This window comes from Psychromonas arctica DSM 14288, from assembly GCF_000482725.1.
Classification (GTDB): domain Bacteria; phylum Pseudomonadota; class Gammaproteobacteria; order Enterobacterales; family Psychromonadaceae; genus Psychromonas; species Psychromonas arctica.
On record NZ_KI519484.1, the window covers coordinates 13,851 to 71,521 of the forward strand.

48 protein-coding genes and 1 other RNA gene (1 of these 49 only partly in view) are annotated in these 57,671 nt (G+C 36.6%); 29 read left to right on the plus strand and 20 right to left on the minus strand.

Annotated features, from left to right (window positions below; genetic code table 11):
• From H592_RS22835 to H592_RS0118775, 4 genes are all read left to right on the plus strand, one after another.
• On the plus strand, nucleotides 1-686 hold a 686-nt coding region (locus H592_RS22835), incomplete at its 5' end, for a FimV/HubP family polar landmark protein (RefSeq protein WP_037072219.1).
• Between the two features lie 166 nt (nucleotides 687-852).
• Complete coding sequence (gene nagZ / locus H592_RS0118765; protein WP_028870129.1) at nucleotides 853-1,872, plus strand: beta-N-acetylhexosaminidase; 1,020 nt, start codon at nucleotides 853-855, stop codon at nucleotides 1,870-1,872.
• A gap of 261 nt (nucleotides 1,873-2,133) precedes the next feature.
• Nucleotides 2,134-2,673: an alpha/beta hydrolase YcfP gene (gene ycfP, locus H592_RS0118770; RefSeq protein WP_028870130.1), complete on the plus strand. Its 540-nt coding sequence runs from the start codon at nucleotides 2,134-2,136 to the stop codon at nucleotides 2,671-2,673.
• 288 nt (nucleotides 2,674-2,961) lie between these two features.
• Nucleotides 2,962-4,248 carry an NAD(P)/FAD-dependent oxidoreductase gene (locus H592_RS0118775; protein ID WP_037072222.1) on the plus strand — a complete coding sequence of 429 codons (1,287 nt, stop codon included), beginning with the start codon at nucleotides 2,962-2,964 and terminating at the stop codon, nucleotides 4,246-4,248.
• A 97-nt stretch (nucleotides 4,249-4,345) separates the two neighbouring features.
• Here the strand turns inward: H592_RS0118775 and H592_RS0118780 are convergent, their stop codons facing one another.
• Entirely contained in the window at nucleotides 4,346-4,807 is a 462-nt protein-coding gene (locus H592_RS0118780; protein WP_028870132.1) for a DUF2919 domain-containing protein, read from the minus strand.
• A gap of 66 nt (nucleotides 4,808-4,873) precedes the next feature.
• Here H592_RS0118780 and H592_RS0118785 point away from each other — a divergent pair, with 66 nt between their 5' ends.
• Nucleotides 4,874-5,845, plus strand: a complete 972-nt coding sequence (locus tag H592_RS0118785; protein WP_037072224.1) for a Gfo/Idh/MocA family protein — start codon at nucleotides 4,874-4,876, stop codon at nucleotides 5,843-5,845.
• A 76-nt stretch (nucleotides 5,846-5,921) separates the two neighbouring features.
• Here the strand turns inward: H592_RS0118785 and sppA are convergent, their stop codons facing one another.
• From sppA to H592_RS0118815, 6 genes are all read right to left on the minus strand, one after another.
• Complete coding sequence (gene sppA, locus H592_RS0118790; protein ID WP_028870134.1) at nucleotides 5,922-7,784, minus strand: signal peptide peptidase SppA; 1,863 nt, start codon at nucleotides 7,782-7,784, stop codon at nucleotides 5,922-5,924.
• A 485-nt stretch (nucleotides 7,785-8,269) separates the two neighbouring features.
• Nucleotides 8,270-8,809, minus strand: a complete 540-nt coding sequence (gene fabA, locus H592_RS0118795) for a bifunctional 3-hydroxydecanoyl-ACP dehydratase/trans-2-decenoyl-ACP isomerase (protein ID WP_028870135.1) — start codon at nucleotides 8,807-8,809, stop codon at nucleotides 8,270-8,272.
• A gap of 150 nt (nucleotides 8,810-8,959) precedes the next feature.
• The gene (locus tag H592_RS0118800) at nucleotides 8,960-10,657 is read right to left on the minus strand and encodes an AAA family ATPase (protein ID WP_182689656.1); all 1,698 of its coding nucleotides are present in this window, start codon (nucleotides 10,655-10,657) and stop codon (nucleotides 8,960-8,962) included.
• Between the two features lie 75 nt (nucleotides 10,658-10,732).
• Nucleotides 10,733-11,140, minus strand: a complete 408-nt coding sequence (locus H592_RS23435) for a hypothetical protein (protein ID WP_051369269.1) — start codon at nucleotides 11,138-11,140, stop codon at nucleotides 10,733-10,735.
• Nucleotides 11,141-11,337: 197 nt separating this feature from the next.
• Nucleotides 11,338-12,114, minus strand: coding sequence for a hypothetical protein (locus H592_RS0118810; RefSeq protein WP_028870137.1), 777 nt, complete (start codon nucleotides 12,112-12,114; stop codon nucleotides 11,338-11,340).
• Nucleotides 12,115-12,186: 72 nt separating this feature from the next.
• The gene (locus H592_RS0118815; RefSeq protein ID WP_028870138.1) at nucleotides 12,187-12,873 is read right to left on the minus strand and encodes a sensor histidine kinase; all 687 of its coding nucleotides are present in this window, start codon (nucleotides 12,871-12,873) and stop codon (nucleotides 12,187-12,189) included.
• 247 nt (nucleotides 12,874-13,120) lie between these two features.
• On the opposite strand from H592_RS0118815, the gene cysB reads away from it, so the two are divergent.
• A complete protein-coding gene (gene cysB, locus H592_RS0118820) occupies nucleotides 13,121-14,089 on the plus strand; it encodes an HTH-type transcriptional regulator CysB (protein WP_028870139.1) in 969 nt (322 codons plus the stop codon).
• Between the two features lie 192 nt (nucleotides 14,090-14,281).
• Here cysB and pabB read toward each other — a convergent pair whose 3' ends face one another.
• On the minus strand, nucleotides 14,282-15,733 hold the full coding sequence (gene pabB, locus H592_RS0118825) for an aminodeoxychorismate synthase component I (protein WP_245600452.1): 1,452 nt from the start codon (nucleotides 15,731-15,733) through the stop codon (nucleotides 14,282-14,284).
• Between the two features lie 86 nt (nucleotides 15,734-15,819).
• On the opposite strand from pabB, the gene H592_RS0118830 reads away from it, so the two are divergent.
• From H592_RS0118830 to H592_RS0118845, 5 genes are all read left to right on the plus strand, one after another.
• Nucleotides 15,820-17,361 (plus strand): fumarate hydratase, encoded by a 1,542-nt coding sequence (locus tag H592_RS0118830; RefSeq protein ID WP_028870141.1) that lies wholly within the window; start codon nucleotides 15,820-15,822, stop codon nucleotides 17,359-17,361.
• Between the two features lie 84 nt (nucleotides 17,362-17,445).
• Nucleotides 17,446-18,636 carry an amino acid aminotransferase gene (locus H592_RS0118835; RefSeq protein ID WP_028870142.1) on the plus strand — a complete coding sequence of 397 codons (1,191 nt, stop codon included), beginning with the start codon at nucleotides 17,446-17,448 and terminating at the stop codon, nucleotides 18,634-18,636.
• Nucleotides 18,637-18,952: 316 nt separating this feature from the next.
• Nucleotides 18,953-20,302, plus strand: coding sequence for a CDP-diacylglycerol--serine O-phosphatidyltransferase (pssA, locus tag H592_RS0118840; RefSeq protein WP_037072227.1), 1,350 nt, complete (start codon nucleotides 18,953-18,955; stop codon nucleotides 20,300-20,302).
• Nucleotides 20,303-20,858: 556 nt separating this feature from the next.
• Nucleotides 20,859-20,954, plus strand: an RNA gene (gene ffs / locus H592_RS23765) — signal recognition particle sRNA small type.
• Nucleotides 20,955-21,073: 119 nt separating this feature from the next.
• Complete coding sequence (locus tag H592_RS0118845) at nucleotides 21,074-22,045, plus strand: LpxL/LpxP family acyltransferase (RefSeq protein ID WP_028870144.1); 972 nt, start codon at nucleotides 21,074-21,076, stop codon at nucleotides 22,043-22,045.
• 404 nt (nucleotides 22,046-22,449) lie between these two features.
• On the opposite strand, the gene H592_RS0118850 is transcribed toward H592_RS0118845, so the two are convergent.
• Entirely contained in the window at nucleotides 22,450-23,184 is a 735-nt protein-coding gene (locus H592_RS0118850; RefSeq protein WP_028870145.1) for a YciK family oxidoreductase, read from the minus strand.
• A gap of 127 nt (nucleotides 23,185-23,311) precedes the next feature.
• Between H592_RS0118850 and sohB the strand changes: the two genes are divergently transcribed.
• From sohB to purF, 7 genes are all read left to right on the plus strand, one after another.
• Nucleotides 23,312-24,361: a protease SohB gene (gene sohB, locus H592_RS0118855; RefSeq protein WP_028870146.1), complete on the plus strand. Its 1,050-nt coding sequence runs from the start codon at nucleotides 23,312-23,314 to the stop codon at nucleotides 24,359-24,361.
• A gap of 175 nt (nucleotides 24,362-24,536) precedes the next feature.
• Nucleotides 24,537-27,197 (plus strand): type I DNA topoisomerase, encoded by a 2,661-nt coding sequence (gene topA / locus H592_RS0118860; protein WP_028870147.1) that lies wholly within the window; start codon nucleotides 24,537-24,539, stop codon nucleotides 27,195-27,197.
• Nucleotides 27,198-27,434: 237 nt separating this feature from the next.
• Complete coding sequence (gene truA / locus H592_RS0118865; protein WP_028870148.1) at nucleotides 27,435-28,220, plus strand: tRNA pseudouridine(38-40) synthase TruA; 786 nt, start codon at nucleotides 27,435-27,437, stop codon at nucleotides 28,218-28,220.
• Between the two features lie 15 nt (nucleotides 28,221-28,235).
• The gene (gene folC, locus H592_RS0118870) at nucleotides 28,236-29,567 is read left to right on the plus strand and encodes a bifunctional tetrahydrofolate synthase/dihydrofolate synthase (RefSeq protein ID WP_028870149.1); all 1,332 of its coding nucleotides are present in this window, start codon (nucleotides 28,236-28,238) and stop codon (nucleotides 29,565-29,567) included.
• 3 nt (nucleotides 29,568-29,570) lie between these two features.
• Nucleotides 29,571-30,212: an SPOR domain-containing protein gene (locus H592_RS0118875; protein ID WP_028870150.1), complete on the plus strand. Its 642-nt coding sequence runs from the start codon at nucleotides 29,571-29,573 to the stop codon at nucleotides 30,210-30,212.
• 71 nt (nucleotides 30,213-30,283) lie between these two features.
• On the plus strand, nucleotides 30,284-30,787 hold the full coding sequence (locus H592_RS0118880) for a CvpA family protein (RefSeq protein WP_028870151.1): 504 nt from the start codon (nucleotides 30,284-30,286) through the stop codon (nucleotides 30,785-30,787).
• A gap of 88 nt (nucleotides 30,788-30,875) precedes the next feature.
• Nucleotides 30,876-32,390 (plus strand): amidophosphoribosyltransferase, encoded by a 1,515-nt coding sequence (gene purF, locus H592_RS0118885; RefSeq protein ID WP_028870152.1) that lies wholly within the window; start codon nucleotides 30,876-30,878, stop codon nucleotides 32,388-32,390.
• A 280-nt stretch (nucleotides 32,391-32,670) separates the two neighbouring features.
• Here the strand turns inward: purF and asnS are convergent, their stop codons facing one another.
• Together asnS and bioA are read right to left on the minus strand one after the other, a co-directional pair.
• The gene (gene asnS, locus H592_RS0118890) at nucleotides 32,671-34,071 is read right to left on the minus strand and encodes an asparagine--tRNA ligase (protein ID WP_028870153.1); all 1,401 of its coding nucleotides are present in this window, start codon (nucleotides 34,069-34,071) and stop codon (nucleotides 32,671-32,673) included.
• 237 nt (nucleotides 34,072-34,308) lie between these two features.
• Nucleotides 34,309-35,610, minus strand: a complete 1,302-nt coding sequence (gene bioA / locus H592_RS0118895; RefSeq protein ID WP_051369270.1) for an adenosylmethionine--8-amino-7-oxononanoate transaminase — start codon at nucleotides 35,608-35,610, stop codon at nucleotides 34,309-34,311.
• A 121-nt stretch (nucleotides 35,611-35,731) separates the two neighbouring features.
• Between bioA and bioB the strand changes: the two genes are divergently transcribed.
• From bioB to bioD, 4 genes are read left to right on the plus strand one after another with little or no spacing between them, the layout of a single operon-like run.
• A complete protein-coding gene (bioB, locus tag H592_RS0118900) occupies nucleotides 35,732-36,787 on the plus strand; it encodes a biotin synthase BioB (RefSeq protein ID WP_028870155.1) in 1,056 nt (351 codons plus the stop codon).
• 2 nt (nucleotides 36,788-36,789) lie between these two features.
• On the plus strand, nucleotides 36,790-37,962 hold the full coding sequence (bioF, locus tag H592_RS0118905) for an 8-amino-7-oxononanoate synthase (RefSeq protein ID WP_028870156.1): 1,173 nt from the start codon (nucleotides 36,790-36,792) through the stop codon (nucleotides 37,960-37,962).
• Nucleotides 37,946-38,821: a malonyl-ACP O-methyltransferase BioC gene (bioC, locus tag H592_RS0118910; protein ID WP_245600453.1), complete on the plus strand. Its 876-nt coding sequence runs from the start codon at nucleotides 37,946-37,948 to the stop codon at nucleotides 38,819-38,821. The genes bioF and bioC overlap by 17 nt, the downstream gene beginning before the upstream one ends.
• 58 nt (nucleotides 38,822-38,879) lie before the next feature.
• Complete coding sequence (bioD, locus tag H592_RS0118915) at nucleotides 38,880-39,632, plus strand: dethiobiotin synthase (protein WP_084296333.1); 753 nt, start codon at nucleotides 38,880-38,882, stop codon at nucleotides 39,630-39,632.
• A gap of 98 nt (nucleotides 39,633-39,730) precedes the next feature.
• On the opposite strand, the gene H592_RS0118920 is transcribed toward bioD, so the two are convergent.
• Nucleotides 39,731-40,201 carry a pyrimidine dimer DNA glycosylase/endonuclease V gene (locus tag H592_RS0118920; RefSeq protein ID WP_028870159.1) on the minus strand — a complete coding sequence of 157 codons (471 nt, stop codon included), beginning with the start codon at nucleotides 40,199-40,201 and terminating at the stop codon, nucleotides 39,731-39,733.
• 289 nt (nucleotides 40,202-40,490) lie between these two features.
• Nucleotides 40,491-41,342 (minus strand): tetratricopeptide repeat protein, encoded by an 852-nt coding sequence (locus H592_RS0118925; RefSeq protein WP_028870160.1) that lies wholly within the window; start codon nucleotides 41,340-41,342, stop codon nucleotides 40,491-40,493.
• A 242-nt stretch (nucleotides 41,343-41,584) separates the two neighbouring features.
• On the opposite strand from H592_RS0118925, the gene dapA reads away from it, so the two are divergent.
• Both dapA and bamC read left to right on the plus strand, forming a co-directional pair.
• The gene (gene dapA, locus H592_RS0118930) at nucleotides 41,585-42,466 is read left to right on the plus strand and encodes a 4-hydroxy-tetrahydrodipicolinate synthase (protein ID WP_028870161.1); all 882 of its coding nucleotides are present in this window, start codon (nucleotides 41,585-41,587) and stop codon (nucleotides 42,464-42,466) included.
• Nucleotides 42,463-43,581: an outer membrane protein assembly factor BamC gene (bamC, locus tag H592_RS0118935; RefSeq protein WP_028870162.1), complete on the plus strand. Its 1,119-nt coding sequence runs from the start codon at nucleotides 42,463-42,465 to the stop codon at nucleotides 43,579-43,581. The genes dapA and bamC overlap by 4 nt, the downstream gene beginning before the upstream one ends.
• Before the next feature lie 121 nt (nucleotides 43,582-43,702).
• Here bamC and H592_RS22845 read toward each other — a convergent pair whose 3' ends face one another.
• Together H592_RS22845 and H592_RS0118945 are read right to left on the minus strand one after the other, a co-directional pair.
• Nucleotides 43,703-43,912, minus strand: coding sequence for a DUF2897 family protein (locus H592_RS22845; protein WP_037072231.1), 210 nt, complete (start codon nucleotides 43,910-43,912; stop codon nucleotides 43,703-43,705).
• 84 nt (nucleotides 43,913-43,996) lie between these two features.
• Entirely contained in the window at nucleotides 43,997-45,100 is a 1,104-nt protein-coding gene (locus tag H592_RS0118945; protein WP_028870163.1) for a phosphoribosylaminoimidazolesuccinocarboxamide synthase, read from the minus strand.
• A gap of 211 nt (nucleotides 45,101-45,311) precedes the next feature.
• On the opposite strand from H592_RS0118945, the gene H592_RS0118950 reads away from it, so the two are divergent.
• Nucleotides 45,312-46,157 (plus strand): tRNA1(Val) (adenine(37)-N6)-methyltransferase, encoded by an 846-nt coding sequence (locus H592_RS0118950; RefSeq protein ID WP_028870164.1) that lies wholly within the window; start codon nucleotides 45,312-45,314, stop codon nucleotides 46,155-46,157.
• A gap of 113 nt (nucleotides 46,158-46,270) precedes the next feature.
• Here the strand turns inward: H592_RS0118950 and H592_RS0118955 are convergent, their stop codons facing one another.
• Entirely contained in the window at nucleotides 46,271-46,966 is a 696-nt protein-coding gene (locus tag H592_RS0118955) for a sulfotransferase family protein (RefSeq protein WP_169727676.1), read from the minus strand.
• An 843-nt stretch (nucleotides 46,967-47,809) separates the two neighbouring features.
• Here H592_RS0118955 and H592_RS0118960 point away from each other — a divergent pair.
• The 4 genes from H592_RS0118960 (at nucleotide 47,810) to yghU (ending at nucleotide 52,972) form a co-directional block, all read left to right on the plus strand.
• A complete protein-coding gene (locus tag H592_RS0118960; protein ID WP_245600454.1) occupies nucleotides 47,810-48,754 on the plus strand; it encodes a TAXI family TRAP transporter solute-binding subunit in 945 nt (314 codons plus the stop codon).
• A 250-nt stretch (nucleotides 48,755-49,004) separates the two neighbouring features.
• Nucleotides 49,005-50,909: a TRAP transporter permease gene (locus H592_RS0118965; RefSeq protein WP_028870167.1), complete on the plus strand. Its 1,905-nt coding sequence runs from the start codon at nucleotides 49,005-49,007 to the stop codon at nucleotides 50,907-50,909.
• A 500-nt stretch (nucleotides 50,910-51,409) separates the two neighbouring features.
• Nucleotides 51,410-52,087, plus strand: a complete 678-nt coding sequence (locus H592_RS0118970) for a glutathione S-transferase family protein (RefSeq protein WP_028870168.1) — start codon at nucleotides 51,410-51,412, stop codon at nucleotides 52,085-52,087.
• Between the two features lie 24 nt (nucleotides 52,088-52,111).
• Nucleotides 52,112-52,972 (plus strand): glutathione-dependent disulfide-bond oxidoreductase, encoded by an 861-nt coding sequence (yghU, locus tag H592_RS0118975; protein ID WP_028870169.1) that lies wholly within the window; start codon nucleotides 52,112-52,114, stop codon nucleotides 52,970-52,972.
• Between the two features lie 102 nt (nucleotides 52,973-53,074).
• Here the strand turns inward: yghU and fbpC are convergent, their stop codons facing one another.
• The 4 genes from fbpC to uhpC all read right to left on the minus strand — a co-directional run.
• Nucleotides 53,075-54,148: a ferric ABC transporter ATP-binding protein gene (fbpC, locus tag H592_RS0118980; RefSeq protein WP_211235694.1), complete on the minus strand. Its 1,074-nt coding sequence runs from the start codon at nucleotides 54,146-54,148 to the stop codon at nucleotides 53,075-53,077.
• A gap of 18 nt (nucleotides 54,149-54,166) precedes the next feature.
• A complete protein-coding gene (locus tag H592_RS0118985; protein WP_028870171.1) occupies nucleotides 54,167-56,263 on the minus strand; it encodes an ABC transporter permease in 2,097 nt (698 codons plus the stop codon).
• Nucleotides 56,264-56,433: 170 nt separating this feature from the next.
• Nucleotides 56,434-57,471, minus strand: a complete 1,038-nt coding sequence (locus H592_RS0118990; protein WP_028870172.1) for an ABC transporter substrate-binding protein — start codon at nucleotides 57,469-57,471, stop codon at nucleotides 56,434-56,436.
• A 186-nt stretch (nucleotides 57,472-57,657) separates the two neighbouring features.
• Nucleotides 57,658-57,671, minus strand: partial view of an MFS transporter gene (gene uhpC / locus H592_RS0118995; RefSeq protein WP_037072235.1) — the 3' portion only. Its footprint extends 1,315 nt past the window's final position; the window shows 14 of its 1,329 coding nt (coding positions 1,316-1,329); its start codon lies beyond the right edge, outside the window — the gene reads right to left on this strand; its stop codon occupies nucleotides 57,658-57,660.

Here is a 57,671-nt window from a genome sequence, read left to right on the forward strand (position 1 = left end):
CTGAATCAGATGCAGAAGTTAAACCAGAAGCGGTAAGTGAAACTGTTGATGATATAGAAGAGCTCATCAATCAAGAAACTGAAGCGGAGAAAGAGACAGTTGCTGAGTCATCTGAAGCTATTAATACAGATGACATTATCGACGATGATTTAAGTGAATTTGAAAATGTTGATCTTTCAACTTTAAAAAGTGTTGACCAAAGTATTTCCGAGTTAGATGCTGCAGAGGAAGCTCAGACTGATGCAGAGCAATTAAGTGATCAACTAGATAATAATGAAGTAAGCGAAGAATCAGACGATCAGGACAGTGACAGTGAAGGCAAATCATTAGCAGAACAATTAAGCCAAGGTGCCTTTGATGAGGATGTTGAATTACCTACAATAGATAAAAGTAAGCATGATGAATTTATTGATATCGACACATTATTAACAAGTAGTGGGGGTGATGCGATAAATGAAGAAGACTTCAATCTAGAGTTTGGCCTTGATGAGTTCCCGGATGTGGTAGAGTCATTCACTGAGTTTGACAGTGATGATGATGGTATAGCCGCACAATTAGATTTGGCTCGTGCCTATTTAGAAATAGATGAAAAAGAAGGGGCTAAGGACATTTTAAACAAGTTATTAACTACTGCATCAGATGATAAATTAAAAGAGGTACAAAAATTACTCGCAAGAATTAAATAATATTTTGTAAATCAATCTGCTAAACAGATACACTAAGTATTTTAATTCGCTGAGTAACTTAATCGAGTGAAATGCTAGAAAGCATACCTCATTAGCGTTATCACCCTATATTTGTGTATCTAACAAGCCAGCATTGCTGGCTTTTTTAAATTGGAATAAAAATAGTATGCGACCAATTATTTTGGATGTGGAAGGGGTCTCATTAACACCTTCAGAACAAGAGTATCTATCCCACCCGTTAGTGGCGGGTGTCATTTTGTTTACCCGTAACTTTGACAACCGTGTACAATTGAAAGAGCTCGTGCAGCAAATCCGCTTTTATGCAAAACATCAGATCATTATCGCTGTTGATCACGAAGGTGGACGAGTGCAACGTTTTCGAGAAGGGTTTACATCGTTACCTGCATGTGGAGACCTATTAACACAATCAAATGATTTACAAGTAGCGCTTAAATTAGCAAAAGCCAGCGCTTTTGTGATGGCCAGTGAATTGATCGCCTGTGATATTGATTTAAGCTTTGCTCCAGTGTTGGATATTAATGGTATCTCCGATGTAATTAGAGAGCGTAGTTTTAGTAAACATCATGATCAAGTTAGTATTATTGCGAGTGCTTATATTGATGGAATGAGAGAAGCGGGTATGGCAAGCACTGGCAAGCATTTTCCCGGACATGGTAGTGTCAAAGCAGATTCTCATATTGCATTACCCGTTGATAAACGCAGTGAGTCGGAAATATTTAACAATGATATGCAACCCTTCATCAAATTAATTAATGCCGGTCAGTTAGATGCGATCATGCCTTCACATGTTGTTTATTCACAATGTGATGATTTACCCTGTGGATTTTCTGAATATTGGCTACAGAAAATCTTGAAGCTGCAATTAGGCTTTAAAGGCGCAATAATTAGTGATGATATTTCAATGCATGGTGCTAGTTTTGTCGGAGATCACCTTTCAAGAGCTAAAAGTGCTATCAATGCCGGTTGCGATCTTATTTTAGCGTGTAATGACACACCTGCCGCAATGCAAATTTTAGACGGATTAACATTAACTAACAGTAGAAATAATGAACCACTAATTCAGTCGTTACTTGCACAAAAAAGCAAACTTAAATTGCCATTACAAAAGAATCAAACTTGGCTGGAACATAGACGCTTACTACTTGAATTTGCTGATCAAAGTTAAATACTGCTAAGCGAGTCTAATTAGTATTAAGCAAGGCTTGCACTCTTTAACAATTTACTTAGACTAGATTAAAAGTTGCTGTGCCTATACTGAGAGAATGTTTTAATTTAAGCACTGACAATGAGATTTAGTTATACTACTAATATAATAACAATACTTGCCCATTTATTATCAAAAAATAAAATGAAGTTGGCAATGTTTGTAGACTCAAAAGACAGATCGCTAAATAACAGTTAAGAATAATAAAGGCGGAATTTAAAAATGATCATATATTTACACGGTTTTGATGCAACGAGCCCTGGTAATCACGAGAAAGTGATGCAATTAAAATTCATTGATCAAGATGTTCGTTTTGTTCATTACAGCACTATTCATCCTAAGCATGATATGAGCCATATTCTTAAAGAGGTACATCAACATGTGCAAGATAGTGATGACAAATCTCCACTTATTTGTGGTGTAGGCTTAGGAGGATATTGGAGCGAACGTATAGGGTTTTTATGCGGTATTAAACAAGTTATTTTTAATCCAAATTTGCATCCTGAAGATAATATGGTTGGCCGTATTGAATGGCCTGAAGAATATTTAGATATCTCAACTAAATGTGCTAGTGACTTTAGAGAACAAAATAAACCTAATTGTTTATGCATTTTATCTGCAACGGATTTGGTCAGAAACACCGAAATTAGTGATTATGAGTTATCGAATTATTACCCTATTATTGTTGATGATAAACAAAGTCATAAATTTTCTGATATTGCAGCCCACCTTCAGACAATTAAAAAATTCAAAGATGATTAATAAATAAACGGTATATGTAGTTATTTTGCACAGGATTTGTCTACTCAATAAGTATTATATCCACAGGCGTTAATCACTTCTTACGGTAAAAATTTTACTTTTTACAACTAAAATCGCTTTCAAGTAACATTATTGATAATCAAACCATAAAAAAAGGTGACTTGAGTCGCCTTTTTTTATAACCTTAAATTCTTAATAATAAGATCTAGGTCAGTTTTTTTACAAAAGAATACTTTTTGTCACAAAATAAGTTGTTTTTTGTAAAAAAATTAAATTATTGAGGTGGTTATGAAGAAAATAGTAATAGTTGGTGGTGGTGCTGGCGGGTTAGAGTTAGCAACTAAATTAGGCAATAAATTAGGGCGTAAACAAAAAGCGCATATCACGCTAGTGGATAAAAATAGTACTCACCTGTGGAAACCTCTTTTACATGAAGTTGCAGCCGGTTCGTTAGATGACGGTATTGATGCGGTAAGTTACCGTGCTCACGCAACTAATCATCATTTTAACTTCAAACTTGGCGCAATGCGTAATCTTGACCGCGTTAAAAAAACTATTTCAATTGACCCTTTGATAGATGAAGAAGGCACTATGATATTACCAGCTAGTGAAGTTGAATATGATATTTTAGTGATGGCGTTAGGTAGTGTCAGTAATGATTTTAATACTAAAGGAGTGCGTGAACATTGCATTTTCTTAGACAGTCCACAACAAGCCAAAAAATTCCATCATCGCATGTTAAACAAGTACCTGCAGTTAGGGGTTGAAGAAACAAAATCTGTAAATGTTTCAATTATCGGTGCTGGCGCAACGGGTGTAGAGCTATCTGCGGAACTATATAATTCACTTAAACAAGTTTCTAGCTATGGGTTCTCACATATTAAAAGTACAGATTTACATGTTAGCTTAATAGAAGCGGGTGATAGTATTTTACCTGCCTTACCTAAACGTATTTCAGCATCAGCGCATCAAGAGTTACTAAAACTAGGTGTAGATGTACGTATTAATACTATGGTTACTGAAGCAAACTCTGAAGGGTTGTTAACTAAATCTGGTGAGTTGATCAAAGCAGATCTGATCGTATGGGCGGCAGGCATTAAAGCACCTGATTACATGAAATCATTGGCAGGTTTAGAAACCAATAGAATTAACCAGTTAATAGTTAAACAAACATTGCAAACTACCTTAGATAAAGATATCTATGCGATTGGTGACTGTGCAAGTTGTGCATTACCAAGTGGTGGCTTTGTTCCTCCTCGAGCCCAATCTGCTCATCAAATGGCATCGTTAGTGGGTAAAAATATTTTAGCGACATTGAATAATAAACCACTAGTTGATTATAAATATACTGATTACGGTTCATTAGTTTCACTAAGTAACTACAGTACAGTGGGTAGTTTAATGGGGAATTTAATGAAAGGTTCTATGATGATAGAAGGGCGTTTAGCTCGTGTTGTCTATATTTCCTTATATCGTATGCACCAAGTTGCATTACATGGTTATATTCGAACTGGCTTAATGACTTTAGTTGAACGTATTAACCGTGTTTTACGTCCACGCCTAAAGTTACATTAAATCTAAACTCTTAAAGTTTCATTATTTATTTCTAATGCGACTTATTTATTTTTAACGCTTTCAAAATTATAAAATGCCTCACTTTATTGAGGCATTTTTAATTTGTAATGTTAAAGCAATCTCTTAGTTGTTTACTTTTGAACAGATATAAACAACTCCAGGTAACCAACACTATTTGTAAAGATGCAGCGACTGAATAGGTAAAATGCATCATATATAAATAATATAACTGCAATGCTAAATCACTGAAAGTGGTTAATAAAATAAGAAAGAAACACCAAGGCCAACAACGTATTGCCCATTTGTCCTGTGCGTGACGACGTCCTGAAATAATAAAAATAAGTACTGGGAGTACGCCGACTGATAAGCCTAAATAGAAATGACTTTTTTCAGGATAAAAAATTTGTAGTAGTGTATTACCTGTTTGTTGTGAAGCGACAGAGATAATTAATAATACCCATGTCCTAGAAAGGAATAACAAAATAAATAACAGTATGGGAGGCGCCTTTAAATCACCGGATTCTGTATAATGTTGTAATGCATATAAACGTTTTTTCATAGCTGACCCAATAATTTTTATCTCATTATTATTGAAAGTGCTGGTGAATACTAATAGGAATTGTTAATGAGCGAAAATAATCTAATTAAAAAACGCATTGCGATGGTTGGGCTAGGTGATATTGCTCAAAAAGCATACTTGCCGATCATTTCGCAACATCCACTAATAACGCCCGTACTTTGTTCTAGAAATATTGACACGTTGTCATTATTAGCAGATAAGTATCGAATTGCAGAAGTGTTTGATGATTATCAGATGTTACTTAAAAGCAAACCTGATGCGATAATGATCCACGCCGCAACATCTGCTCATTATCATCTCGCAAAGCTTGCTATTGAGCATAATATTGCAGTCTATGTAGATAAACCTTTAAGCGATAACATTCAGCAAGTTAATTTATTAATACAATTAGCAGAGCAACACAATGTTTTAATCTATGTTGGATTTAATCGGCGTTATTCGCCACTGGTACAGGAAATTAAATCTTCATTAAGTGAAAATATGACTGTAAATAAAGATATTACAGTACAAAAAAACAGATTTAACCTACCCGCTTTTGCTGAAACATTTATTTTTGACGACTTTATTCATGTTATTGATACTGTACGTTATTTAGATTGCGAGTCTGATTTTTATCCCAAACATATAAATGTGATGGCTCAATTTGAATCTGATTTACTAGCCAATTTACAAATATCATGGCAGAGCCAATTTTCAATTTTGAATGCCAATATGAACCGTATTGCAGGAATCAATCAAGAGCGGTTATTGGTAACAAGTAAAGGAAGCAGTTGGCAGGTAGATAACCTAAATGAAGGTGAAGTTTACCAAGAACAACAATTTAAACGCTTATCTTTTAATGATTGGGAGCAAACTCTATATAAGCGAGGCTTTGTTTCACTAATTGAAGATTGGTTAGAGCAACTGCAAGTTGGTTTATTTAATAAAAGAATTGCTGAGGATATCCTGATCACGCATCAAATTTGTGATCAAGTATTAAAGCAGGTAAACACTTTAGCGAAAATTAATAAAGCTTAACTATTTTGACTGGCTTTGGGGTTAAAATACTTGCCTCACCATTATTGTATTAAGTAATGGTGAGGTAAATTTAAGTTTATTCTATTCTACATTGGGTACAGTAAATAAAATGATTCTTTGGATCATTTAAGCGGGTAATGAAGTTGCTTTGTTTTTCTAAACGAAGAAAAGCCTCAATTAAAGGCGAAGATTGCATGATCGTTGACGGTAAAAAGCTAATCGACTGCGATAGTAATTTATTAATAAATAACTGCTTTGGTGATATCTCAGGTTGGATTGATACAATATCATATTCACTTAACGACGCTAATTGTGCTGCTGAGTTGATCGCAGTTTGTAAATTTCCCAATTCATCAACCAAGCCTAGTTGTAGTGCATCCACACCTGTCCATACTCGACCCTGAGCAACTTTATCTACTTCCTGCTTGGTCATATCTCGCCCATCCGCTACTACCTCTAAAAAGCTTTGATAGCCGTGTTCGATGCCTATCTGAAAAATTTCAGCTAATTGAGGGTTAAGTGGTTGAGTTATACCAACGTCAGATAAAGGGCTAGTTGAGACACCATCTTGATGAATGCCTATTTTATTTAAGGTTTTATCAATAGTGGCAAACATACCAAATATACCAATCGATCCCGTCAATGTAGTTGGGGAAGCAATTATTTTATCGGCAGCAGAGGCTATCCAATAACCACCTGAAGCGGTCACTGACCCCATTGAGACAACGACAGTTTTTCCCTGTTTTTTTAATGCAAGTATTTGTTGACGTATCAGCTCTGAAGCGGATGCACTACCACCGGGTGTATCCAGTCTAATAACAACGGCCTTTATCTGTTTATTTAAGCGTGCTTGTTTTAATAATGTATTAAAACTTTTATCTGCAATCGTTGTTGCATCACTAGTGCCTGACACTATTTCTCCAGAACCATGAATAACAGCGATTTGATTGTTACTACCGGTAAACGTATAAATTGGAGGTAAGCTTGATGCGTAGTGGTTGTAATCAATACGATTTAGCGGTTTAGACTTTGTTTCTGCTTTGAGCGTCAGGTTAGCAATAAACTGCTCATGATAGGCAAGTTCATCTACTAAACCTACGCTCATTGCATACAGGGCTCCGTCGCCAGAAACTGTACGTAATTGTTGTTTAAGTTGATCTAAACTTGGGTTGATGGATTGTGCACTTAATGAGTCAATATTATTTCTTTGTAATAGCACTGTATCGATATAACCCTGCCATAATTGGTCCAACCAATGTTTGTTTGCATCTTTACTGTATTGAGACATTTTTGTTTCAGTAAATGGTTCAACAAAAGATTTATAAGTGCCGACTTTGAAAATATGCGGTGTGATCAATAGCTCATCTAGTAAATCTTTAAAATACAAACGATTAACTGCGTAACCTTGCAGGATCACTAACCCATTGGGAGCAAGAGTTATATGGTCAGCATAGGCGGCTAAATAATATTGCGTTTGGCTATAATTATCTGCATAAGCGTAAACTGGCTTACCTGACTTTTTGAATTCATTGATTGCATCACCAATATCCGAAAGTTGATCTAAACTTGCTGATCTTAACCCGCTAAGTTCTAACACCAGCCCAGTAATTTTATCATCATGTTGTGCATGCTGAATTGTATTAATTAGCGCTTGTGTTTCGAATTCTTGTATTTGCTCTTGTTCAGTACCGGTTAGCTGATTTGTTATTTTTTGAGAAAGATCTGCAGGTTGCCTTTGTTCTACGATATAACCATTTAAGTTTATTTGCAGATAAGAGTTATCTGCAACATAGATTTTTTCTTCTGTTTCGTTGAATGAAACAACAATCAACAAGACGATAAAAATAAAGATGGCATTAAGTATGATTAAACGGAGACAATTAATCAGTTTAAATAATTTTCTAAAAAACTGATTAATAAAGCGAAATATAATAGCCATAAAAGATCCTTCAAGTGCAGTGGTGATTAATGTTAATCGATAGAAAAAGGTAATTGATAGTAAATCAGGCAACAGTGATATTGCCCTTATAATGGAGTTATCATAAACTTTTTTTTAGCTAAAAGTACGATAAAGGCAAAATGCTAGCTAACTTTTGGAATATGGTTTGGTATTAATGGCAATTCTGGTTCATAGCAGATCATTATTGTTGCTTAAAATTGATCCCTTTGGGGTTAGAAATTTTGTAAGAGGGACAAGCTATTTGATGCGATTTCTACCTTAAATTAATGCATTTTTCTTTGCCAATAATGGTGCACCTAGTTAATGAAATTAACATAAACACAGATAGGGCTTAACAATCTCTATAAAAAAGCACCAATTACTTGAGTAATTAGTGCTTTTCTTCGTTAAAATTTCTTAACTAATAATTGCTTCCGATAATTTAAATCTAACTAAATTAGTTAGACCTAGAATTAGTATCAGTATTAGAAGCTTGAAGTATCAACAAATAAACCTACTTTTAGATCTTCTGCTGTATAAATAACTTTACCATCTACTTCAACAACACCGTCTGCAATACCCATTACAAGTTTACGCATAATTAAACGTTTCATTGTGATGCGGTAGGTTACTTTCTTCGCGGTAGGCAATACTTGCCCCGTGAATTTTACGTTGCCTACACCTAGCGCACGTCCTTTACCTGGACCACCGCTCCAACCTAGGAAGAATCCAACTAGTTGCCACATAGCATCCAGTCCTAAGCAACCAGGCATAACAGGGTCATTAGGAAAGTGACATTGAAAAAACCATAAAGCTTTATCAATATCTAATTCAGCAATCAACTCACCTTTGCCATGCTCTCCACCATCGGAAGTAATAGAAATAATGCGATCCAGCATAAGCATATTATCAACAGGTAGTTGACAGTTACCTTCACCAAATAACTCACCTTGACCACATTTAATAAGTTCTTCTTTGTTGTAAGAGTTTTTACCCAACTCTTTTTGGGATACGATTTTAGTCATAATCACTTTTCTTAAGATAATTGATAAGGTGAGGCATTAAAGAGGAAATTAACTTAATACCACGAAATAATGAGCGCCATACTGTATATGAGCTATTAAAAACAATCAAGAATAATCAAAGTCCTTGATTGTATTTTGTTTTTTATTCTACTAATTGAAGATAGAGTCTTTTAACCGAGAAAACAAGCCAGCTGATGTTTCATCCATCTCTTCTTTAGCGGTGATCTCAATTCTTGTATTAATTGCTTTAATTACTTGCTCAAAAGATTTTCCTAATAATAAAGGAAAAGCCTGATGGCAGTGTGAAACTGAGTGAATATTAATTTTACCTGATTCTACTAACGCTAAAGTATTCATATTCAGTGTTAAATTTATTTGATTGGCTTTTGGCATAACAATTGAAATAGGCGCATCTAACAAGCCTAATTCAAATAGACGCGCAACAGCTTCTATCTTTTGATTGATACCTCCTATAGCTAGTACGTTACCATGTTGGTCTAATGAGCCTGTCACAAAGATATTTTGCTTCACTGGAAATTGTGCATAACAGGAGCTAACAGCTAGTAGGATAGCTAATGAAGCGCTATCGCCATCACTTTCTTGATATGACTGTTCAAAAACTAAATTACAAGAATACGGGAATGCACTGATATGGCTAAAGAAATGATTTAAATAACCTTGTACGATCAATGTACTTTTTGCATGGATATTACCTGCAAGTTCTACTTTTCGTTCAACATCTATAATTTCACCATCGCCAATCATATCACTGGCCGATATTCTAAATACTTCACCAAATTCACAGGGATAACCTAATAGTTCAACAACTGCTAAGCCATTAATTTGTCCGATGTTTTCTCCGGATAACTGCAAGTTCACTTGTCCTTCAAGCAAAGATTGCTCACTGTATTTTCTGGCTAATGACTGGGCTTGATCTATCTCTTCGAAATAAGCAACCAAATCAAGCTTAGTGATTTGTTTGTTGTCAGTGAAAAGGTTTGCATATTGTAATATTTGTTTTATTAACTCTGGTGAAAATAATAACTGTTTTTGATGTTCACATTGAATCGATAAATAGTTTAATAATGTCGCTAATGCTTCATCTTGTAATGATTTTAACCCCAATTGCTTCGTTAAATTGTGACAATAACTCACAATAGCATTAACAGAGTTTTGAGATACTGGCACTTGGTTTGCTAATTCACAAAATAATGAAGACACTTGTGCATATTCTGGATCGATTTGAATTAACTCTTCAAGCTGCAACCGACTGGCTACTAAAATGATTTTGGTCGTAATAAGCTGAGTTGATAAATCAGGTAATATTTGCTTTATTTTTTCAGCATTAACTGCGTCACTCGCAAGTAAATATTGACGTTGTAATACTGACTTAAGTTTAAACCAAAGACCCGGTTCAACTAATAAAGGACTAATATTAAGAACAAGTAGTCCTCCATTAGATTTTTTTAATTGTCCATCAGCAAAATTTAACTCGCCATCATTCATTAATGAGATGCGCCCAAATAGTATCTCTTGATTAAAACTTAAAAGGTACTGAGTGGGGTAAGTATCTGGAATCACCTGCTTAAGCAGTTGCTCCGCACTTAACCAATGACGACTATTAATCAACAACAGTGGTGTAGGCAGCTTTAAATAGTGCGAAATAATAGAAACAGCATCGGAAAATAGCTCTGCTAATTCACCCTTTTGAATTTCTTTATACTGTTTAAGGTAGACGTCAAAATGTGTTGTACATTGCTGTGCTGACAGGGGAGTTATTTGCTCACTAATCTGATCTTTCTTGCTAGAGGCATTGCTTGTAGTTAAAGGCGAAATAGTTTTGATCAAAATGTATGCTCTAGTTAACGTTAAAGGAGGGCAATTTATCACATCCCTCCTAATAAAGTTAACAATAAAATGTACTTATAGTTTAAAACCCTTCACCTTTTGTTGTTGGTATTTAGTTTCACAACTATCACAACGTTGTTGGGTTGGACATTTAAAGAGAGCATCGATGTCTAATGCAGTTTCGCAATCAGAGCATAAACCATATAACCCTAATTCCATACCTTGCAGCGCTGCATCTATGCTTTTTATTTGTTTTTTGTAAAGGTTAAGTGAATGACTTTCGCTGTGTACTAAGCTATCTATCAAAGTATCCGCATTCATATTATCCACCTGCTCAACTAAGTCATTAAGGTATGGCTTTGATGAAGTAGCTAATCTTGCTTTCACTTTTTCTTTTAACACCGCAAACTCAGACAATAGGTGCTGCTGTAAAATATGTTGCTGCTCAGTTGTAATTTCTTGCATAGCAATTGCCTTACTCATTATTATGTATCCTTATAATAAGCAAGATTATTTAAAAGTTATTGATTTGTATCAAATTAAATATCTTTTTTAGTACTATTTTTTGACTTATTACTAATCGACATGAAGTGCAATCTGAGCGCATAAAGAACATCCAACTTGAGATGGTGTGATTTTGATTTTTAGGCTAATTTATAATCGCTGCAAAAGGGCAAGGATTACCACTTTTTCCTTTCAGCAAATAAAGCATCTAAATCATTTTCATTTTCTGATTCTTTCTTTTGTATTGCTTGTAACTCTTCATTGCTAGCTTTAGCTAAATGCGATCGAATTTCTTCTGCATATTGTTTCAATTGTTGTTCTTTATTTTGCAGATAATTATCTTTGGTGGGCACAGAATCAATGGCCTTTAATACTTTATTTATCATTTGATTAGCACTGCCGAATTGCTGCGCAGCTTTAGATTCATTAATACGTTTAATACTATTTTCTAAGTTTATTTTTAGCTGCATCATCTCGATTTGTTGTGCTTCTGCAACGAATATATCTGTACTGATTTTACCTTTTGCATGCTCCGAGCGTAACACCGCACGTATCTTTTTTGTAACTTGCAATAACGCTAGTGCTTCTTTGTTATCTTCTGGAGTTCTAAAACTATTAGTATCGGGTGTAGTGTAATTTTCTTTTATTTGCTTAATTTGTGAATCTGTATTAGTTAGGTGTTCTCGAATAGCAGGGGTGCTTGGAAATAGATTTACCATGGTTAATAGCGCATTTCTAATTCTATTTTGCATTATTAATAGCAATGATTTGGTGAATGGAATTTTTGTTGCGGTTAATAGGAGTTCGTCGACCTCTGTAATAATAGCCCGTTGCTTACTCATAGTAATACGTTTTTCAGCTTCACCTTTTTGTTTATATTGTTCAATTATATTGTAACCAATTAAAACAAAAAGCAATAAAGCAATCAGACCAAAAATTATTGTATATAACATAGAAACTCTTAAATAAAAAATTGCGTAGAAGGCAGATTATAGAACATTACCAACCCATCATGGGTATTATCTTTAAGGTATATATAAGGTAAATATACTGCCGCGATTATTAGGTTTATTTTCAAGAGAAATATAACCTTTATGTTGATTCGTTATATGCTGCTCTGCTATTTTTTTTGCGAATAAAAGCCCTAAACCACTGCGACCTTTATTTGCATTAAACGAATTTGATGCCCCTTGATTAACATCCAACATGTGCTGTGGGTAGCCATCACCATTATCCTCGACCTTAAATACTAAATAAGCAGGCGTTTGAACAACGGTTATAGCAACCAAACTTTTAGTATGACGTAATGCATTAATGAAAATATCTGAAAGAAGATATTTTACTAAATCTAAATCAAAATATGCGAATAAGTGTGTATCGATCTTAAGTGAAACATCGATATGACGACTTTGAAAGTAAAGTCGATGACGCTCAACAATCTCATCCATTAGTTCATTAACTGAATTCTCTTCAATAAAAATGGGTAATTGTTGTTTTTCATCCCGGTATAAGGCTAACAACTGCATTAAGGTGCCGTTAACACGAGAGGTTTGATAATGTAAATCAGCAACGGTTTGATGTTGATGTGCAGTCAAATTATCTGCTAGGTCTAAACCTTCTATGGACTGCATTAACATAAATAATGAATTTTTCATGTCATGGATGCTAGTCGCTAATATTGTGCTGAAATCTAATTGATCATGATTATCCATAGACATACCTCACGTTACATTATTAATTGGATCTATTTTACAGAGTTAGGGCCGCAAAAGTTGGGTAATTTTGGCCTTCATAGTAACGGTTATAAATAACAAAACGAAACATCTAATTCAATATTTAGTGTAAATATATGGTGATAGGCAAAATAAGAAAGTATAACTTTGTAAATATTAGAACTCTGATAGAATTAAATGGAATAAGCCCTAATTTTAATTCATTCAATGATAAGCTGATAACATTATGAAATTACAACAATTACGTTACATTGTCGAAGTATTGAATCACAACTTAAATGTATCAGCAACTGCTGAGAACCTATTTACCTCTCAACCAGGTATCAGTAAACAAGTTCGTATGTTGGAAGATGAACTTGGCATTCAGATATTTGAGCGAAGTGGTAAACATCTCACTAAAGTCACCCCAGCAGGAAAAGAGATAATTCGCTACTCAACTGAAATTTTAGGCAAAGTTGAGAGTATTAAAGCGGTGGCTAATCAATATACTATGCCAGATCAAGGAACCTTGAATATTGCTACTACCCATACTCAAGCTCGTTACGCGTTGCCAGATGTTATTAAAGGTTTTATCAAGCGTTACCCGAAAGTTTCATTGCACATGCATCAAGGTACACCGACACAGATCAGTGAGTCTGTAGTTAAGGGTAAAACAGATTTTGCAATCGCAACGGAAGCATTACATTTGTATCAAGATTTGATTATGTTGCCTTGTTATCATTGGAATCGTTCTGTAATTGTCCCAAAAGACCATCCTTTAGCTAATATTAAACATTTAACGATTGACGACATTGCAAAACATCCAATTGTTACTTATATATTCGGTTTTACAGGTCGTTCAGAATTAGATGAAGCCTTTAATGCAGCTGGTTATAAACCAGATGTCGTGTTTACCGCAACAGATGCTGATGTAATTAAAACCTATGTTCGTTTAGGTCTCGGTGTTGGCGTGATCGCGACTATGGCGATTAATGAGGATGATGATTTTTGCGTGTTGGACGCAAGCCACATCTTTAAATCTAGTCTAACTAGTATCGGATTTAGAAAAGGGTCGTTCCTACGTGATTATATGTATGATTTTATGGTTCGATTCGCACCACACTTAACTCGACCTCTAGTTGAAAAAGCCATCCAACTTAAATATACCGCAGAAGTAAATAAATTATTTGAAGATATCGAGTTACCAACCCGTTAGTTTTGCAATGATATCATTTCTAATGGTACTAAATACTAAAAGCCCATCATGGGCTTTATTATTTGGCGGATTCAAGTTGAATCTAAATCAGCTAATCATTTTTTGTGTTTTTATTTGGTATTGGTTAGTTTACGACTCAACAAACCAGAACATATAACAGAATAAATAATCACTCCCTGATAAGGGTATAAATCAGTGATTGAGCTTGGCTAGTATGGGAAGAATTTTACTCACTTTATCGAAACACTCTTTATATTCACTTTCAACATTTGAATCCGCAACGATACCTCCGCCTGCCCAACAATATATCTGTTGGTTCTTACACACTAAAGTACGAATGGTTATACTGCTATCCATATCGCCATTACCATTAATGTAAGCAATGCTGCCACAGTATATTTCACGTTGAAATTTTTCTAGTTCACAAATAATCTCCATTGATCTTATTTTAGGCGCTCCAGTAATAGATCCACCTGGAAAACATGCTCTTAGTAGATCTTCACAACGGTATTGAGCATCTAATTGTCCTGTGACGGTACTCACCAAATGATGTACAGCGGGAAAGCTTTCAATATCAAATAACTTAGGCACTGAAACGCTGCCTGACTTACAAACTCGACCTATATCGTTACGCAATAGATCTACAATCATTAAGTTCTCTGCTTGATCTTTTTCGGAATCCAATAACTGTTGTTTGTTAATTAAATCCTGCTCAGGCTCTACATGGCGTGGTGTTGTGCCCTTAATGGGTTTGGTTTGAATCTGTTTGCCTGATAGAAATAAAAAACGTTCAGGTGATAACGATATAATTACTTGTTCTGGTAAACGAATGAAGGCGGCAAAGGGCGCCTTATTTTCCAGTAGCAAAGCTTGATAGGCCTGATATTCATCGCCCTGATAAGGTGCTTGAAATCGTTGTGCTAAATTAACTTGATAGCAATCCCCACTCAAAATATAGTTTTGAATTTTGTTAAATGAAGCTCGGTATTCAGCCTCGGTATAGTTAGAATGCCATGACTCTTTTAAATTGAATGTACTAGCCGTAGACTGAGCACCTAACCTTTCCTCTGCAAGTCGTTCAAGCCAACGATATCTAGACTGCCAAAGATCTTCGACCGTTTTATTTTGATTGGTTGTACGTTGCTGCACTAAAAAATATTGTTGCTGTTTAAGATGATATAAAATAGCCCAATCATAAAAGCCGCAATGAAATGGACCTAAGTCTAACCCTGAATTTTGTTGTTGTTTATGCAGTGACTCAAACACTTCTCCCATCTCGTAATGATAAGCTGCGATCACGCCACCGGTGAATGGATAATCGGATTGGTTATCATGGTGAAATAATTGTTCACGCATCTTTTTTTGTGCCGTTAAAGGATCTTTTCCCATATTGCTTTTTGTATCAGCAAGTCGGTCATGAAAAATTGCATCACTATCAAAAGAGGTGAGTGTGGCTATCGGATCTGCAGTGAAAATAGACCAATTACTATCAACATGTTCGGGGCTAGCTGATTCCAATAACATTGACCAATCTAAGCAAGAAAGTTGTTGCTTAATAAGAGTGATTATCTTTTCAGAAAAAAATAGTGGTTTTAAGAGTGTATTAGTTGATATATAAGTCATTTTTTCGTATTTAGTCAACATTTTTATAACAAAAAGTTAGGCGGATAAGGTCATCAATATTACCATTGTTTTATTGAAAACGGTTTACTATTTATTGGGAGCGACTGATGACAGTCATTAAAGAGCAAGATTTTATTAACAGCGTTAAAAATTCACTGCAATTTATTTCATATTACCACCCTTTGGATTTTATCCAAGCCATGGATAAAGCCTATCAAGCAGAACAAAATCCAGCGGCTAAAGATGCAATAGCACAAATACTTATCAACTCACGTATGTCAGCGGAAGGAAAACGTCCGATTTGTCAGGATACGGGTATTGTGACCGTATTTGTTAAAATTGGTATGAAAGTATCCTTTGATACTGAATTAACTGTACAAGAGTTAGTGGATGAAGGCGTAAGACAAGCTTACAACGACCAAAGCAATCCGTTACGAGCTTCGATTGTGGCTGATCCTGCTGGCGCAAGAAAAAACACTAAAGACAATACGCCTTCTGTCGTGCATGTTGAAATGGTCAAAGGCAATAAAGTAGAAGTCATGGTTGCAGCTAAAGGTGGTGGTTCTGAAAACAAATCTAAGATGGCGATGTTGAATCCATCTGATTCTATTGAAGACTGGATTGAGAAAACGGTTCCTAGCATGGGGGCAGGTTGGTGCCCACCTGGTATGTTAGGTATAGGCATTGGTGGTACTGCAGAAAAAGCGGCAGTTATGGCGAAAGAATCATTGATGGAACCGGTGGATATTTTTGAACTACAGGCAAAGGCAAAAGCAGATCCTGAATCATTGGATACCGACGAGAAACTACGTTTAGAAATTTTCAAAAGAGTAAATAACCTTGGTATTGGTGCACAGGGCTTAGGGGGCTTAACCACAGTACTTGATATTAAAATCAAAAGTTGCCCAACCCACGCAGCCTCAAAACCAGTGGTGATGATCCCTAACTGTGCTGCCACAAGGCATGCGCATTTCACTTTAGATGGTTCAGGTGAAGCAACATTAACGCCACCATCTTTAGATCAGTGGCCTGAAATTACGCGAGAAGTCGGCGAAAATGTTAAACGCGTTAACGTCAATGGTTTAACCAAAGAAGATATGAGCCAGTGGAAGAGTGGGGATACTATATTGCTGTCGGGCAAAATCTTAACCGGTCGTGATGCTGCACATAAACGTATTCAAGAATTAATCTCTAGTGGTAAAGGTTTACCAGAGGGAGTTGATTTTAAAGGTCGCTTTATTTATTACGTAGGGCCAGTTGATGCAGTACGTGATGAAGTGGTCGGTCCAGCGGGTCCCACTACCGCAACTCGTATGGATAAATTTACTGACTTTATGTTGGAAGAAACGGGCTTACTCGGCATGATTGGTAAATCTGAGCGTGGTCAACAAACAGTGGACTCGATTGCCAAGCATAAATCAGTATATTTGATGGCAGTGGGCGGTGCGGCTTACCTAGTGGCTAAAGCCATTAAGAAATCTCGCGTTGTTGCCTTTGATGACTTAGGAATGGAGGCTATCTATGAATTTGATGTTGAAGATATGCCCGTAACTGTCGCTGTTGATAGTCAAGGAAATAACGTACATGAGCAAGGTCCAGCTATTTGGAAAGCTAAAATTGCCGAAATAGACAGCAAAATGTCAGAATAGTCATGAAATTGATTGATTGAAAAAGTAGTAATGGTATAAAAGCATCAACGTATATAACTTATCATTACTAATAAAGGAATAAGTATGTTTGAACAAGTAAGTATGGCGCCTGCAGATCCTATCTTAGGTTTAACGGATGCATTCAAAAAAGACGAACGCGATTATAAAATCAATCTGGGTGTTGGTATTTATAAAAATGAAATGGGCCAAACCCCAATTCTTGCGACAGTGAAAGAAGCTGAAAAACGTCTACTTGCTGAAGAAACCACTAAAAGCTACTTAACCATTGAAGGAATAGCTGCTTATGGTGAGGCTGTTCAGACATTATTATTTGGTCAAGGCGCTGAAATAATATCTTCGAAACGTGCTCGAACTGCACAGGTCCCTGGTGGAACTGGCGCGCTGCGTACCGGTGCAGATTTTGCTGTAAGCAAACTAGGCATTAAAAAGATTTGGGTAAGTAATCCAACATGGGCAAATCACGGCAACGTGTTTAAAACCGCTGGTTTAGAAGTGGTTACTTATGATTATTATGATCCGGAAACAAAAGATTTAGACTTTGATGCCATGATTGCTTCATTGCAATCTGTTGAAGCTGGAGAGCTAGTATTATTTCACGGCTGTTGTCATAACCCTACAGGTATTGACCCAACACCAGAGCAATGGGATATTCTTGCAAAATTAATCGCTGAATTAGGTGCTATTCCATTCTTTGATTTTGCTTATCAAGGTTTTGGGAATGGCGTTGAAGAAGATGCACAGGGTTTACGTAAATTTGCGCAATATAATAAAGAGCTTTTGATTGCTAATTCATTCTCTAAAAACTTCGGTTTATATAATGAACGTGTTGGCGGTATAACACTGGTAGCAGAAAACAGTGAGATAGCAGAAGCTGCATTTAGTCAGATTAAATCAGGAATACGTTCTAACTACTCAAACCCTCCTTGTCACGGTGCTGCGATTGTCACAACAATTTTGAACGATCAAGTATTGTATGAACAATGGGTACAAGAAGTTGCTGATATGCGTAACCGTATTCAAGAAATGCGCGATTTATTTGTCGCAACACTTAAAGAGAAAGGTGTTCCTGGTGACTTTAGTTTCATTAGTCGTCAACTAGGTATGTTTTCGTTTTCTGGTTTGAGTGTTGAGCAAGTGAATCAACTTAAAGAAGAGTTTGCAGTTTACATTGTTGGTTCTGGCCGTATTTCAGTAGCCGGTATGACAAAAAATAACATGCAACCATTGTGTGATGCATTAGCAAAAGTTATCTAATTAATAACGATCTATTGATGTGATTCAAAAATATAGCTAGATTTAAAAGCGAGTTCAATTAGGACTGTCGTCAAATAACAGTTAACTAACAACTCGCTTCTTACAATCAGCACTATTGATCATCTATTCATTTCATTGTTCCAGTGATCTTTTGGCTGTTAAGTTTATCTTTTTGTGTTTTTTCTGATGATTTATTAATCATTAATAGAAACGTTTACTAGTTGATAAAAGCAGCACATTATTGCAATCAAAATATTGTTTTTATTCTTTTTATCTAGCTACACGAGATAAAGAGGATATGACATAATAGAGATCTATGAGTAAAAAAATAAATCAAAGTCTTTCATTTTTAACTAAATTGAAAAAGCTGCCAATATCTGCAGATGAAGTAAAATGCTTATTAACTACCACTGCATTTAAAACTGAGTTATTCAATCAAATTAATACTGCCACCAAACGTATCTATATCGCAGCTCTATATTTAGAAGCGGATGAAGCGGGTGCTGAAGTATTGAATGCATTATATGCGGCAAAAATACGTCATCCAGAAATGGATATAACCGTCTGTGTTGATTTTCATCGAGCACAACGAGGTTTGATTGGTTCAGTAAAGGGCGGAGAAACAAATACAACGTGGTATCAGCAGATTGCTAGTTTAAAAGGCCGTGGTGTTAAAATTATTGGTTTACCTGTAAAAAGAAAAGAACTATTTGGCGTCCAGCATTTAAAAGGTTTTATTTTTGATGACATGGTTTTTTATAGTGGTGCTAGCATTAATAATATTTACCTTCATCAACAACAACGCTACCGATTTGACCGTTACTGGCTGATCAAGGATCATGCTCTCGCTGATTCAATGGTGGATTATCTGCAGCAAGTTATCATTAACAGTGAAGCCGTGGTTGAATTAAATGCGCCTAGTGTTCCAAAGTTTAATGAATTTAAGAAACAACATAAGAATTTAAGCCGCAATTTAAAGTTAGCAGGTTACCGTTTTGACCCCGTTTACACTGATGGTTTAGCAATTCGACCGTTAACAGGGATTGGAACCAATAAAAATCTGTTAAATAAAGTTATTCGTGCCATTTTTCATTCTACAGAGAAAGAGTTAGTGTTATTCACACCATACTTTAATCTACCCACTGCATTGTCACGCGATATAACTGCCTTACTAAAGCGAAAAGTAAATATCACTATCGTTGTTGGCGATAAAACGGCTAATGATTTCTATATTCCTGAAGATAAACCATTTAAAACAATTGGTGCATTACCTTTTTTATATGAAGTGAATTTAAGAAATTTTGCAAAAAAACATCATACTTCTATTCTGCAAGGACATCTTAATTTACATTTATGGAAGCATGATACTAATAGTTTTCATTTAAAAGGTATTTATTCAGATCACCGATTTTCATTATTGACGGGGCATAATCTTAACCCTCGTGCATGGCGATTAGACCTAGAAAATGGATTGTTAGTGGATGATCCAAATCAACAGTTAGCAGGGCAAATGAATGAGGAGCTGAGTAATATCCTTGAACATACTCGACAAATTGGTAGTTATAAAGGTATTGACGACATTCATACTTACCCTGACAAAGTTAAGCAACTTATCTCTAGATTAAGAAGATTAAAAGCAGATAAGATAATCAAAGGCATTATTTAAGATAGTGCTTATTGAAACAATGCTGCTTTAAATATTGAATGTAGTAATATTAGGCAGCATTGTCCTATAAGCGTTGTCATCAAATAACATTATCCTTAATGATCATTATCAATTTATTGCATCAATTTAGGACTTATTTTTTCAGTTGATAAATTAGAAGCTAACAGAGATGTAGTTTAGTCTTTGTATACCTAAGTCATTAAATAGGAGTAAATAATTAAACAGGTTGCTCTGTGCCGCAGGTTTAATTTTTTTACATTCTCTCCATAATCATACGCCACCCTTTAATTTGTTTTCATAGCAAATCAATATTCCTAAAAAAATCACTGCTACGTTAACTATTCTCTAAAAATGTACTGCTATAGTGAATAGTTTTATCATGTTAATGCTCATATTTTGTGCTTATAAATTAGTAAAAACACTTATTTTTCAATAAACTGCTGACTATTTAATCGTTTGAACAGAAAACTGTTATTTATCTATTGAATTATCAATTAGCTTACGTATAATTCCTCGCATCAAGTGTTAAGACTTGATGCAGTGACAATGGTAGGCCTCTTGGTTTCTCGCATTGATAACTTATTAACCTGGTCAGAGCCGGAAGGCAGCAGCCATAGTAGGTGATTCAAGTGCCGAGAGTTTGCTGGGAGGTCTACCACCCACATAACTTCAGTCGAACAATTTTACTCACTTAATTGAACTCGCATAGCTAAATCCATATAATCATATTAAAACACTTCTCACTCAACTTTAGTCTCTTAAGGTCTAATTATGACCCAATATAATTCTCGATTTGATACATCTCTCAAAGCAAAACATTTTCTACCGAAATATTGGGGAACATGGGTTTTGTTGGGCCTACTATTTATAGCTAGTTTTATCCCGGCTAGTATTAGAGATAAATTTGCAGGGTGGTTAGCAGATCGCTTTTATAACGCAAAATTTCTCAATAAACGAAAAAAGATAGCATTTATAAATATTGGTTTATGTTTTCCTGAATATAGTGAACTTGAAAAAGATTTGTTGATGCGTGAAAATTTACGCTCAGTGGCACAAATTACCCTTGCCTTAGGTGAAATTGCATTTCGTAGTCCATCATTTCTAAAAAAACGTATTAACTTTCTCGGCGAACATTACGTTAAAGAAGCGGAAGAAGCAGGGCAAGCGATCATCTTTTTAGCGCCGCATTGTTATGGTCTTGATTTTGCGGGGGTCGCCGCTATTTCTGCACGTGGTTATCCTCTATCAAGCATGTTTAATGATTACAAAAATCCAATTTTCGATTGGTTTGTTACAAACTATAGAACGCGTTTTAGCCGTCTTAATGATAAAGGCACTTTGTATCACCGTAGTGAAGGTTTGAAGCCTTGTATTAAAAGTCTACGAGATAAAGCACATTTCTACTACTTGCCTGATGAAGATCACGGTCGTGATAGTAGTCTTTTTGCTCCATTTTTTGCTACACAAAAAGCAACCTTACCTGTTATTGGCCGATTAGCTAAATTAGGGCGCGCTATCGTTATCCCTACTTATACGTCTTATAACGCCAAAACAGGTAAAGTTGATGTGATCTGTCATGCGCCATTAAGTGACATTCCAAGTGGTGACGAGCAAAAGGATACTGACCTGATGAATGAAGCTATTGAACGGGTTGTTGATGAAAATAGGGCGCAGTACATGTGGACTTTAAAACTATTTAAAACAAGACCTGAAGTTGGTTTGAAAATTTATAAGCAAGGATAATGCTATAGGGAGTAATGCCAGTTATTCTCTTTCAAAGTCTATAAACTATTCCTTATGCATAAAACAATGGAAGACAGGTTGCTGTCTTTCACTGTTAGCGCGATTTCATAATAATTTGTAGCGTTGTTTGATTTACATTACTAGTGCTATCTAAGAGTTCACCATGGACTATCTAACCTCAGTTCTGGATAAGCAAAGCGATACAACACCCTTATTTCCGCGGATCTCTTCGTTAAACACTCTCTCAATAACCCGTTATTGCTTCAATAATTCGCCTTGAACTACGCAAAACTAGCGGCACTGTATAGCCCAAAAAATATAGCCTTATGATTTTAAATACAATTCCACTTTCATTAACAAGAATTGAGGTTATCTGAGATAAATAAAAGTGCTATAAAACTATTTTATTGTGCGTTAAACCGTTGTCCAGTAACTTCAATGCTTTCATCACCTAACAAATATAAATAAACATCTAATATTTGTTCTGGTGTTTTTAATAAACTCACATCTTCAGCGGGATAAGCACTTGCTCTCATTGCCGTTTTTGTTGCACCTGGATTAATCGCATTAAAGCGTAAGGTGCTATTCTCGTACTCATCAGCGATAACTTGCATCATGCCTTCAGTTGCGAATTTAGACACGCTATAAGGGCCCCAGTAGGCTCTTCCTTTGAGGCCAACACTTGATGTCGTAAAAATAGTACTCGCATGTGGTGCTTTTGCCAACACAGGGATCAGGTACTTGGTCATTAAAAAGGCAGCATTAACGTTGGTTTGCATTACTTCATCCCACATTTTACTCTCAACTTGTGTAAATGGACTTAATACACCTAGTTGACTGGCATTATGAACAAGGGCATCAAGTTTTCCATATTCACGTAATACAGTATCGGCAAGGTCTCGATAGTGTTCTTCTGATGCTCCGTTTAAATCCACAGGTAAAATAGCTGCTGATTGCTTATTTAATGCTTCAATTTGGTCATAAACAGCTTCTAATTTACTGACTGTTTTACCTAAAAGGATAACGTTAGCACCTAGTTCTGCACATTTTATGGCTAAGGTTTTACCTATACCTGCACCTGCACCGGTGATCAGGATAGTTTTATTTTCTAATAAATTATCAGGCGCTTTATAATCCATTTATTATTCTCTTGTTGTTAAAAAAAACAATATGATAGCTTTTTTTAAAAAAAACTCACAATCTCTTTTGTAGGTTGAGACATTTTTTGTCATTATGAGCACAATTAATTTATAAAGAGGATTTATTTTGGATTATTTAATGCAGTATGGGCTATTTTTAGCCAAAGCCGTGACATTTGTGATCACAATAGTGGCTATTTTGATTGCTATTATTGCTTTAACCAGCAAACAAAAAGCAAAAAAAGGTGAGTTGGAAATTACCGATTTATCAGAGCAAATTAATGAAACTAAAACATCAATAAGCGAGCAGTTATTAACACCCGCTCAATTAAAAGCAAAACATAAAGAAGACAAAAAAGCACATAAAGCAGAGCAAAAAGAACAAAAAGCATTAGCTAAAAAAGAAGTTAAAGCGACCATAAAACCGCAATTATACGTACTTGATTTTAAAGGCAGTATTGATGCTAAAGAGGTTGCTTCACTACGTGAAGAGATCACCGCGATTGTTAGCGTTGCTTCTGAAAAAGATGAAGTATTTGTGCGCTTAGAAAGTGGCGGTGGTATGGTCCATGGTTATGGACTAGCGGCTTCACAATTACAACGTTTAAAAGACAAAAATATTTCATTAACGATTGCCGTGGATAAAGTAGCAGCGAGTGGTGGATATATGATGGCATGTGTTGCAGATAAAGTCATTGCGGCGCCTTTTTCTATAATTGGCTCGATTGGTGTGATTGCACAAATTCCAAATTTTAATAAATTACTTAAAAAACATGATGTTGAATTTGAACAATTAACTGCAGGTCAATACAAACGCACGTTAACTATGTTTGGTGAGAATGATGATCTTGGTCGTGAAAAATTTAAACAAGAGCTTGAAGAGACGCACCAATTATTTAAACACTTTGTGAGTGAGCATCGTCCGCAATTAAACATTGATAAAATTGCAACGGGTGAACATTGGTATGGTACTCAGGCATTGGATTTAGAGTTAGTGGATAAGATTCAAACCAGTGATGATTATTTACTCGAACAGCTCGAATCTAAACATATTGTGCAAGTACAATACAAAAAAAGTAAAAAATTAGCTGAAAAGATAGGTAAGAGTGTCGCAACCTCTGTAGAATCCAGCTTATTAAAAATTATGCACAGTAATATTTCTAGACTCTTTAAATAGTTTACCTTGAAATAATTGCAAAAGCCGACTAAGAACCAGTCGGCTTTTATTTTTATTGTACAAAATGAAAGAAATAGGTTGCTATTCGTTAAAAGTTTGGATTATATAAAAAGAGAAATTCAGTGGACATGTTTACATTCCGTCTAAGACAAGACAATTTAGGTATCAAAGCAATATGAGCAAATCTCTAGTTATCGTAGAATCACCTGCCAAAGCAAAAACAATCAATAAATATCTTGGTAACAATTTTATTGTTAAATCAAGTGTTGGTCACGTACGTGATTTACCAACAAGCGGCAGTGCCAAAAAATCAATCGATGCTAAAAAGAAAAAATCTTTAGCTGGCCTAACACCCGCGCAAAAAGCAAAAGAAACAGCAAAAAGAACGCAAGCTGCACTTGTTACGCGTATGGGTATTAACCCAAATAAAAACTGGGAAGCGAATTATGAGATTTTGCCCGGTAAAGAAAAAGTTGTCGATGAGTTACTAAAATTAGCTGCTGATGCACCTACTATCTATCTCGCAACCGATTTGGATAGAGAGGGTGAAGCAATTGCATGGCACTTAAGAGAAATATTAGGTGGTGATGACAGTAAATATCAACGTGTTGTTTTTAATGAAATAACCGAATCTGCGATACAAGAAGCTTTCAAGCATCCAACTGAATTAAATATTGATGGTGTGAATGCACAACAAACCCGTCGTTTCTTAGACCGACTTGTTGGTTTTATGGTTTCTCCTTTACTTTGGAAAAAAGTTGCGCGTGGCTTGTCTGCAGGACGCGTTCAGTCTGTTGCAGTAAAGTTATTAGTTGAACGTGAACGTTTAATTAAGGCGTTTAATCCTGTTGAATTTTGGGATTTACATGCACAAACACTTGCGCAAGATAAAACACAGCTTCGCCTAGAAGTTTATAAATATAACGATAAAACTTTTGCCCCTGTGACTGAGCAAGAAACTGCTGCTGCAGTGGCTGCCTTAAAAGAGGCGACCTTCACGTTACATTCACGTGAAGATAAGCCAACTAAAAGTAAAGCAAGTGCCCCTTTTATTACTTCTACACTGCAACAAGCAGCGAGTACACGTTTAGGTTTTGGTGTTAAAAAGACCATGATGTTAGCACAACGTCTGTATGAAGCGGGTTACATTACTTATATGCGTACTGACTCTACAAACTTGAGTAAAGATGCGGTTGCCTCTGCACGTGATTTTATAGAAAAAGAGTTTGGTAGTAATTATTTACCGGAAGCGGCTGTTTCATACAGCAGTAAAGCAGGAGCACAAGAAGCCCACGAAGCGATTCGTCCATCGGATGTATTACAACGTGCTGAACTGATTGATATAACTGATAAAGACGCAAAACGTTTATATGAATTAATTTGGCGTCAGTTTCTAGCATGTCAAATGTTACCTGCACTTTATGATTCTTCTACCTTGGTGGTTGAAGCGGGTGATTACAAACTACGTGCAAAAGGGCGAACATTACGTTTCGCGGGCTGGACAAAAGCGCAACCAGTTACAAAAAGCAAAGCAGATGAAGTTAATTTACCGGACTTAAAAGCGGGTGAAGTATTAACATTAGTTGAGCTTGAGCCTTTACAACATTTTACTAAACCGCCAGCGCGTTTTTCAGAAGCAGCATTAGTAAAAGAACTTGAAAAGCAAGGTATTGGACGACCTTCAACTTATGCGAGTATTATTTCTACAATCCAAGATCGTGGTTATGTAAAAGTAGATAAACGCCGTTTCTTTGCTGTGAAAATGGGTGAAATAGTAACGGATCGCTTAACAGAAAACTTCACTGATCTAATGAGCTATGATTTTACTGCGGCAATGGAAGAAAAATTGGATGCGATTGCCGAAGGCAAAGCTGATTGGCATAAAGAATTAGACCGTTTCTATAAAAACTTAACGACTCAACTTGATACTGCAGAGTTACCCGTAGAAGAAGGTGGTATGCGTCTTAATGATCCGGTGATCATTGATGATGTCTCATGTCCAACCTGTGGACGACCAATGGGTATTCGTACCGCGAGTACCGGTGTATTTTTAGGATGTTCTGGTTATGCATTACCACCTAAAGAGCGTTGTAAAACAACCATCAATTTAGTTGATGGTGAAGAAGTTGAAGATATTTTAAGTTCAGAAGATCTTGAAACAGCCGCATTGATGGCAAAACATCGTTGTCCTAAATGTGATACTGCGATGGATAGCTACTTAATTGATGAAACACGTAAATTGCACGTTTGTGGTAATAATCCATTGTGTGATGGACATACGGTTGAAGTGGGCGAGTTTAAAATTAAAGGCTATGACGGCCCAGTTGTTGAGTGTGACAAGTGTGGTTCAGATATGCAGCTCAAAGATGGACGTTTTGGTAAATACATGGACTGTACTAATGAGGAATGTAAGAACACTCGAAAAATTCTACGTAGTGGTGAAGTTGCTCCTCCTAAAGAAGATGCGGTTCATTTGCCTGAATTAGAATGCGAACAAAGTGATGCTTACTTTATTTTACGTGATGGGGCTGCTGGTATCTTCTTAGCGGCTAGCACATTCCCTCGTTCGCGAGAAACACGTGCACCTAAAGTGGTCGAATTAGCGAAATTCCGTGATAGAATTTCTGAAAAGTTTTACTATTTAGCCGATGCGCCACAACAAGATCCCGATGGAAATTTATCAATTGTTCGTTATAGCAGAAAAAATAAAGAACAATATGTGATGACCGAAATCGATAAAAAGGCGACAGGTTGGACTGCAAAATATATCGACAATAAATGGGTCGAAGAGATCCCTAAGAAGAAAGTGGCTAAAAAAGCGAAAGCTAAAAAGTAACTTTTTTTGAATTTACAATGGCAGCTTTCGCTGCCATTTTTATATCTAATGAATTTTATAACTAATCAAAAAGGTGAATTAAGTATTTACTGTCTATGATTGCTTTTCGCGATATAGCATTAGCTTAGTGCTTGTTTTTTCATCATCTAGTAAGAATGTTATTCGCTTCAGTATGCTTGCTTGTTTAATTTTTTAAACATTTGTATATACTAGCGTTTTCTAAAAGGGTGGTTTCAAATGCGCATTGCTTTAGGTATTGAATATGATGGTGCTAACTATTACGGTTGGCAAAGACAGAAAGAAGTGAATTCTGTACAAGAAGAACTTGAAAAAGCATTATCCAATATCGCTAATCACCCGGTCAGTGTTAATTGCGCAGGTCGTACCGATGCCGGTGTTCACGGTACGGGGCAAGTTGTACATTTTGATACCGATGCAGACCGCCAAACCGGTGCATGGACCTTAGGTGTTAATGCCAAATTGCCCGATGATATTGCAGTACGTTGGGTAAAAGAAGTCGATCACTCTTTCCATGCCCGCTTTAGTGCAACGGCGAGACGCTATCGCTATATTATCTATAATGGTGTTTATCGTCCTGGAATTTTAAGTAAAGGCTTAAGCCATTATCACTGTGATTTAGATGCCGATAAGATGCATTTAGCCGGACAACAATTGGTTGGTGAACAAGATTTTACATCGTTTAGAGCATTACATTGCCAAGCAAATAGCCCTGTACGTACCATTGAATATTTAAATGTGACAAGACGTAGTAACTTTATCGTTATTGATATTAAAGCAAATGCTTTTCTGCACCATATGGTGCGTAATATTGCGGGTAGTTTAATCGAAATTGGCCAAGGTAAGCAGCCCGTTGATTGGTTAAATACTTTGCTAGATTACAAAGATCGTTCAAAAGCTGCTGCAACAGCAAAGCCCGGTGGTTTGTATCTTGTAGAAGTAGATTACCCAGAACAATTTGATTTACCGAGACCTGCTTGTGGGCCTTTATTTCTAGATATTTAATGTGGCAAATTTATTATGACTAATAACACCATACAATCGGTTTTCAGTTCAGAAACATTAAGTGAATGGTTAATGCACTTAGAAAAATTACATCCCAGTGCAATAGAATTAGGATTAACACGTATTACTGAAGTGGGTAAACGTCTTAATTTAATTCATTTCGATGCTAAAGTGATCACGGTTGCTGGCACCAACGGTAAAGGGACAACCTGTGCTTATTTAGAAAAAATATTAATTGATGCCGGTTTTAAAGTTGGCGTTTATAGTTCTCCACATATACATCGTTATAACGAACGATTACGTATCAATTTAAAAGAACTCGATGATAAAGCTCACTGTGAAGCTTTTGTCATTATTGAACAAGCTAGATTAGATATCTCATTGAGTTACTTTGAGTATGCTACGTTAGCTTGTTTATATTTACTTCAACAGCAACAATGTGACTATATTTTATTAGAAGTAGGACTAGGTGGTCGTCTAGACGCTACCAACATGGTTGAATCTGATTTGAGTGTTGTTACTACCATTGGCATTGATCATATTGATTGGCTTGGCAGTGACAGAGAAGTAATAGGTTTTGAAAAAGCCGGTGTATTTAGAGCACATAAGCCTGCTATCTGCGGTGAGTTAGATGCACCTGTCTCCATTTTAAAACACGCGACTTCCATTTCAGCTGACCTTAAACTAGCGAATAGAGATTTTAGTTTTTCCGTTATTGATCAGGAAAATTGGTCATGGCATGGGCAAAAAGAATTGTCTCCAATTAAACAAACATTGATGCCAATGCAAAATGCTTCAACTGCCTTAGCTGTGATAGAAGCGTTAGCGATAGACATTGCTCCTAAACAACTCATTAAATCCGTTGAAACGGCATCGTTAGCAGGGCGTTTACAAGCTATATCGGGTTATCCTTGTGACGTCTATATTGATGTGGCACATAACCCGCAATCTGCACAATATTTGGCGACACAATTACAACGCTTAAAAGCAGAGAAAGGCGAAGATTGTAAAGTGCATGCTGTCGTGGGCATGTTATCTGATAAAGATATGAGTGCTACTTTAGCGGAAACTAATTCATCTATATCAGATTATAGCTTTGTTGATTTGAATTGTTTTAGAGGCGCATCTTCAGCTTTACTTTTAGAAGCTTATCAACATAGTCAAAATCATAATACCGTTACTAACAACATTAATAATAACGGCAACAATAGGCATAATGTGACCTGTTTTAAAAATGTACAGAGTGCTGTCAATCAAGTCGTCAAAAGTGCAGCAGCTTCTGATATAATTATTGTATTCGGTTCTTTTCATACCGTTTCTGATATTTTAACTAATTGGCAAGGGTAAAACGTGGCAACTCAGTTTAAAAACCGTTTAGTAGGCGTCACCATCTTAGTTGCCCTTGTGGTTATTTTTTTACCTTCATTGATAGACGGTAAAAAAACATCATACCAACAAGAGTTTGTTGCAACGCCGATTAAGCCTGAATTAAAACCTCATACTAAAACTTTCGCTGATCCTGCGAGTATTAATGATCCTAAACTGGTTGTTGACCCCATCAAAGTGTCTCAATCTATTAAAACTGTTGATCAAAAAATATCACAGCCAGTTAAAGAAAATACCAAAAATGCTGAATGGAAAGTAGAAGAAATTGCTGCAGTCGAAGAAACAAAAGCTAAACAGACTGCGGCACCTACTCAACACAGTAATGCTGTTTCAAGTTATGAAAAAGTGAACTTTACTGATCCTGCATGGACTATTCAACTCGGTGCATTTGAAAATAAAGCCAACATTAATGCCTTATTAAAAAAGCTTAATAAAGCTGGATTTAGAGCACATACCATTCCAAAAGTTGTAATGGATGGGCAATTAACACGTGTATTTGTTGGTCCAGACGTTTCTAAAGAAAAACTTGAAGGACAATTACCTAGGTTAAAAAACTTGACTAGTTTAAACGGAAAATTAGTACCGTTTACACCGATTGAGCCTTAGTTTTTGAAGCCTTTCTAAAAAATCTCTGTTAGAATGCGCGCGTTTAATACTTACTACAAATTAGGGATCTTATGAATTGGTTTGATATCGCCATTCTTGGTGTAATTGGTTTTTCTTCATTAATCAGTTTAGTTCGCGGTTTCACCAAAGAGGCCATCTCACTTGTTACTTGGTTTGCTGCATTTTTTGTTGCCAGCAATTTTTATCCTGAAGTTACACAATACTTAACTCAAATCAATGACGATAAATTACGTAATATTGCTGCTATTGGCATTTTGTTCGTTGCGATTTTATTAATTGGCGCTTTAATTAATTACATCATTAATCGACTTGTTGCTGTCACTGGGTTATCAGGTACAGACCGTTTGTTAGGTGTGATTTTCGGTGCAATACGTGGCATTTTAATTGTCAGCGCGGTACTCTTTTTTATTGATTCCTTTACTTCATTCCATGACAGTGCGTGGTGGAAAGAATCTACATTGATCCCTGAGTTTGGGATTGTAATCGAATGGTTTTTTGAACATTTGGAAGGATCGTCAAGTTTTCTAAAAAATATTAAATCGACCACTATTTAATGGTTGGTTTAAATTAGTTACTCAATTTTAAGGTACATTAATTTGTACTTTTTTGTGAACACTCTCAAAAATAGAAAGGCTTTAACTTATGTGTGGAATAGTGGGTATCGTTGGTTCAACTCCTGTCAATCAAAGTATTTATGATGCATTGACCGTATTGCAACACCGCGGGCAAGACGCAGCGGGAATTGTTACGACATATGGTGGTAACTTTAAACAACGTAAAGCAAACGGTTTAGTTAAAGATGTTTTTGAAACTAAACATATGCAACGTCTAAAAGGTAATAGTGGTATTGGCCACGTGCGTTACCCTACTGCAGGTAGCTCTAGCGCTGCTGAAGCACAACCATTCTACGTTAACTCTCCTTGGGGGATTTCTCTAGCACATAACGGTAACTTAACTAATGCCAAAGAATTACGTGCTGCGTTAATTAAGTCGCGTCGTCATATTAATACTACTTCTGATTCAGAGCTGTTGTTAAATACCCTAGCTGCTGAATTAGGTAAAACTAAAACAGATCATTTATCCGCTGACGATATCTTTAATGCGATTTCAGAAGTACATAAACAAATCAGTGGTGCTTATGCAGTGACTGCTTTGATCATTGACCATGGTTTAATTGCTTTTCGTGACCCAGACGGTATTCGTCCTTTAGTACTTGGATCTCGCCAAACAGATGAAGGCGATATTGAGTACATCGTTGCTTCTGAAAGTGTAGGACTTGATACCATTGGTTTCAGATTTTTACGTGACGTTGAACCGGGTGAAGCAGTATACATTACTGAAAATAGAAAATTATTTACCCAGCAATGTGCTGAGAAAACATCGTTAACGCCGTGTATTTTTGAATATGTCTATTTTGCACGTCCAGATTCAACATTAAATGGTATTTCTGTGTATGAAGCGCGTTTAGAAATGGGCCGTAAATTAGGTGCCAAAATTAAACGTGATTGGGCAGATGTGGATATTGATGCTGTTATTCCAATTCCAGAAACCTCTAATGATATAGCTTTAGAAATTTCTGTTGAATTAGGATTACCGTATCGCCAAGGCTTTGTAAAAAATCGCTACATTGGTCGTACCTTTATCATGCCGGGTCAAACCCAACGTCGTAAATCTGTACGTCGTAAGTTAAATCCAATTACTGCTGAATTTAAAGGTAAAAATGTTTTACTAGTTGATGACTCAATTGTACGTGGCACAACATCAGAGCAGATCATTGAAATGGTAAGAGAAGCGGGTGCTAAAAAAGTATACCTAGCTTCAGCTGCGCCAGAAGTGCGTTTTCCAAATGTGTATGGTATTGATATGCCAACACCTGAAGAATTGATTGCACATGGTCGGAATGTTGAACAAATCAGCGATTGTATTGGTACTGATAAATTAATATTCCAAGACCTACAAGATTTAAAAGATGCGGTTGGCAAGCAAAATCCATCAATTAAAGAGTTTGAGTGTTCAGTATTTGATGGTAAATACGTGACTGCTGGTATCAATAAAGAATATTTTGATTATTTAGCAAGTTTACGTAGTGAAGATGCTAAGAAAATCCAAACTCAAAAAGAAGAAATTGCTAATTTAGAGATGTACAACGAATCGTAATCCCATTGATTAGTTTTTCTTAGAATGATCTAAAAGCACAGCTTCGGCTGTGCTTTTTAGTGTTAGCCTTAATGAGAAATCTATCTGACAAATTAAGTGATTTATTTCCCTACGTAACAATTGATCACATATTTGTTGGTAATAATAACTTTATTTGTAGCTGAGAGTTTGTAGGTAAAGTTTACTGGCTTACTATATTACTAATAGATTTATTTTAGCTGTAAAAAAACCAGCCGTTAAGCTGGTTTGATTTTTTACTAGAACAAATTACTGACGTAATTTAGAATTCAGCGCTGCCTGGAGCACGTGGGAATGCAATAACGTCACGGATATTTTGAACACCCGTTACGTACGACACTAAACGCTCAAAACCAAGTCCGAATCCAGCATGAGGAACCGTGCCGTATTTACGTAAATCACGGTACCAGCTGTAATCTTCTTTATCTAATCCCATCTCTTCAAGACGTTTATCTAAAGCTACTAGGTCTTCTTCACGTTGACTACCACCAATGATTTCACCAATCCCCGGTGCTAATACATCCATCGCTGCTACCGTTTTACCATCAGCGTTTAATTTCATGTAGAAAGCTTTAATATCTTTCGGGTAATTTTGTAGAATAATTGGCGCACCAACATGTTCTTCAGCAAGGTAACGTTCATGTTCAGATTGTAAATCTACGCCCCATTCAACAGGATATTCAAAGGTTTTATCGCATTTTTGTAGAATATCAATCGCGTCTGTGTAATCCATACGTACAAATTCAGAGTTAACCATATTTTGTAAACGTGTGATTGCTTCTTTATCTACACGCTCAGCAAAAAAGGCCATGTCATCGGCACGCTCTGTTAACACTGCATTGAATACATATTTCAACATATCTTCAGCTAATTGCGCTGCATCAGATAAGTCAGCAAAAGCAATTTCAGGTTCTACCATCCAGAATTCAGCCAAGTGACGAGTAGTGTTTGAGTTTTCGGCACGGAAAGTTGGACCAAAAGTGTAGACATTACTTAACGCACAAGCATAAGTTTCTGCGTTTAATTGTCCAGAAACGGTTAGAAACGTTTCTTTACCGAAGAAATCTTTTTTGTAATCAATCTTACCTTCAGCATCACGTGGTAAATTTTCTAGATCTAAAGTACTTACTTGGAACATTTCACCAGCACCTTCACAGTCACTACCTGTGATGATTGGCGTACTGATCCAATTAAATCCTCGCTCATAAAAGAAATTATGAATTGCATGAGATAAACAGTTACGTACACGCGTAACTGCACCAAACATATTAGTACGAGGGCGAAGGTGTGCATGCTCACGCATATATTCAATACTATGGCGTTTAGCTGACATCGGGTAAGTATCTGGGTCTTGTACAAAACCATGAACAACCACTGATGTTGCTTGTAATTCAAACTGCTGGCCTTTTCCTGGGCTTTCAACTAACTCACCAGTGACCGCAACACTACAACCTGCCGATAAATTTAATACGTCGGTAGTATAATTTTCTAATTCAGCAGGTACAACAGCTTGAATTGGATCGAAGCATGAACCGTCATAAATGTTTAGAAATGATATGCCAGCTTTTGAATCACGACGAGTTCGGATCCAACCTTTTACTGTCACTTGGCTGCCTAATGCAAATTTGCTGTTGAAAATATCAACAATGGGTGTTTTTGACATCTTAAATAGTGCTCCATAATCACAGTCTTAACTGTTTTATACTAAAAATATTGATAGCTGCTTATATTACCTTGGCCAGTTTTAGATACAAGTCTCTCATTCTATATTAATGCCACTATTACCCTATAAAAGCGCATTAAATAGTCAGCTTCGATAACTACAAGCTTTTATTCTCTTAATGGTGTTTAATTATTGATAAACACAAGACGAAGAGAAAAGTTAAAGCTAATAAAATTTTTACTCATCGATTTTTTTACATACTTGGTAAATAGCATCACATAGTTTATTAATTTGCTTCTTGGATGCTACGTAGGGTGGCATCACATAAATAAGCTTACCAAAGGGGCGGATCCAAACGCCTAAGTTTACAAACTGTTTTTGAATGTTAACCATATCAACAGATCGGTGCAATTCAACCACACCAATTGCACCTAATACGCGCACCTTATTAACACTTGGTAATTGTTCACAGCGTAAAAGCTGACTATTTAATTGTGACGAAATAGAGAAAACTAATTGTTGCCAATCTGTGCTTAAGAGTTTTTTAAGGTTGGCGTTGGCAACCGAACAAGCTAAAGCATTTCCCATGAAAGTAGGCCCGTGCATAAATACTCCGGCTTTACCTTCACTAATCGTTGTGGCAACTTTTGTAGTAGCAAGCGTTGCAGCAAAACTCATATATCCACCAGTGATAGCCTTGCCTAGACATAGAATGTCAGGGCTGATGTCTGCGTGTTCACAAGCAAATAGTTTACCAGTTCGACCAAACCCCGTTGCAATTTCATCGGCGATCAGCAGCACCCCGTATTGATCACATAAAGATCTTGCTGCTTTGAGATAATTAGGATGGTAAAAGTGCATGCCGCCAGCACCTTGGACAATAGGCTCGAGAATTAAAGCTGCGATGTGTTGATGATTTTCTGCTAAAAGAGTAGAAAGATCGTCCATTGCACTTTGTTGCCAAGGTTGGTCAAAGTTAATACTGGGTTGCTCAGTAAAGTAGTTTTTAGCAACAAAGTCTTGATATAGTTCATGCATCGAACCTTCAGGATCAGTCACACTCATGGCAGCAAAGGTATCGCCGTGATAGCCTTTTTTAAGTGCAATAAATTTTGTTTTATTTTGTCCGAGTGATTGCCAATATTGTAGTGCCATTTTCATGGCAACTTCCACAGCAACACTACCTGAGTCGCTAAAGAATACTTTTTCTAGCCCCTTTGGAGTGATCTCTATTAATGTTTTTGCAAGGTCAACAGCAGGTTGGTGAGTTAAGCCGCCAAACATCACATGTGACATTTTTGCGAGTTGTTGTGTGGCTGCTTCGTTTAATTCTTTAACATTATAACCAAACAAACAAGCCCACCAAGATGACATACCATCAACTAATACTTCACCAGATGTTAATGAAATAGTGCATCCATTTGCACTGTCTACGGGATAACATGGAATAGGGGTTGTCATTGAAGTATAAGGATGCCAAATATGCTGTTTATCATAAGATAAGTCGATTTCTTGCTTATTTATCTGTTTATCGTTCATTTTGCGACCACATGTAAAGTAAAAGTAAGCTTTAAAGTTGACAGTGTAACTTTCAACATTAAACTAACCAAATATTTTTCTGCACAGGGTTATAACAATGAACAATGCTATTTCAAGTAACATGGTTAATAAAACACAAATTCGACACGATTGGTCTGTTGCAGAAGTGAATGCGTTATATGCATTACCTTTCATGGATTTAATGTTTCAAGCACAAACAATACATCGTGCTCACTTTCCTAATAACCAAGTTCAAGTTAGTACTTTATTGTCGATCAAAACCGGTGCTTGCCCTGAAGATTGTAAGTACTGTCCGCAAAGTGCACGTTATGATACGGGTCTTGAAAAAGAAACGTTAATGGAAGTTGAAAAAGTGATCAAGGCTGCTAAAGATGCAAAAGCGACGGGGTCTACTCGCTTTTGTATGGGCGCTGCATGGAAAAACCCAAAACAACGCGATATGCCTTATTTAGTAGAAATGATTAAAGAGGTTAAATCGTTAGGCTTAGAGTCTTGCATGACCTTAGGTATGTTAGATGATAATCAAGCACAACAACTCTCCAACGCCGGTTTAGATTATTACAATCATAACTTAGATACTTCACCTGAATATTACGGTGAAATTATTACGACACGTAGCTACCAAGAAAGGTTAGATACTTTGGACAACGTTCGTAGTGCCGGTATGAAAGTATGTAGCGGCGGTATTGTTGGTTTAGGTGAAGAAGGCAAAGATCGTTCAGGCTTATTAGTACAATTAGCTAATTTACCCGTACAACCTGAAAGTGTACCGATTAATAAGCTAGTGAAAGTGAAAGGCACACCATTGGATAGTGTAGAAGATCTTGATGATTTTGAGTTTATTAAAACCATTGCTATCGCGCGTATTTTGATGCCTAAATCGCATGTTCGTTTATCAGCGGGTCGGGAAGATATGTCTGAACAAACACAGGCATTATGTTTTATGGCCGGTGCTAACTCTATTTTCTATGGTTGCAAGTTACTAACCACAGCAAATCCTGATGAAAACTCTGATATGCGTTTGTTTAATAAGTTAGGTATCAATAAAGAAGAGATAAATCTATCGCCTTACGAAGCTGAAAAAACAGTGGATGCCGCTATTATTCGACATAGCGAGAAAGATGAATTGTTTTACGATGCAACCAGTAAAGTATAAACATGGCTTTTTCTTTTATTGCTGAGCAACTTGCTCAGCGTAAACAGCAACACTTACACCGCGCTTCTGTTCCAGTCACGGGTAAACAAGCACGTTATATTGAAGTTAACGGAAAACAGTACCTTAACTTTTCTAGCAACGACTATTTGGGCTTAGCTTCAGATCCGTTATTGATTAATGCTTGGAAGAAAGGTGCTGATTTATTTGGTATTGGCAGCGGTGGCTCCTATTTGGTGACCGGGTATAATAAAGTGCATCACGATGTGACGCAGCAACTGCAAGAGTGGTTAGGGTTAGAAGCCGTTGCACTTTTTAGCTCTGGGTACTCGGCGAATCAAGCTTTAATAAAATTACTACTCTCAAAAAATGATTTATTAGTTCAAGACAAAATAAATCATGCTTCTTTGATGGAAGCCGGCTCTATCAGTGCTGCTAAAATGCAACGTTTTAAGCATAATGATATGCAACACCTTGCCAGCATTTTAAATACCCACCAACAAACCGAAAACAAGCTCGTTATTTCAGAAGGGGTATTTAGTATGGATGGCGATAGTGCCCCTATCAACGCACTTAAACAACAATGCAGCGCGCATAAAGCTTGGTTAATGATTGATGATGCACACGGTTTAGGCGTATTAGGTAAAGAGGGTAAAGGTACGGTTGTTGATCAGCAGCTTGATAACAGCGATGTAAATATTTATATGGCCACTTTCGGTAAAGCCTTAGGTGTGGGTGGCGCTTTTGTCTCTGGTTCATCGCAACTTATCGATTATATTAATAACTTTTCAAAACCTTATATTTACACCACAGGTTTACCGCCGGCAATGGTGTATTGCATTGGCCAGGCTGCTCATTTAGCACAAACACAGCAGTGGCGTCGTGACCAGTTATGCGAATTAATTCGTTACTTTAAGCACTTATCTGCACACTACGAAATTCCTTTAATGCCTTCAAATACTGCTATTCAACCGGTATTAATTGGATCGAGTAATACTGCCTTAGCGGTTAGTCAATACTTAAAAGATAAAGGCTTTTGGACAACGGCGATACGTCCGCCAACAGTCGCTAAGGGCAGTGCTAGATTAAGAATAACGCTTACCAGTCAGCATCTAAAACAAGATATTGAAATACTTGTCAAACAGATTAAACAGGCTATTGATGCAAATAACTTCTAATAAAAAACTCGTAAAACGACAGTTTGTAATAGATTCTATTAATCAAGCAAACATGGCTTTAGCTAATACAAGTAAAAAGGCGATAAACAAAGAAGCAGTCAAAGCCTCTTTTTCAAAAGCGGCCGATCATTACGATCATTTTGCAGAGTTACAAAGAGAGATAGGGCACCATCTATTTGGCCTGATGCCTGTTACGGCCAAGCAATCTACTTCGATACTCGATTTAGGTTGTGGTACGGGTTATTTTTCTGCTTTATTACGTGATATGAGCATTAAAGCATCACTTACCTGTTTTGATTTATCTCCACAGATGTTGCAACAAACTGCGCAAAGAAAACTATCTCAATGTTGTTATATAGAAGGGGATATTGATGCTCAGCCATTTATCGCAGGGCAATTTGATCTCATTTTTTCAAACTTAGTATTACAGTGGAGTGAGCAACTAAGTTTATCATTACAACAAACTAATCAAGCCCTTAACAACGGTGGCAACTTGTGTTTTTCTACCTTACTTGATGGATCACTCTTTGAGCTTCAACAAGCTTGGAAAAGTGTTGATAGCGCGGTACACGTTAATCACTTTTTAACTAAAGAACAGGTTTTGATTGCTGTAAAACTAGCCGGTTATCAGCGAGTTAATATCTTCACAGAAACACGTATTAAAAAATACACAGATGTTATTAGTGTGCTCAAGGCGCTAAAAGGGATTGGGGCTAATCATGTACATGATAGAGACACCAAGCAAACATCAAATAGGCAATTATTAAAGCAATTAGAGCTTGGTTATCAACCATTTAAAGACCAAGACGGTTATTATAATTTGAGTTATCAAGTTTGTTATATTATTGCACAAAAATAAGCTAATGCCGGTATTGCTAGCATCGCTTCTTAACAACCTTTTAAAAAATGAGTAAACAATGCCACAATTTACTTTAGACGCAACACGATCAAAAACTGACCTCAGTACGCTTGCTAGGATCAACACAAAACTTGCTTCTACTACGTATTTTATCACCGGAACAGATACAGACGTGGGTAAAACTATTTGTACCAAAGCATTATTGCAAGCGGCTAATGAACAAGGTAAAAGCACCTTGGCCTATAAACCTATATCGGCAGGTTGTAGTCAAACTGAACAAGGGTTACGTAATGACGACGCGTTAATTTTACAGCAAAATAGTAGCTTACAAGTAGACTATACCGCGGTTAATCCGATTGCTTACCAGCAACCTATCGCCCCACATATTGCCGCCAGTGAAACTAATCAGCCTATTAATCTCACTACGGTAGATCAAGGTTTAACATTCTTACAACAGCAGTTGCCTCAATGCTTATTTGTAGAAGGTGCGGGTGGGTGGCACTTGCCAATTAATAAGCATCAGTTATTTTCAGAATGGGTCGTTGCAAATGAAATGCCGGTTATTTTAGTGGTGGGTTTAAAACTAGGATGTTTAAACCATGCGTTATTAACTGCTCAGAGCATTCAACAAAGTGGGCTAAATATAGCTGGTTGGATTGCCAATTATCTACAAGCGGAAATGCCCTATGTGCAGCAAAATATTGGCACTTTAACAGATTTCATTAATGCGCCATTACTTGCTGAAATACCCTATTTAGAGGATATTGAACAACAGAATTTGGCGCAATATATCAATGTAACCTTTATTTAATTTAGTTAATTTAGTTAATTTAGTTAATTTAGTTAATTTAGTTAATTTAGTTAATTTACCTGTCACTTTACATAATGTTAACTATAAACAGTTAACATTTAAATGCTTTCAAACCAATCTGGCACAGCGCGTTTAGTCCACTTTGCAAACTTTGCTTTATCTCCACGATAAAATTGTCGGTAAGCCTCGACAGCATTACCTTCGACTTTATAAATGTCTGGCATTGCTTGGGGAAAGGGAGTTAAACCGATAGCAGGAAAAGTATATTGCTCAATAATTGGTAAAACGGCCATCGACTTATGGTCGTGTTGTTTATTATAACGATACTTATACTCATCATTTAAAGCGACGCTTAAATCGCGTAACCAAATAAAATTGTCGTAGGACTCCTCTACCCATAATACACTGGGATGTTTAATGTGTGTCGACTTATAAGGGGTAACAAATCCTTTTTTATTTAATGCAGTACAAAGTAGTTGTACACTTTCTAAGATCATTTTTACAACGTGTTGATCGCAATGGTATTGAGCGCACTGTTTAATATCTTTATCTAATATGAATATGTTCATTACAGCCTCTAGTAAATTTTTTACCTATGCTGCTATACGCATTAAATCAATTTTAGGATCTGTTTTTGAATAATTAGCGCGCTAGATTCATACTTTATCTTATGAACACTGGAACTGTGAAAATATACAAATTTAGCATTTTTATATCGCACGGGTTTTACTAAGTATAATAAGAATTTGAAATGCTTGGAGCCCAGTTATGCGGATACTGTTTAAACGGATACTATCTGAGACTATAATTTTATTAAGTATCCGTTTATTTAAACTTGGAAGCTTTCGAAACTAATAGCTAATACAACAAACTATAAAGTTTACGACGGTATTCTGACACCAAAGTTGTATCATCTACGGAGGCTAAAATATCTAACATGGTTTTTTTAGCATCGCCATTTTCATAGCCTAAGTCGTGACATAACAAGCTATATAAAAGAGCAAGTGCTTCACTAAAACGTTTGGCTTGATGGTATTGAATAGCAAGTTGGTATTGAATCGGTTGTTTATCCGCAGCATCCATTAACGCATTTTCCAATGCGGTTATTTCTGGCGTTTGTGCTGATTGTTCTGCGAGTTGTAACTCTGACATCAGATTATGATAAATCATATTTTGATCTGCCATAGGAATAGCCGCTAAAATAGGTTTTGCATTTTCAAATTCACCCAAGGCTAAATAAATTTGTGCCGTTGCAAGTTTAATTTGGTTATCTTCAGGGCTTAGCTTTTGTGCTTGTATAATGGTTGCTTTCGCCTCACCTAATTTACCTTGAGCAAATAGTGTTTGCGCATCACCTAGCAATGCCAGTGCGGGGGCGGGCAGATGTTTCTTGATGAAGTTATTTATAAAGTCGGTCGTTTGCTCTCCAGCAAAGCCATCAACTCCTTGTCCATTTACAAACATATATACCGTTGGCACACTTTTAATTTCAAAATGCTGCACAATTTGTTGCTCTGTCTCGCAGTTTATTTTGGCGAGTGTAAAGCCATTAGCATGTTCTCTTTGTAGTTGCTCAAGCAAAGGCAACAAAGCACCACAGATAGTACATTGGCTTGACCAAAAAACAGCCAGCACAGGTTTATTTACTGAACCTTGCGCAATTATAGTTTGGAAATCTTGCACGGTTACATCAAATATATCTGCTTGCATATTCGGTTTTTCCTCTTTAATAAATATTCTACGAATGTTTGGCAATGATACGTGAAGATTACTGGACAGCAAAGACTATGCGTTTGATATTAGCGCAATTATCAAGTCATTAACGTAGAAAAAGGTGAGCATCTGCAACAATGTTATAAATATTCGCTCAGAGAAGTAATCAGTTGATTTTTCTTCTTGTTTTTAAAGGCTTGCAAAAGTAACATTAGACGCTCAATAAAAGGAGCATTTACATGTTAACAGGTAGTATCGTAGCACTCGTAACCCCAATGGATGAGACCGGCGAAATTGATTATAATGCATTAAAAGAACTTGTAGAGTTCCATATTAAATCAAAAACTGCAGCCATAGTTGCTGTAGGGACATCTGGTGAGTCAGCAACTTTTAGTGTTGATGACCATGTTAAAGTTGTTGAACGTACTATCGCTTATGCTGCGGGTCGAATTCCTGTGATTGCAGGTAATGGGGCTAATTCAACATCTGAAGCAATTGCATTAAGCAAATTATTTACTAATAGTGGCATTGTTGCAGGTTTAAATGTAACTCCTTATTACAATAAACCAACTCAAGAAGGTTTATACCTTCACTTTAAAGCGATTGCTGAATCGTGTGAATTACCACAAATTCTATATAACGTACCTGGCAGAACTTCCGTCGATATGTTGCCTGAAACAGTTGCGCGTTTAGCTAAAATTCCAAATATTATTGGTATTAAAGAAGCAACCGGTGACTTACAACGCCTTGCTGAATTAAAAGCAATTTTGCCTGAGGATTTTGTACTTTATAGTGGAGATGATGCAACAGGTTGTGACTTTATGTTACAAGGTGGTCATGGAGTCATTTCTGTATCTACCAATATTGCTCCCGTTGAAATGGCTGAAATGTGCGAACATGCACTGGCTGGTGAAATTGAAAAAGCACAAGCTATCAATGCTCAATTAATGCCTATTCATACCAACCTTTATCATGAAGCAAATCCAATTCCAGTTAAATGGGCCTGTGCGGAGCTAGGTTTAATTCCTACTCCTACGTTACGTTTACCATTAACAACATTATCTGAGCAGTATCAGGGTACTGTTCGAAATGCCTTAATAGAAGCAAAATTACTGTCATGATAAAAAACAACGCACTGACTAAAATTGCTAGTTTGGTGATCCTAAGTTCAGCGATCACTAGCTGTGCTAGGTTTGATACTAGAACACAAGCAGAAGGTAATGATGATTATCTACAAGCGACACTCATTGAAAAATTTGATAGTGGAAATTTTTCAACATTAGAAAATCGTTCTACTTTTGATATTCAAGCACTTTCAACGCAGCAAGAAAAGCTAGGATTAAGTGGTAAAGATGTAGATGTTCGCCCTCCAAGTCAATTGATGGCTGTACTTGATGGTGTTTTACTGGATCCTGATCTTACCCAGAGTAAAGTTTGGTTTAATGCATTTAAACAAGAAACCAATATTGAACAAAAAGTGTGGGACTTAGCACTACAATATTTAGCATCTAAAGATGCTAAGAATGTCGTTGCAGATAGAACAGCACTAAGTATTGATACAGGCCTTGTTGTTAACCAACGTAGTTATGGCAGTTTAAGCAAGAATACAGTGCGTGAGGAAGGTGCTTATCAATTACAATTAGCGGAAGGCGGAGATGGGCGAAGTATTTCTTTATCTGTTGACGCAACAAGTTATCAACAGTCAAACGATAATGAGCCGGTTAAAGAAATTTTAGAAGGCCGCAATAAACGCAGCATAGAAATTCGCTTTATCAATGACATGCTTAATTTTGCCTACTTGAAGCAAGAATCTGAAGCGTTAATCTCGGCTGACAATAAGCCTTTACCGATTAAACTTGGTTTTGATGAAAGTCATCAAACGGCTTGGATTATTGATGCAGAATTTACAGAAGTATGGCGTAAACTGCCTGCATTATTGCAGTTAATGAGCTTTAGTCCTGTTGATAATGATAAGAATCTAGGTTACTTCCTCGTTAAATTTGAATCTCAAGATGCACAATATTGGCAGAAAAGAAACTTGAATCCAATTAACTTGGAGGAAGGTGAGTACTTTGTTCAATTAGGTGAATTAACCGGTGGGGATACATCTTTAACGTGGTTAAACGCTGATAAAAAACAATTATCTGACCAGGAAGTGACTGAGTTATATTTAAGTATCACTGATAATATTCGCAGTGTTATTTTAGAAAATGATATTCAGACTAAACCTTTATAAAAGTTGTATTTAAAAATTTAGAGCCTGACTTGTAACGAGTTAGGCTTTTTTTATTTATATGCACTGTAGCTCTTTAAATATGTTATTTCTGATAACACTATTTATCTTATAACTTTTAATGCTATTTGTTATCCTGATTTTTTTGTTGTTGAGCCTGTTCTTCTTCAAGTTGTTTCTGTTGCTCTAATGCTTCTTTTTCTTTTTTATCTTTGATCGCTTTCACTACACTATCCGGTAGTTTCATATTAGCACTTTGTTTTAACAATAAAATATTGCTAAGGATGATCCCTAAGACAATCACCACAATAAAAATAACCCACCCAGTAGACATAATCATTTCTCCAAACGATAGCGATAAAAAAAGCAGAACCGAGTTCTGCTTTGATATTAACCTTTACTAGTAGATTAGCTAGCATTAGTCGATTAGATTGTATTGCTCACGAAGAATATCGATGATTTCTTGTTTTGGATTCTCTGAAAGTACAATTTCTTTACCAATGATCTTTTCTGCAATAGCTGTGTAAGTTTTAGATATTTGCATTAATACAGATTCAGGTAACGCATTATCTTTTGCCAATGCAAAACGTTCAGGCATACGCTCTTTATTTAATAAGATATCTGGATCTGGGAAATGCTTAAGTAATAATTGACGGAAGTCTTCTTTAGAGTTTTCAACAATTTTACCATCTCGGTAAGCAGCACCATCCCAAATTCGTGATGAATCAGGTGTCCCCACCTCATCCATGTAAATTAATTTTTCGTTACCTGATTTATCTGTTACGTAACCAAATTCAAATTTTGTATCAACAAAAATTTGATCAAGCTTCGCTAATTCTGCACTAATCAAATCAAAACCTTCTTTTAAAAGTTTCTCGTAGTCGTTGATATGGTCTGCACAAGTAAAATTAAATGCTTGAAAATTATCTTCAATGTTATGACGTGTAATATTAACATCATCAGCTTCTTGAACACCTGGAATACCTTTTAAAATCCCTTTAGTAGAAGGAGTGATCAGTAATTCAGGTAATTTTGTATTGTTAGATAACCCATCGGCTATTTGAATGCCACAAAATTCACGCTCACCTTTTTCGTAAGCTCGCCACATTGAACCAGTAATATATTGGCGAGCAATCGCTTCGATCATTATTGGACGTGCTTTTTGTACAATCCAAACGAAGGGGTGCGGGATATCTAAAATGTGGCTGTCTGCTAAACCTTGTTCTTTAAATAGTTTAAACCAGTGATTAGAGATTGCATTAAGTGCAGCCCCTTTTCCAGGAACACCATTCATACCACCTTCACCGTGCCAAATACAGTCAAATGCAGAAATACGGTCACTGATAACCATAATTGCTAGAGGCGCGTCTGCTGCTACATTGTAGCCTTTTTCTTCAATTAAACGTTTGCTATCTTCAGTTGTTAACCAATAAACTGAACGCACTTTACCACTGTGGACTGGCTGGTCTGTACGAATAGGTAAATCGTTGTTTACAGCTAATACTTTGTCGGCAAGACTCATGAAAATATCCTATAAAAAGTCAAAGTGAGCAGATAAATCTGCTGGGAATAATAAAGCCAAGATGATAGCAGATACTATAAAACTTATCATGTCAAAATGGCTCATGGTCATTATAATAAGCACCGATTAAAATGAATACTTAAGCACGACACGTTGATGACAAATTAACAACCAATGGTAAATGGCATTGTGCCAATAGGATAATAAATAAATGGCGAAAGACTTTACCTTTAAACAATTTCATATCAATGCATATCAATGTGGAATGCCGGTGAGTACCGATGCCATTTTGCTAGGTGCTTGGGCAAATATAAACTCAGCTAAAAAGATCCTAGATATTGGATGCGGTACCGGGTTATTGGCCATTATGTGTGCACAACGAAACACTCTTGCACATATTAGCGCTGTCGAAATTGAAAAAAATGCATTTAAAGCGGCACAGGAAAACGCAATTAATTGTCCATGGGCAAGCCGTTTAAGCATTCATCATCAATCAATCCAAGACTTTACAAATGAAGTGACAGCGCACTCGAACTTCGATGCGATTATTTGTAATCCGCCATATTTTAATAATGGGGCGCAATCTAGCAATTCCCGACGTGCGGTAGCGAGACATACTTCTGCTTTATCACACAACAATCTTTTAAGTTACTGTGCGCTGTTATTAACAGAACAAGGCACAGCAAACTTTGTATTACCAAAAGAAGAAGGGCTCAGTTTTATCAATTTATTACAAAACACAGATGCTGAACATTTTTTGAAGCTATCGTTAACGCGATTAACTTACGTTAAAACCACCAGCAGTAAACCGGCTATCCGTGTTTTAATTGAATTAACAAAACAGTCGACAACTAAAGGTACTTTAAAGTCATCCGTTTCAGATAAACCAGATTTACTAAAAACAGATCGATTAAATGAAAATTCATTAAAGGAACGGGGATTAAATTCAGCAATGTTAACGCCAGAATGGCTAAAAAATGAACTTGTTATTCATGATGGCCAAGCTTATTCAAAAGAATTTATTGAGTTAACGAAAGCCTTTTACTTGAAGATGTAGTATTTGAAGGTGTCGCTATTTAGCACTTTTTATAACTTACTATAACTAATTGTAGCGTTCTTAATTAAGATTTAAATGAGGAAGTACAAGAACACTAGCCTTAATCAATGTAATCAATCATTGTTAATGTAATCAAAGAATTGTCGATGCTCTTTTCCAGCACTGAAACTGCTCACTTTATTGGTATGTTTGTAGGCTTTCCAATTTGCTACTTGTGCTCCTTTGTTCAGGTGTGGAAATTTGGTGCCATCTTTGTAATCCAATGAAAGAAAAGTACAAAGCTCGATATAACTATTTTCATGACTCAAATTAATGGTCAATAAATTTTTACTGCCTTCAAAATATTGATGAACCTGTTTTTGATGACATAAGTAACATTCTGTAAGATGCTTTTCTGACCCCCTTAATTGATGATCTTCACCAAAGGAAATATTTAAAGCCCGTTTTAAAACGGGACTAAAGTGACCGGTTTTAGTTAATAAGTGAGGTGCCATTTTTACTAATAAACGTTGCATGGACGGGATCCATTGCGATAACTCTCTTTCTAAATAGATAAACTTTGAACCGGGAAACAGTGTATCTAATTGTTGATAATCAGAAAAACACGGGGCATCAGATATAACATCTGCTAATTCAAAGGTGTGCTTGGTAAACGCGGTGTGTGCAACTTTAAAACCAAGTTCCAGCATGGCAACACTAATACTGGTTGTACCCGTACGTGGTAACCCAATAATGAATATTTTTTGCTTAGCAACATTTGCCGCGGTATCAACGGTTGAAATTGGATTTTTTAGAAGTGAAGTCTGCATAATGGCTATGAGTGGCTTTTAAGTTGATGAATGAGGAATGTATAACAGTAAACTTTTAATGGTATGGAAATGCCCATCAATATTCCTCTAAAAATAAAGTGATATAAGATGCAATTATGGACTAGGTAATGTTATTACCCAAACTTATTAATATTAAAAATGGCGCAAAAAGAGTTACCATATTAGAGAGAGCTGCATATTAATCAATATTCTTAATATTAAATTAAGAAAAGTACTTAAACTTAACACTCAAAAAAATAAATAATTCAAAGCTATATGGTTTTTAATGATTTAGCGGCTTCGCGAGCGAACGCTTCTAATTGCTTCTGATCCATAACTGCGTATTCTTTTCCAAATAGTAGGATTATAAATAAGCAGTTACACAGTTTTTATTACAGTCTCCTACTATTTTTATTGTGTTTACTTTATAGAATATGCTTTATTTAACTTCCTTTATTCAACTAACTGATAACGATTAACTCACCCTGACATACTTGCCATAGTGACGCAATACGCCGCACTGTAATGCGCTCTTTGTTCCAACCAGTTCCTGTCAATAACTCTGAGTTTTGCTGTATTCAGCTTTACTGTATTCCCGCTTACTGCATTCACCTTCACTGTTTCGATTACTACTCATTTCTAATCACCTTAACTGACTTTTTAATGCTCAATTTGTGCGATTTTTGTATTATCTATTGAGAAAGCTAAGCGCCTAACAGTACTAACCACAACTTTGTGACATGACACCATTGTGTAGTTACAGTTAAGTGGTAATCTTTTGCGGGTTACACATCTATAACAAATTGATAACAAGATACAAATAGACTAAAAGGGATTAATAAAATGCAGAAAATTAAAATGCAGAAAATTTTTAAAAACGGAATAATTGGATTAGCGTGTTTATTTTCATTCAATGCGATGGCGGAAAACTACACCATCGGTACGGGTAGTCAAAGTGGCACCTATTATCCTCTCGGTGGCATACTGGCTAAAATCTGGAGTGAAAATATAGAAGACTTTGATATGCGTGCGGAAGTAACGGCAGCATCTGTTGAAAATACTATCAAAGTGTCAACAAACAAGCAGCTTGCAGGTATTGCCATGGGTAATGTTGTGCTACAAGCGCATGAGGGTGTTAAACCTTTCCCACGTAAAATGGATGTCTCTGTACTGTTTGCTTTATATCCAAATGTTGTGCAGTTTATTGTGCCTGCAGATTCTAAAATTCAATCTATTCAAGACCTTAAAGGTAAGCGTATTTCACTAGGTGCGCCGGGTTCAGGTACACGTGTAAGTTCAACTAATATTCTTGCTGCTTTGGGTATTACGGAAAAAGATATTGATGCGCAGTCACTTAACTACACTGCGACTACCAGTGCAATCTCTGCAGGACAAATTGATGCTGGTGCTATCGTAGGTAGTATTGGCGTAGGTGCTATTACAGAGCTTGCTTTTACTCACAACATTCGTATTTTATCTTTTACGCCTGAAGAACTGAAAGCAGTCACAGCAAGTAATGCTTCTTACCAAGAAATCGAAGTACCTGCTGGTAGTTATAAAGGTGTAAACGCATTTAATGCACCAGCAGTGTGGAACATCTTAGTCGTTAATAAGAACTTAGATACTGATTTAGCTTACAAAATGACTAAAGTTGCTTTTGAAAATATGAGCAAAATTAATCAAGTGATCAGTGTGACTAAATTCACTACATTAGAAAACATGAACAAATTAAAAGGGATTGATTTACACCCCGGTTCACTTAAATACTTAAAAGAACAAATGCAATAATCTCGATAGATTTCGCTTAAAGAACAAGTTCAACGTGAATAATCTTTGAGAGAATAATTAATAAAACGGTTAATAGGTATTTATTAGCCGTTTTATTTTGTGTAAAACAATAAATAGATTACATGTAACAAGCAACAATTAACGGTAAGTACAACTTTTAACATCAGTCTTTTAACTTGATTTAATCATTAACGTAATCAAGAACCAATCTATAAATCTAATAATATTTGGTGACCCTGTGGAGAATAGCATGAGTGAATCTACTACTACGTGTAAATGGATTTCGGACAAAATAGTATTAATTGCTGCACTAGCAGCTATATCATTATCAATCTTTCAAATATGGCAAGGAATAACAGCTGACTTAGCCGCTACCATATTTAGACCCATTCACTTAAGTTGGGTATTAATCCTAGTGTTTTTTACCCTACCACTGATTAAATCACAACGTTCGACAGGGTTATACCTAATTGGACGAGTCATAGACTTCATCTTTATTGCCGCAATAGCTTGGGCTTCTTACCATATTGTTGCCTTTGATTATGATGATATTTCATTCTTATTAGATGGCCTAACCACACTTGACCAGATATCCGGTTTAATAATTTTAGTATTATTACTGGAAGCAACAAGACGAACGGTTGGTCTAGTCATGGTGTTTATCGCTGCATTATTTTTAGTTTATGCGATTTTTGGTAATTACCTACCTGGGTCAGTGGCAAGTAAAGGCTTTGCGATTGAGGAGATCATTAGATTCCATATCTATTCAACCAATGGTGTTTATGGCGCACCACTTGCAATTGCTGCCGGTGTGGTCTTTATTTTTGTATTGTTTGGTGCTTTTTTACAGGTCACTGGAGCCGGTAAATTCTTTATCGACGCATCATTCTCGATTGCAGGTAAATATCGTGGTGGTCCGGCAAAAGCGAGTGTTATTGCTTCAGCCGCGTTAGGTTCAATTTCAGGATCTGCTATTGCTAATACTGTGACTACAGGCGCATTAACCATACCAATGATGAAAAAGTTAGGATATAAACCAGAACAAGCGGCAGGTATTGAAGCGGCTGCATCTACCGGTGGTCAAATCATGCCACCTGTTATGGGAGCGGGCGCGTTTGTAATGGCTCAGTTTACGGGGATACCTTACAGTGAAATATTATTAGTATCGATTGCTCCTGCTATTTTATACTTTGCTTGTACCTTGCTTTATGTTCATCTAATGGCGTGTAAATTAGGCTTACAAGGCATGGAAATAACTGAAAAGATTTCCGTAGTGTTAAAAAATGGTTGGCATTTCCTGGTGCCATTAATTTTAATCACTAGCTTACTGTTAATGAGTTATTCTCCTATTTTGGTCGGTATTTCGGGCTGTGTTGCTATTTTGGTGGCTGCCATGTGTAGAAAACATAGCCGTATCACCGTAGGAGTCTTCTTTGAAGGCATGAAGGAAGGGGCTTTATTAGCATTACCTATTTCTGTAGCCTGTGGTACTGCGGGTATTGTAGTCGGTGTGGTAGGACAAACAGGAATTGGTTTACAATTTACACAGTTCTTGATGGCATTATCAGGCGGTTACTTATGGTCTGTATTGGGCTTGATTGCAATCGCAGCGGTGATCCTTGGAATGGGATTACCAGTAACCGCAGCTTATATCGTTTTATCTATTATGGCGGTGCCAAGCTTAACTGAGTTAGGTGTAGGTTTATTAGCGGCGCACATGATTGTATTTTGGCTATCGCAAACCTCTAATGTAACGCCACCTATTGCATTGGCTGCCTTTGCCGCTGCAGGTATCGCTAATACTTCGCCGATGCGATCCGCAGTTCAAGCATTTAAGTTAGCACAAGGGTTTTTCATTATCCCTATTATGATGGCTTTTTCTGGATTGATTTGGATGGATGGTCAAAATGTCGACTTTGTTATTGCTATCGTATTAACCATTGGTTTAATCGTTGCATTTGCTGGCACTATAGAAGGGCGTTTAGCCACTAAGCTACCATTGCTTGCGCGTGGTTTATTATTGATTGCTGGTTTTACTATGTTAGTGCCTTATCTTTACATCAATATAGCCGGGATTGCGATCATCGTGATGGTTTGCTTGATTAACTATCGTTTATCTAGAACTGAAGATGAGACTGTTATTGCTTCAATTTAAAGTTCATTGATTTAACCTTCATAACCTAACACCTATAACTTAACCGCTATCACCTAAAGGGGTAATAGCGGTTAATATCAAATCCTAGTGTTAATAAATATCACTGTTAATGTCTAACATTCAATTCCTAGTTACCAATGTTCAATACCTACTAACTAATCATTAATACCTAGTAATTAATGCCATATATTACACTCGTCATAAATTGCAACGGTAACTGTATATACATACAGGTAAATGAGTGATTTTGATTTTAATAGTAAACTCTCAAACATTTAACACATATTTGAAGCATTAATGTTCATTAATTGAACAAATTATACTAAATCAGTAGGTTAATGTGATTATCCGCTTTTCATTGCATTCTCACTTGACTGTTTATTTATACAGTTAATGTTAAATGTATCACTTTCAATATTAATTTTTAATAATCTTTTAAATTGTATTGAACGATCGTTCTATCTGTGTTTCAATATTATGCTCATAAAAAGGAGCATGACATGATCAAGTTTTATTTTCACCAAACACCAAATCCGATGAAAGTGGCTTTATTTTTAGAAGAAACTGGCCTTCCCTTTGAGTTAGTTGCACTTGATACTTTAAAAGGAGAGCAACATACTCCTGAATATCGCCAAATAAATCCAAATGCAAAAGCACCTGCTATTGAAGATGATGGCACACGTGTTTTTGATTCAAATGCGATTTTGATGTACTTATCTGAAAAGACTGGAAAATTAGCTGGCCAACCAGGTGATCGTGCTGAAATGCTGTCTTGGTTAATGTTTATTGCTTCTGGTCTTGGTCCATATTCTGGTCAATGTGTTCATTTCCGTCATGCTGCACCTGAAGGTAATGATTATGCAGTTAACCGTTATTTACGCGAAGCACAACGTCATTATGAAGTATTAGATACACATTTAGCGGGTCGTGAATTTATTGTTGGCGAAGAGTATACTATTGCTGATGTTTCAGCTTGGGGCTGGATTGATAAAGCGGCCGTTGTATTGGGTGAAGAAGGGCTAACACCTTACCCTAATCTTAAACGTTGGTTTGATAGTATTAATAGTCGTCCAGCAGCTGCACGAGCTAGAGAAATGGGTAAAGACATCACATTTAAGAAAGAGTTTGATGAGGATGCTAAACGGGCATTTTTCCCATCAAACTATCCTAAGGTTTAATCATTACATTGCTAAGGAATTAATATGACCGAACAATATACACCGCCTAAAGTTTGGGTTGAAAACACCGCGGGTGGTAATAAATGGGCGAGCATTAATCGTCCTGTTTCTGGCGCAACTCATGAAAAAGTATTGCCTGTAGGTAATCATTCGCTGCAACTTTATTCATTAGGCACGCCTAACGGACAAAAAGTCACTATTCTTCTTGAAGAGTTACTAGCCGCAGGTGTTAAAGAAGCTGAGTATGATGCTTACTTGACCAATATCGGTGAAGGCGAACAATTCTCTTCAGGATTTGTAGGTGTAAACCCTAACTCTAAAATTCCAGCGCTGGTGGATAAATCGGGCGCTCAGTCTGTTAACGTTTTTGAGTCGGCTTCAATTTTGGTTCATTTAGCAGAGAAATTTGGACACTTTTTACCAACACAAGGGGCAGCGAGAACAACTACCTTTAATTGGTTATTTTGGGCGCAGGGTTCAGCTCCTTTCTTAGGTGGTGGCTTTGGTCATTTTTATGCTTATGCAGATGAAAAATTTGAATACCCGATCAATCGTTTTGCGATGGAAGCTAAACGTCAATTAGACGTTTTAGATAAACAACTTGCTAACAATACCTATGTAGCGGGCGAAGAGTTTACGATTGCTGATATCGCAATATGGCCATGGTACGGAAATTTAGTACTTGGTAATTTATATGATGCTGCAGAATTTTTACAAGTTGACACTTACACGCACGTTTTACGTTGGGCTAAACAGCTTGAAGCGCGAGAAGGTGTGCAAAGGGGACGTATCATAAATCGTTCTTGGGGTGAGGAGTGGGAACAAGTTCCTGATCGTCATTCAGCTGCAGATATTGATGCAGTATTAGCTAAAAAACCAAAATAGGTTTAAAGCTTAGGCGTCTAGTGGGCGTACGTGCTAAAGAAGTACTATAAAAGGCCAAGTAAGATAACCTCCTACTTGGCCTTTTTATATTTTGTAATCTAACTATTTAGCATCGGCAGGCAATAAAAATAAGCCAGTGGGATTAATTGTTAAAAAAGCACGCTCAGCTAAGGACGCATTGAATTGCGAAGAGTTAAGCTGCAATAATATTTCATGGTCTTGCCAAGTCACACTCACTTCGTACATCGCCCCCATATAAGCAACCTTATTTACTTGGCAACGTTGACTTTCATCACCTTGATTAGTTAAAAGAATAGCTTCTGGCCTAACACCAATTAAATAATTTCCACTTTTAAAACCTTCAACCATGGTCGGATCGGCAGGGGTCTTGTAACCATTAATATTAATTTGTTCGCCATCAAACTGACCTGGGAAGATATTAGCTTCACCCATAAAGTTTGCCATAAACATTGACGCTGGATTTTTATAAAGCTCAGTAGGAGAACCTTGTTGCATAATTTCGCCATCTTTCATGACTATCACGGTATCCGACACGGCAAACGCTTCTGTTTGGTCATGCGTTACATATAAAGATGTGATATTAAAACGCTGCTGCAGTTCTCGAATAGTTTCACGCATGCTCCGGCGTAAATTCGCATCTAAATTACTGAGTGGCTCATCAAACAACAATACTTTGGGTTTTAATACTAACGCACGGGCAAGTGCCACACGTTGTTGTTGACCACCGGATATTTGATCCACATAACGCTCACCAAAGCCTTCTAAATCGACTAATTTTAATGCTTCGTCAACACGTTGTTTAGTTTCTGCTTTAGAGATACCTAACATCTTTAATCCATAGGCAACATTTTGGTGTAATGATAAGTGCGGAAACAATGCATAGGACTGAAACACCATACAGATATCACGTTGTTGAATCGAAGTATTGGTGACATCCTCGCCATCAATAAATATTTGACCGCTGGTGGGCTTTTCTAGACCGGCCACTAAACGCAACACCGTCGTTTTCCCGCAACCAGAAGGACCTAATAAGGTGACTAAACTGCCTTTTTTGATCTCTAGGTCTAAGTTACCGATGACTTCTTTGTCGTCAAATTTTTTGCAAATATTTTTTAATACTACAAAGTTTTCATTTTCCATTTTACTGTTTTCCATTAGTCGTTACTCCAGTCATTATTCTTGGTTGGTTGCTTTAGAACGAGATACACGAGTATCACCAACAAGGAAGTCAAAAATCAAAATAATTGCTAACATCACCACGATCAGCACTGACCCGTAGGAAATAGCGATACCGTATTCACCATCTTCAACGCGATTCAAAATATAAGAAGTGGCAACACGAGTTTCCGGTGTAACTAAGAATATAATGGCGCTTACTGTGGTCATTGCACGCACAAAGCTATAAATCAGTGTCGATAAAATAGCTGGTTTTAATAACGGTAATAGAATATGGGTAATCGTTTTTAAAGAATTAGCACGTAAACTTAATGAGGCTTCATCCAATGATTTATCCAATTGTCCGAGTCCTGCTATACCAGAACGAATCCCAACGGGGACATTCCTCATCACCATTGAGATCACCACAATAGCGGCCGTTCCCGTCAAATAAATAGGGGCATCATTAAAGGCTAATATGTAAGACACACCAGCAACTGTTCCAGGTACAGCAAAACAAAGCATGGTTGAAAACTCAATGACTTTTTTGCCACGGAATTGTTGTCTAACCACTATGTATGCAATCAATAAACCGAAGAAAGCGGTGATTGGTGCGGCAATACCAGCATAAGTCATGGTAGTAATTAAAGAAGGCCAAGCTCCTTCACTCATCCCCATACCAAATAGGTTGATATAGTTATTAAATGTAAGACTGTAATCGACACCCCAGTTAACAGTAAAGCTGCCATAAAAGATGCTGCCATAAAGGAGTACGTTAAAGGCCATCCAAAAATACAGGAGACCTGATACACCTAGTTTCAACGATGGTGGTAGTGGCTGAACATCACCACGGTAAGACTTACCTGAAATAGTCACGTATGAACGTTTACCAATCCATAGATACTGCACGACAAAAATAGCTAAAGAGAATAATAGTAAAATTGCACCTAATGTACTCGCCGATGCATAATCAAGTTGCGCACCTGCAATGTAGAAATAAATCTGCGTTGCTAAAACATCGAAACTACCGCCCAGTACTAAGGGATTACTAAAGTCAGCCAGCGATTGTACAAAGATGATTAAAAAGGAGTTAGCCAATGCAGGTTTTAATAATGGCATCACAATTTGAAAAAAGGTTTGGTAACGGTTAGCGCGTAATGTATATGAAGCCTCTTCTAATGAAGGATGTAAAGATTTCATTGCTCCGTCAATAATCATGAAAGACATAGGCGCAAAAGCAAGTACTTGAGCCATCCAAATACCAGTAAAACCATATAACCAGTTAGTTTGTTCCAAGCCGAACCAGTCGACCATTAATTCGGTAATGTAACCAGAACGACCTAACATTAGTGTTACGCCCAAACCTACAACAAAGGGTGGAGTAACAATCGGTAGAATAGAAAATATGCGCGCTATAAAAGCAGAACGTTTTGCAATACGCGTAGTATAAATGGCAAAAATGAGGCCAAAAAAAGTGGCTCCGATACCAACTGATGTGCCTAACATAACCGAGTTTAATATAATTTGTATAATGTGCGATTTAGTCAGTATTTCAAGGAACTGGAATAGTACAAAATGGCCAGAGTCATCCTGAAACATAGGTACAAAAATAGCAATACTTGGATAAATAATAAAAGTAGAGATCAATATAATGATGGAAATGAGTGAAGCAATAATAAATACATCGCCACCAAGGTATTCCATTCGAGAAAAGGCGAGAGTCATGACTGCGCCAAGGCCAATGAATAAAACAATCGTGGAGTAACCTAAACCTTGTTCAGTATACCAAGACGAAAGTAATGTTATAAACATACATAAAATAGAAAAAACAATATCAAACCAGTGTTGTTTTTTGGCATATTTATTTTGGATTTTACGAGGACGAAGTAATAAACCGAGCGGTAAGATAAACCATAACCAAGAAATATTAGCTGAGCTCCAGCCCATGGCCATGTTAATTTCTTCAAAAGTGGAATCGAACACCCCATAATCGAGTGAAAAACTGGGTAGGAATATAAAGCCGGCAAGTAGCACTAAAACCCAGTAAAAAATAGGATCTCGATGTTCAGGAGTTGGCCGGTGACGGGTAGATGATTTATCTGTTATATCATTCATTGTAAAGTACCGAGTTAATAAAAAGTTATTTTTAATCAATTTGTTAGATTAAGTATTCCCTATCTGCTCACTGCAAGTGGAAATGAAATTTGTAATCATGATTGAGAGTAGAATTAACATAAAATGTTAAGAGAAATGAGCAGTACTAATACTGCTCATCTAAGTGCAGGTTATTCCCCCATTTTTACTTGGTTTACCCATTTATCGATTAAACGTTTACGCTCACTAGATGATCCGTATTTATTCATATCGTAATTAATTAAGGTTAGCTTTTTAGGGTCCAGTGCATTAGGTGATTGCTCTGCCGTTGTATTGGTTAAAATTTGGAACGATTGACCTTTGTTCCAAGCTAACTCTTGGCCTTCTTTGGATAAAACATAATCGACAAAAAGTTTTGCATTATCTAGGTTACGAGCACCTTTAATAATACTCACACCACCAATTTCATAACCTGTTCCTTCACAAGGAGAAATAAGCTCCAGCGGTGCACCTTTAGATTGTTCAAGTGAATAGTCATGTAAGAAGCCTACACCGATTGCGATTTCACCACGCGCGGAGTTACGAGATGGTGTTACACCTGATTTAGTGTATTGAGAGATGTTTTTATCTAATGCTTTGAAGTAATCAAACGCTTTATCTTCAGTCCAAAGTTGGATAAAGGTTGCTAATGCAGTGTAGGCAGTGCCTGAACTTTGTGGATCAGAAATTTGAATTTCATCTTTGTACTCTGGCTTAGTCAGGTCACTCCAACAACGTGGGATTTCTAACCCTTTCTCTGCAAGACGTTCAGTATTCACACCAAAACCAAGAATACCCATATAAACGGCAGATGAGTAATTACCTTTACGCTTAGCTGGATCTTTGTATTGGTCCATAATGAACTCAAGCTGTGGAGATTTATAAGGTTGCAGTAAATCCATTTCACCCGCTTGAGATTGTGGATCTAGCGTGCCACCATACCAAACATCGGCACGAGGGTTCTTTTTCTCTGCTTCAATTTTAGCAAATGTACTACCAGAACCGTTACGTACAAATGAGGTTTTAACATCATATTTTTCAGAGAATGCTTTGGTTTCTGCAGAACACATTGCATTGGTTGCACTACAGTAAACAACCAGTCGACCTTCGGCAACGGCTTGTGGTGCAATGGTCATTGTGGAGCCTAGAACACAAGCGGCTAATAAAGTACGTTGAGTGCTAATTTTCATATTCTTCCCTTCCTTTTTTTGATAAAAAACTAATATTTCACTTCGTGAATAAATAATGCCAAAGAATTTAGTCTCGTTATTCCGTTCAACTATTCTGCGAATACAAATATGAATAATGGTGTTAGAACAATCTGATTTTTATTAGCGAGAAAGCATAAGTATTAGCAACTAAGATCAAAAACATGACTAGCCATTCGCGT

What these genes read in the sequence shown, in the direction of transcription:
- nagZ (WP_028870129.1), top strand. Translation starts at nt 853, where the DNA reads ATGCGACCAATTATTTTGGATGTGGAAGGGGTCTCATTAACACCTTCA.
- ycfP (WP_028870130.1), top strand. Translation starts at nt 2,134, where the DNA reads ATGATCATATATTTACACGGTTTTGATGCAACGAGCCCTGGTAATCAC.
- H592_RS0118775 (WP_037072222.1), top strand. Translation starts at nt 2,962, where the DNA reads ATGAAGAAAATAGTAATAGTTGGTGGTGGTGCTGGCGGGTTAGAGTTA.
- H592_RS0118780 (WP_028870132.1), bottom strand. Translation starts at nt 4,807, where the DNA reads ATGAAAAAACGTTTATATGCATTACAACATTATACAGAATCCGGTGAT.
- H592_RS0118785 (WP_037072224.1), top strand. Translation starts at nt 4,874, where the DNA reads ATGAGCGAAAATAATCTAATTAAAAAACGCATTGCGATGGTTGGGCTA.
- sppA (WP_028870134.1), bottom strand. Translation starts at nt 7,784, where the DNA reads ATGGCTATTATATTTCGCTTTATTAATCAGTTTTTTAGAAAATTATTT.
- fabA (WP_028870135.1), bottom strand. Translation starts at nt 8,809, where the DNA reads ATGACTAAAATCGTATCCCAAAAAGAGTTGGGTAAAAACTCTTACAAC.
- H592_RS23435 (WP_051369269.1), bottom strand. Translation starts at nt 11,140, where the DNA reads ATGAGTAAGGCAATTGCTATGCAAGAAATTACAACTGAGCAGCAACAT.
- H592_RS0118810 (WP_028870137.1), bottom strand. Translation starts at nt 12,114, where the DNA reads ATGTTATATACAATAATTTTTGGTCTGATTGCTTTATTGCTTTTTGTT.
- H592_RS0118815 (WP_028870138.1), bottom strand. Translation starts at nt 12,873, where the DNA reads ATGGATAATCATGATCAATTAGATTTCAGCACAATATTAGCGACTAGC.
- cysB (WP_028870139.1), top strand. Translation starts at nt 13,121, where the DNA reads ATGAAATTACAACAATTACGTTACATTGTCGAAGTATTGAATCACAAC.
- pabB (WP_245600452.1), bottom strand. Translation starts at nt 15,733, where the DNA reads ATGTTGACTAAATACGAAAAAATGACTTATATATCAACTAATACACTC.
- H592_RS0118830 (WP_028870141.1), top strand. Translation starts at nt 15,820, where the DNA reads ATGACAGTCATTAAAGAGCAAGATTTTATTAACAGCGTTAAAAATTCA.
- H592_RS0118835 (WP_028870142.1), top strand. Translation starts at nt 17,446, where the DNA reads ATGTTTGAACAAGTAAGTATGGCGCCTGCAGATCCTATCTTAGGTTTA.
- pssA (WP_037072227.1), top strand. Translation starts at nt 18,953, where the DNA reads ATGAGTAAAAAAATAAATCAAAGTCTTTCATTTTTAACTAAATTGAAA.
- H592_RS0118845 (WP_028870144.1), top strand. Translation starts at nt 21,074, where the DNA reads ATGACCCAATATAATTCTCGATTTGATACATCTCTCAAAGCAAAACAT.
- H592_RS0118850 (WP_028870145.1), bottom strand. Translation starts at nt 23,184, where the DNA reads ATGGATTATAAAGCGCCTGATAATTTATTAGAAAATAAAACTATCCTG.
- topA (WP_028870147.1), top strand. Translation starts at nt 24,537, where the DNA reads ATGAGCAAATCTCTAGTTATCGTAGAATCACCTGCCAAAGCAAAAACA.
- truA (WP_028870148.1), top strand. Translation starts at nt 27,435, where the DNA reads ATGCGCATTGCTTTAGGTATTGAATATGATGGTGCTAACTATTACGGT.
- folC (WP_028870149.1), top strand. Translation starts at nt 28,236, where the DNA reads ATGACTAATAACACCATACAATCGGTTTTCAGTTCAGAAACATTAAGT.
- H592_RS0118880 (WP_028870151.1), top strand. Translation starts at nt 30,284, where the DNA reads ATGAATTGGTTTGATATCGCCATTCTTGGTGTAATTGGTTTTTCTTCA.
- purF (WP_028870152.1), top strand. Translation starts at nt 30,876, where the DNA reads ATGTGTGGAATAGTGGGTATCGTTGGTTCAACTCCTGTCAATCAAAGT.
- asnS (WP_028870153.1), bottom strand. Translation starts at nt 34,071, where the DNA reads ATGTCAAAAACACCCATTGTTGATATTTTCAACAGCAAATTTGCATTA.
- bioA (WP_051369270.1), bottom strand. Translation starts at nt 35,610, where the DNA reads ATGAACGATAAACAGATAAATAAGCAAGAAATCGACTTATCTTATGAT.
- bioB (WP_028870155.1), top strand. Translation starts at nt 35,732, where the DNA reads ATGGTTAATAAAACACAAATTCGACACGATTGGTCTGTTGCAGAAGTG.
- bioF (WP_028870156.1), top strand. Translation starts at nt 36,790, where the DNA reads ATGGCTTTTTCTTTTATTGCTGAGCAACTTGCTCAGCGTAAACAGCAA.
- bioC (WP_245600453.1), top strand. Translation starts at nt 37,946, where the DNA reads ATGCAAATAACTTCTAATAAAAAACTCGTAAAACGACAGTTTGTAATA.
- bioD (WP_084296333.1), top strand. Translation starts at nt 38,880, where the DNA reads ATGCCACAATTTACTTTAGACGCAACACGATCAAAAACTGACCTCAGT.
- H592_RS0118920 (WP_028870159.1), bottom strand. Translation starts at nt 40,201, where the DNA reads ATGAACATATTCATATTAGATAAAGATATTAAACAGTGCGCTCAATAC.
- H592_RS0118925 (WP_028870160.1), bottom strand. Translation starts at nt 41,342, where the DNA reads ATGCAAGCAGATATATTTGATGTAACCGTGCAAGATTTCCAAACTATA.
- dapA (WP_028870161.1), top strand. Translation starts at nt 41,585, where the DNA reads ATGTTAACAGGTAGTATCGTAGCACTCGTAACCCCAATGGATGAGACC.
- bamC (WP_028870162.1), top strand. Translation starts at nt 42,463, where the DNA reads ATGATAAAAAACAACGCACTGACTAAAATTGCTAGTTTGGTGATCCTA.
- H592_RS22845 (WP_037072231.1), bottom strand. Translation starts at nt 43,912, where the DNA reads ATGTCTACTGGGTGGGTTATTTTTATTGTGGTGATTGTCTTAGGGATC.
- H592_RS0118945 (WP_028870163.1), bottom strand. Translation starts at nt 45,100, where the DNA reads ATGAGTCTTGCCGACAAAGTATTAGCTGTAAACAACGATTTACCTATT.
- H592_RS0118950 (WP_028870164.1), top strand. Translation starts at nt 45,312, where the DNA reads ATGGCGAAAGACTTTACCTTTAAACAATTTCATATCAATGCATATCAA.
- H592_RS0118955 (WP_169727676.1), bottom strand. Translation starts at nt 46,966, where the DNA reads ATGCAGACTTCACTTCTAAAAAATCCAATTTCAACCGTTGATACCGCG.
- H592_RS0118960 (WP_245600454.1), top strand. Translation starts at nt 47,810, where the DNA reads ATGCAGAAAATTAAAATGCAGAAAATTTTTAAAAACGGAATAATTGGA.
- H592_RS0118965 (WP_028870167.1), top strand. Translation starts at nt 49,005, where the DNA reads ATGAGTGAATCTACTACTACGTGTAAATGGATTTCGGACAAAATAGTA.
- H592_RS0118970 (WP_028870168.1), top strand. Translation starts at nt 51,410, where the DNA reads ATGATCAAGTTTTATTTTCACCAAACACCAAATCCGATGAAAGTGGCT.
- yghU (WP_028870169.1), top strand. Translation starts at nt 52,112, where the DNA reads ATGACCGAACAATATACACCGCCTAAAGTTTGGGTTGAAAACACCGCG.
- fbpC (WP_211235694.1), bottom strand. Translation starts at nt 54,148, where the DNA reads ATGGAAAACAGTAAAATGGAAAATGAAAACTTTGTAGTATTAAAAAAT.
- H592_RS0118985 (WP_028870171.1), bottom strand. Translation starts at nt 56,263, where the DNA reads ATGAATGATATAACAGATAAATCATCTACCCGTCACCGGCCAACTCCT.
- H592_RS0118990 (WP_028870172.1), bottom strand. Translation starts at nt 57,471, where the DNA reads ATGAAAATTAGCACTCAACGTACTTTATTAGCCGCTTGTGTTCTAGGC.